Source organism: Sorangium sp. So ce117 (genome assembly GCF_051524395.1).
GTDB classification, from domain to species: Bacteria; Myxococcota_A; Polyangia; order Polyangiales; family Polyangiaceae; genus Sorangium; species Sorangium cellulosum_B.
Window position 1 is genome coordinate 12,276,240 of record NZ_CP150309.1, and the last position, 57,671, is coordinate 12,333,910.

The window sequence follows — 57,671 nt, forward strand, 5'->3', positions numbered from 1 at the left end:
GATCCTGGGCGCGGCCGAGCACAACCTGAGGAGCATCGACGTCCGCTTCCCGCTCGGGGTGCTGCTCGCGGTGACCGGGGTGAGCGGCGCCGGCAAGAGCTCGCTGGTGAACGGCATCCTCCTGCCGGCGCTGGGCCGGGCGCTCCACCGCAGCACCGAGCCGGTCGGCGCGCACCGCGCGATCCAGGGGCTCGAGGCGCTCGACAAGGTCATCGCGATCGACCAGAAGCCGATCGGCCGCACGCCGCGCTCGAACCCGGGGACGTACACGAAGGCGTTCGACCAGATCCGCGAGATCTTCGCCGAGCTGCCGGAGTCGCGCGCGCGCGGCTACGGCCCGGGGCGGTTCAGCTTCAACGTGAAGGGCGGGCGCTGCGAGGCGTGCAGCGGCGACGGCATGGTGAAGGTGGAGATGCACTTCCTCGCCGACGTCTATGTCCCGTGCGAGGTGTGCGCCGGCAAGCGGTACAGCGCGCAGACGCTCGCGGTGCGGTTCAAGGGCAAGAGCATCGCGGACATCCTCGACACCAGCATCGAGGATTGCCTGCGTCTCTTCGAGCACCACGTCGCGCTGCGCCGCGTCCTCGAGACGCTGGTCGAGGTCGGACTCGGGTACATGAAGATCGGCCAGAGCGCGCCGACGATGAGCGGCGGCGAGGCGCAGCGCGTGAAGCTGAGCCGGGAGCTCGGCAAGAGCCAGACGGGGAGAACGCTCTACGTCCTCGACGAGCCCACGACGGGGCTGCATTTCGAGGACATCCGCAAGCTGCTCGGAGTGCTCCACCGGCTTGTCGACGCGGGGAACACGGTGGTGGTGATCGAGCACAGCCTTGACGTCATCAAGTGCGCGGACTGGGTGATCGATCTCGGCCCCGAGGGCGGAGCCCGCGGCGGACGGGTCATCGCCGAGGGGACGCCGGAGCACGTCGCGAAGGTGAAGGGGTCGTATACAGGTCAGTTCCTTAGCCCCCTTCTCCCCCCGAGGCGTTAACCAAGCCTAGCGCCGCGTTCTCCCACATCCGAACGTGGTCGTGAACGTTCACGTTCACGTTCACGTTGACGACCACGTTCACGTTGGTGACCGATGGTGGGGCGGGCTTCGTCCGCTGGGTGCAACCGAACGAGCTCGATTGACGCCGATTCCCTCTTCTCCTGTGCGGGCGCTGGCCGCGCGGGGATGGATCATCTGGGGCAGAGTGGGGCAGAGAACGTCTGCGACGGCTCCTCCCGACGCGCCTGAGACAGACGCGTTTGTGATTTGCGTCGCTCGCTGACCATCCATTTCATAGAAGCGCGATATTCATTGGTGTCGCCCATAACGTATGTATTCGATCGGCTTGCACCGCGCTGCAAAAGCGCGTAGCCGGGATCGATGGACACCAACGTGTCCAGGAGTGCGCGAGCACCCGACCAGCACCTTCAGCAAAAAAGCACCACGATATCTCGCGCCAGCGGGGCTGTCGTACAGGCCCCTGCGCTCGAGATCCGTTGACGGGAGGGCCCATGCAGATCTCGAAGCATGCTCTATTTCTCGGCGTAGGACTTTGGGTGGGCTCCGCCTCGGCGGCGGCGTGCTCCGCCAGCGGCTCGTCGGCGGGCGACCCTCGGCCTGGGACCACCTCCAGCGGCGGCGGCTCGGGCGGTGACGCCGTCGGGTCGATGAGCTCCGGCGGTTTCGGCGACGACATCGGCGCCGGCACCGGGGGCGGCGACGTCGGCCCCGAGCTGGTCGGCGACCCGAAGACGTGCGCGGAGGCCGCCGCGAGCAAGTCCTATATCGGCTGTGACTTCTGGCCCACGGTCACCGCGAACATCGTCTGGTCGATCTTCGACTACGCGGTCGTCGTCGCGAACGCCGGCGACGAGATCGCCGAGGTCGAGGTGACGCGCGCCGGCGCCCCGGTGGCGCGCGCCGAGGTCAAGCCCAACAGCCTGAGCAAGATCTACCTCCCCTGGGTGCGCGAGCTGAAGGGGCCCGACGCCACCCATTGCACCGGGGGCGACTCGATCACGAGCTCCGTCCGCGTCGACGGCGGCGCTTACCACCTCGTCTCGACAAGGCCGGTCACGGTCTATCAATTCAACGCGCTCGAGTACAAGGGAGAGGGCGGCCCGTCCGGGAAGGACTGGTCGTCCTGCCCTGGCAACGAGGCGTGCGCGGCCAACGACGGGGAGCCCTTCGGCTGCTTCTCCTTCACCAACGACGCGTCGCTGCTGCTGCCGAGCACCGCGATGACAGGCAACTACCGCGTCACGGGCCAGCGCGGCTGGGCGCAGGCGGACTTCGGCGGCTACATCGTCATCAGCGCGATCCAGGACGGCACCAGCGTCACCGTGAACGTCGCCCAGGGAGGCTCGGTGGTCGCGGGCGACGGCATCCCCCGGACGAGCGGCGGCGGCAGCTTCACCGTCCAGCTCGACGAGGGGGATGTCGTCGAGGTCCTCGGACACCCGAGGAGCGACCTCAGCGGCAGCCTCGTCACCGCGACCCGCCCTGTCCAGGTGCTGACGGGCATCCCGTGCGTGCAGGCGCCGGTCGGCCGCCAGGCCTGCGACCACATCGAGGAGTCCGTGTTCCCCGCCGAGACGCTGGGCAAGCGGTACTTCGTGACGGTCCCGACGTCGCCGGGCGGCCGCGTCATCGGCCACATCGTGCGCCTCTACGGCAACGTCGATGGCACGGCGCTGACGTATCCGTCCGGCAGGCCGGACGGCGCGCCGACCACCATCGACGCTGGCCAGGTCGTCGACCTCGACGTGGTGAGGCGGGATTTCGAGGTCGTGGGAGACCACGAGTTCGCGGTCAGCACGTTCATGCTGGGCGCCGCGATTGTCGACGCGGACACCGAGCCTCGCCAGAAGGGCGATCCGTCGCAGAGCCACCCCACCGCGGTCGAGCAATACCGCTCCAAGTACGTCTTCCTCGCGCCGAGCGACTACGATGAGAGCTACGTCGACATCATCCAGCCGCTCGACGCCACGATCACGCTCGACGACGCCGCCGTCGGCGTCGCCCCGACCCCGATCGGCAACGGCTCCGGCTTCGGTGTCGCGCGTGTCCGGCTCGGCCCCGGCAACGGCGGCGCGCACGTGCTGACCGCCTCGGCGCCCGTCGGCATCCAGGTGCTCGGCTACGGCGCCTACACGAGCTACCAGTACCCTGGTGGGCTCAACCTCGTCGTCATCGCGCCCCCGCCGCCCCCGCCCCGCTGACCCCGCGCGCGCCGCGCTGGTTGTCTTTCCCGGTCTCCTGAACTAGCACCCTCGCATGACGGACGAGCCGCGCTCCTCGGCACGTCGCGCCCGCCGCGCCGCGCTCTTCGTCGTCCTGGCCAGCCTCGCCTTCGCCACGAGCGGCCCGCTCGCCCGCTACGCGCGCCCGGTCCACCCGCTCGCCATCGCCTTTGGCCGGGTCGCCCTCGCCGCCATCGCGCTCTCCCTGCTCGACCTGCGCGTGATCGCCCGCTCGGCTGCCCGCCTCTCGCCGCGCCAGGGCGCCGCCGTCCTCTGCGCCGGCCTCCTGCTCGCCGTCCACTTCGCGCTCTTCCTCTGGGGGCTCGACCGCACGTCCCTCGCCGCGGCCCTCTCGCTCGTCTCGCTCGAGCCGCTCGCCGTCGTGCTCTGCGCGTGGGCGTTCTTCGGCGTCCGCCCCACGCGCTCCGAGCAGGCGGGGGTGCTCCTCGCCACCGTCGGCGCGCTCGTCGTCGGGCGCTCGGCCGGCGCCGGCGATCACCGGCTCTCGGGCGACCTCCTGGTCGTCGGCGCCACCGTCCTCTACGGCCTCTACGTGTCCTTCGCCCGCGCGCTCCGGGACGCGCTGCCGGCGCGGAGCTACGCCGCCCTCGTCTACGGCAGCGCCGCCGTCTTCCTCGCCGTGGCGCTCCCGTTCGCGCCCGGCGCGCTCGAGGGCGTCGCCCCGCCGCCGGCCCACGCCGCCGCCGCCATCGTCGCGCTCGCGCTCGTCCCCACCGTCGTCGGCCACACAGCGGTCCAGATCGCGGCGCGCCGCATGTCCCCATCCATCGTCGCGCTCGTGTCCCCCGGCGAGACGCTCGGCGGGATCATCATCGGCGCCCTGTGGCTCCACGCCACCCCCACCGCCCTCGAGATCGCGGGCGCCGCGATCATCCTCCTCGGCGCCACCGTCGCGATCCTCGGGTCGAGCTCGTCCGCGGCCACGAGCGCAGGCTGACGCGCCCCTCCGGCGCGGCGTGCAGCCGTGACAGCGTATGTCCGTGCAGCGATCGCGCCGAGCGCTCACCAGCTCTGCTGCGACGGAGTTTGCCCGCGCGCGCCGCTCCGGTCGGACTCCGCGCCACGAACACAGGGATTTCGCGGGAGAGCCGCCCGCGCGCGCTTGACGGTCGATGATTCGAAAGAACGCTTCGCCCATGTACGGTGGGCTGTTTCGAAACATCCTGTTCCCGCTCTACGAGACCCGTTTGATGGGCAGGGAGACCCTGAAAGACCTGGAGCGGATAGAGCGCTCCCAGTGGCGATCGGAGAATGAGATTCGCGATCTCAGCTTCCGGCGGATGCTCGCCGCGCTCCAGTTCGCCGAGCAGCACGTCCCGTTCTACCGGGCGCGCTTCGCCGAGCACGGCGTGCGCGCCGCCTCGGTGAAGGCGCCGGAGGACCTCCTGCGGTTCCCCGTCCTCACGAGGGCCGACCTCCGCGCCCACGGCCAGGACCTCCTCGCCGAGGGCTTCGTCGGCCGGCTCTACGCGAGCGGCACGGGCGGGTCGACGGGGGAGCCGGTGCAGTTCCGCTTCGATCACCGCACCTACGAGCGCCGCATCGCGGCCGCCATGCGGTCCGACGGGTGGGCGGGCGCTCGGCTCGGCGACCGGGAGCTCCACCTGTGGAGCGCCGTGCTGGTCAGCGAGACGCTCGCGAAGAAGGCCAAGCGCTCCCTTCACGAGGCCATCCTCCGCAAGAAGATGATCTCCGCCTTCGACCTGTCCGACCGGCGCCTCGCCGCGCTGCTCGACGAGATCGCGCGGTACCGGCCGCAGCTCATCGTCGGGTACGCGAGCGCCCTGTACCACGCGGCGCGCTACGCGCTCTCGGACGGCCGCGCGCTCCCCGCGCCGCGCGGCATCGTCACCAGCGCCGAGCGGCTGTTCGCGCACCAGCGCGAGGCCATCGAGCGCGCGTTCGGCGCGCCGGTGTTCGATCGGTACGGCTGCCGGGAGCTCATGCTGATCGCCGCCGAGTGCGAGCGGCACGCCGGCAAGCACATCAACATGGAGAACGTGTTCGTCGAGCTGCTCCACGACGGGCGCCACGCCCTCCCCGGCGAGCCCGGCGAGGTCGTCGTGACCGACCTCGTCTGTCGCTCGATGCCGCTCATCCGCTACAAGAACCAGGACGTCGCGATCGCCGCCGGCGCGCCGTGCGCGTGCGGCCGCGGGCTGCCGATGCTCGCCTCCGTCGAGGGCCGCGTCCTCGACCTGCTCGTCGGCCCCGACGGCGAGCTGCTCGCCGGGGAGTTCTTCCCGCACCTCATCAAGGACCAGCCGACGATCGCCCGCTACCAGGTCCACCAGGACCGGCGGCGCGCGCTCACGGTCAAGCTCGTGCCGGGCAAGGGCTTCCAGCCCGAGACCGCGCGGCTCATCGAGCGCCTCGTCCGGCAGCACCTGGGCGAGCGCGCGGAGGTCTGCGTCCAGATCGTCGACGAGATCCCCCTCACGAGCGGCGGCAAGCACCGGGTCACCCTCTCCGAGGTCCCCGTCCAGCTGGGCCGGGGGCGCGCAGCGTGAGCGTCACCGGGGCTGCCGGGAAGCTCGCGCTGCGCCGGCGCCGGCGCCGGCCGCGCCGCGCGCTGCGCTGACAGCGCGTTTTCTACAGATCTGCTGGAGCGCCTGGTGGCGGGCGCGCGGCGGCCTGCTCACCCGGCACGCTGCTCGGCGCGTGGCCTCCCCGAAGCGCTGGCGGAGCCGCGCGGTCCGGGGTATTGGGCAGAGCAGTACGATGTCCGACGTGCAGAGACCGCTCCCGCCGAAAAAGGACGTCGCGCTGGCCCTCCTCGAGCGAGAGCCGAGCGTGTTCATCCACCTCGACCCGCGCCGGCCCGGTGTCTCCGTCCCCAAGTGGTTCACGGGGCAGCCGCAGCTGATCCTCCAGGTCGGCATGAACATGGCGATCTCCATCCCCGACCTCAAGGTGGACGACGACGGGATCAGCTGCACCCTGTCGTTCAACCGCGCGCCGTTCTGGTGCCGCTTGCCGTGGCACGCGATCTGGGCGCTCGTGAGCGAGGACCAGCGCGGCATGGTGTGGCCCGAGGACATCCCGGCCGATCTCGCCGCGCAGAAACAGCAGCGCCCCGCCGTCGCCCCGCCGCAGAAGCCCGCCAAGAGGCCGCGCCCCCGGCTCGCCGCCGTCGCGCCCCCCAGCGGCGACGACGAGCGGAGCGACGAGGCGGCGGACGAGCCGCGGGCGCGTGACAGGGCGCGCCCGCAGCTCGAGCCCGTGGAGGCCGGCGAGCGCCTCGGCGCGGGCGAGGCCCCGGCGCGGGACGCCGGCGCGCCCGTGAGGGCGCTCGCGCCGGTGCCGGCGCCGGCCCTCGCGTCGGTGCCGTCCACCGAGGAGCGCGAAGACGACGAATCGGGTGGCTCCGGTGAGCCCGAGCCCAAGCCTCGCCAAGGGGCGGGCAAGCCGAAGCGGGAACTGCCCCCCTATTTGCGGGTCATCAAGTAACGCTACTGACGCTACTGCTTGACGGTGCGGCTCGGCCATTCCAACTCTGGCCGGCCATGCCTCGACCGTTGCAGCGCATCGTCACTGCGCTCCTGCTCCTCGGCGTCGTCGTCGCCCTCGAGTTCGGCTTCGAGACCCTCTTGCCGGACGCTGCCTGGCGTCAGCTCGCCCTGTTCGCGATGGTCAACGTCATCGCGGCGCTCTCGCTCAACGTCATCAACGGCATGGCCGGCCAGTTCTCGATCGGCCACGCCGGCTTCGTCGGGATCGGCGCGTACACCGGCGCGGTCGTGGCCGGCAACCTGCACCAGCACCTCGGCGGCGGTGACCCGCTCTTCGGCAACTCGTTCGTCGTGATGCCCGCGGCGCTGCTCGCGTCCGGGCTCGTCGCGGCGCTCTTCGGCCTCGTGGTCGGCCTGCCGAGCCTCCGGCTGCGCGGCGACTACCTCGCCATCGTGACCCTCGGGTTCGCCGAGATCTTCCGCCTGACGATCGCGACGGCGACGACCGGCGGCCCCGACCAGGGGGCGATCGGCAAGCTCCTCGGGGCGCTCGGCGGCCCGATCGGCTACGCCGGCCCCGACGACACCGGCGTGCCGCAGTACGCCGGCCCGTTCTGGATCTTCGGCGCCGTCGTGCTCGCGACGATCCTCGCCTGGCGGCTGAAGTTCTCCGGCTGGGGCCGCGCGCTGCGCGCGCTGCGCGAGGACGAGATCGCCTCCGCCGCGGTGGGCGTCGATCCGACGCGCTACAAGGTCACGTCGTTCGTCATCTCCGCCGCCGGCGGCGGCATCGCCGGCGCCCTGCTCTCGTCGATGCGCGACGGCAACCCCACCGTCCAGCCGGACCAGTTCACGTTCAACTACTCGTTCGACGCCATCACGATGGTGATCCTCGGCGGCTCGGGCAGCGTCTCCGGGGCGATCCTCGGCGGCGTGTTCGTGACCTTCACGGTGAAGCTCATCGAGCAGCTGCAGGGCCTCGACAGCGTCCTCGCGCTGAAGGCGGCCTACCCCGCGCTCGATCTGAACGCCCTCAGGATGGTGATCTACGCGGCCATCCTCATCGGCCTGATGGTCCTCCGCCCCGAGGGGCTGTTCGGCGAGCGCGAGCTCTTCGGCCGGCGCTGGTCGCGCAGGAAGCGCTTCCCGGTGGGCCCGGCCGAGCCCGTCCCCGCCACGACCGGCGTGGAGGCGGGCGCCGGGCACGAGGGCGCGCCGCCGAGCCCTGGCGCGCCGCCCGATGAGCCGCCGCCCGGCATCACCGTCGGCCGCGAGGGCAAGCCGGCCGGGAGGGAGCTCGAGTGAACCTCGATCTGAAGCACGTGACCAAGCGGTTCGGCGGCCTGCGGGCGGTCGGCGGCGTCTCCTTCACCGTGCCCGAGCGCTCGATCTTCGGGCTCATTGGCCCGAACGGCGCGGGCAAGACGACGGTGTTCAACCTGATCACCGGCGTCTACAAGCACGACGAGGGCGCGATCCGCTTCGGCGGGACCGACCTCGCGCCGCTCCGGCCGAGCCAGATCGCGCGCCTCGGCATCGCCCGCACGTTCCAGAACATCCGCCTCTTCGGCCAGCTCACGGTGCTCGAGAACGTGCTCGTCGCCTGCGAGAACCTGCGGAGATCCACGCTCGCCGCCGCCCTGCTGCGCTCGCCGTTCTTCTACAAGGACGAGCAGGAGATGACCGAGCGCGCCCTCTCGCTGCTCTCGGTGTTCAAGCTGGAGGACATGGCCGACGAGATCTCGACGTCGCTCTCGTACGGCAACCAGCGCCGCCTCGAGATCGCCCGGGCGATGATGCTCAAGCCGAGGCTGCTCCTGCTCGACGAGCCGGCGGCGGGCATGAACTACGGCGAGGCCGAGGGGCTCAAGCAGCAGATCCGCTGGCTGCGCGACACCTTCGACATCACGGTCGTGCTGGTCGAGCACAACATGCAGGTCGTGATGGGGGTGTGCGAGGAGATCCACGTCCTCGATCACGGCGAGACCATCTCGCACGGCACCCCGGAGGTCGTGCGCAGGGACCCGAAGGTCCTCGCCGCGTACCTCGGCGAGGAGATCGACGACGAGGCGGCCGGCGCGGCGGCGGAGGAGCCCGCATGAAGACATCGCATCCGACGCGGCAGCCCCCCTCGGTGGCCCCCGGCGACCCCCTGCTCGTCGTCGACGATCTCGCGGTCAGCTACGGCGGCATCAAGGCGCTCAAGGGCGTCAGCCTCGAGGTGCGGCGCGGCGAGATCGTGGCGATGATCGGCGCGAACGGCGCCGGCAAGACGACCACGCTGAAGACGATCGTCCGCCTCCTCCCGATCGCCTCCGGCCGCATCCGCTACGACGGCAAGGACCTCGCGTCCGTCTCGACGGAGGAGCTCGTCGCGGCCGGCATCTCGCTCGTCCCGGAGGGGCGCGCGATCTTCTCGAACCTCAGCGTCCGCGAGAACCTCGAGCTCGGCGCGTGGTGCCACAAGCACGGCCCCACCATGGCGGAGACCGTCGACGACGTGGTGAAGCTCTTCCCCCGGCTGGGCGAGCGCATGCACCAGCACGGCGGCACGCTCTCCGGCGGCGAGCAGCAGATGCTCGCGATCGGCCGCGCCATGATGGCGCGCCCCGCCATGCTCCTCCTCGACGAGCCCTCGCTCGGCATCGCGCCGCGGCTCGTCGCGGACATCTTCGAGTCGATCGCCAAGATCGCGGCGTCGGGAACAACCGTACTCCTCGTCGAGCAGAATACCCGACTGGCGCTCAAGTACTCGACGCGCGCCTACGTGCTCCGTACTGGGCAGATCGCCATGAGCGGTGAGTCGAAGGACCTCGCCGCGAACGAAGAGATCCGCGCGGCCTACCTCGGCGGCTGATCCCGCTCCCGCGCCGACGCGCGTCGGCGCGTCGCGATTCCCCGAGCGGGTCGCAGACGGGCCATCGCGGAACACGGCGGAACACGGCGGAACACAGCGGATCAGAAAAGAAACAGGCAGAGAGCGCTGGTGTTTCAAGCGCGTATCAACGCATCGCGTGATGCGCTGAGGTGCGATTGATATCGCTCTTTGCCGAATATGGAGTATGGTCACTGTGAGCCAGGCCATGAAGACCTGGTTTTCACAGCGGCGGCCAGAGCCGGCTGCTGACGGGGGATACCCATGGAGATTGAGCGCACGACCCGCGTTCTGGTGATCGACGACGACGCCAGCAACTCCCAGCCGCTCGTCCACTTCCTCTCATCCCGGGACTACACGGTGGAGACGTGCTGCGGGCTCGGCCATGCGCGTGACGTGCTTGCACGCTGGCGTCCTCATGTGATGGTGCTCGTGCCCCGGGAGGAGGCGGAGCTCCACAGCGAGATGGAGGAGCTCCGCCGCATGTCGCCGCGCGTGCCCGTCGTGGTGCTCACGCCCGCGGTTGGCCCCGAGCTCATCCTGGACATGGAGGCGTTTGCGCCCACGGTGCCCGCGTGCCCGTCGCGCGGCCTCGCGTACATCGAGTCTGCGGTGGCCGACGCCTCGGCCATGGGCTGACCGCGGCCGGCCTCGGATCGGGGCCCGCGCTCACCGCGGGCCGGGTCTCACCCGGGGCAGGCGCCTACCGCATCGGCTCGCCTCAGGCGGACGGCTCGAGCCCGTCCGGCAACCCGTCGAAGAACTCCTCCACCACGGACGCGAGCCAGGCGCGCACCGGTCCGGTCGCGCACATGCTCCTCACGACGGGCCAGAGCGCGTCCGCGAGCGCGCCGACGTCGAGCTCGGGCGCGATCCCGAGCCGCCCCAGCGCCTCGCCGAGCGGCTCCCGCGCGTGCGCCGCGACGAACGCCGCGATCGCCTCGCTGGTCCGCGCCCGGACGGGCCGATCCCGGAGCAGCTGCGCGGCGATGTCGGCGCCGAGCTCCTCGGCGATCGCCGAGCTCTTCGCGTCGAGCTGACCGATGAGCGCGCAGATCTCCTGCTCCAGCACCCACGTGGCGACCTGCTTGCGCAGGCCGACGAACTCGGGCGTGTCGCCCTTGGCGACGAGGATGTCGTGCACCTGGCGCATCGCCGTGCGCGAGAAGCCCTGCAAGAACCGGCGGATCTCCGGCTCGAGCCGCCGCTCGAACTCGCCCCGCATCGCGCCCATCGTCTTGCCGACCCCGCCGAGGCCGAAGGGGGCGACCCGCTTGAGGAGCGCGGGCAGGCCCCACTCGGCGAAGAACGGGTTCACCTTCTCGGTGAACTCCATCAGCGTGTCGTAGAGGACGTCGCGCATCACCGCGTCGAGCGCCGCGCTCTCCAGCACCTCGCGCACGAGCCGCTCCGGCACGATCTTCGGCTGCTCGAGGATGCGGTCGAGCTTGTCGCGGGCGCCCTCCGGCAGGAGCTCCTTCGCGCTCCGCCGCTCGGCGCGCGCCGCCTCGACGAGCGCCGCGAGCGCCGCGGCGGCCGCGGGCCGGACCGCCCGCCGGAGCGGCTCTTCGGCCGCCAGCGCCTCGAGCGCGCGCCCGACCGCCCCCGCGTCCACGAGCTCGCCGAGCGGCGTCGCGAGCAGCGCCGCGAAGCCGGCAGGCAGCCGCTCCCGGAAGTCGCGCGCCGCCGCCTCCGAGACGAGCCGCGCCTCGAGGAACGCGATCTGACGAGCCTTCAGTTCATTAAGTAGCGCGCGATCCATCGGGGAACCGATAGCCCCGAGCCCCCGCGGGTGCCAGGCAGATGACCCCGGGCCTTTGCCGACGCGGCACGCGGCACGCGGCGCCCGGCGCGCGGCTCCTGGCCTCCGCTCGGCCCCCGAAATCGCGCAGTACTGTGAATCTGCCCAGCGGGTGAGCTCCCTACTCATTGAACGTGGTTTCGGAGGAGCCTTACCAAAAACACCTTACTTGGAGCTCCAGTATCCGGGGACTCCCTGAGTCGGCGCGCCGCTCGCGCACGTGCGTTCGTGCGGCGGACCTGCGGGCAGCGTCGCGCGCCCGGGCGAAGCGGGATTGTCGGTGATTGTCATTTTTCGACGGCGGCGACTGGGGCCGAAGTCAACTTTGCGGACCTCGCGACAGAGAGTTGCAACGAATTACAAGTGCCTGACAACTTCGGATCCGGCGGATGGTACGCGTTCGTTGTCTGCCGGCGCCTTGCAGGAGTGGAGAACGGCGCTCTCGCCCGTTCCCACGGCCTGCATGGCAACCCGCCGGCGGTAGGTGTTCCCGATGCTCTCCCTGCTGCTCTGTGTCCTCTACTTCGGCGTGCTGCTCGGCCTCAGCGGCTACGGCCTGCACCGGCTGCACCTCGTGGTCCTCTGTCGCATGAACCGCGCGAAGATCACCCGCGCGCAGGAGGTCGCCGCCCTGACCGATCGCGACCTCCCGCCGGTGACGATCCAGCTCCCGCTCTTCAACGAGTCGACGGTCGCGGCGCGGCTGCTCGATGCCGTCGCGAAGATGGACTACCCGCGCGACAAGCTGGAGATCCAGGTGCTCGACGACTCGACGGACGAGACGCAGGGCCTCGTCCGCGCGCACGTCGAGCGGCTGCGCGCGCTGGGCCTCGACGCGGTGTACCTGCACCGCGTGGACCGCGTCGGCTACAAGGCGGGGGCGCTCGACGCGGGGCTCAAGATCGCGAAGGGCGAGCTGGTCGCGATCTTCGACGCCGATTTCATCCCGCAGCCGGACTTCGTGCGGTCCATCGTCGGCCACTTCGAGGACCCGACGGTCGGCATGGTGCAGACGCGGTGGGGCCACCTGAACCGCGACGTCTCGATCCTCACGCAGGTGCAGGCGCTCATGCTCGACGGCCACCACCTCGTCGAGAACCGCGCGCGCTTCGGCGCGGGCCTCCTGTTCAACTTCTCCGGCACCGGGGGGATGTGGCGCAAGGACGCCATCCGCGAGGCGGGCGGCTGGCAGCACGACACGCTGACCGAGGACCTCGACCTGTCGTACAGGGCGCAGCTCGCGGGCTACCGCTTCATCTACCGCGAGGATGTCGTCTCGCCGGCGGAGCTCCCCGAGGACATCTCGGCGCTGCGCGCGCAGCAGTACCGCTGGGCCAAGGGCACGGTGCAGACGGCGCGCAAGCTGATGGCGACCGTGCTGAGCGCCAAGCTCTCGCTCGGGCAGCGGATCGAGGCGTTCTTCCACCTCACGCCGCACTTCGCCTACCCGCTGCTTGTGCTGCTGAGCGTCCTCCTGCTGCCGGCGCTCGTCCTGTTCCCCGCGGCCGACACGCTGACGATGATCGCGATCGATCTGCCGCTCTGCACGGCGACGACGGGGTCGCTCGCGGCGTTCTACATGCTGGCCGAGACGGCGCAGGGCCGCTCGCGCTGGGGCGCTGTCAGGCGCCTGCCGATGCTGATCGCGCTCGGGACGGGGCTCGCGCCGTACCTGTCGAAGGCCGTGATCGAGGGGCTCCGCAGCATGTCCGGCGAGTTCGTCCGGACGCCGAAGCAGGGCGACAACAAGGGCCGGTACAAGGTCCGCACGGACCTGCCGATCACCGAGGCGATGCTCGCGGTGCTGTCGTGCGGCGCGGTGGTCGCGTCCGTGGAGACGGGGCACTACTTCGCCACGCCGTTCGCGGTGCTCTTCGCCGTCGGCTACCTCTACGTGGCGTTCCTGGTCGTCCAGGAGCAGATCGTGCGCCGCCGCGATGTGACCTCGAGCGCGCCGGTCGTCGGCTGGAGCGACGCGCGGCCGAGCGAGGCGGCCGTCGTCGGCGCCTGGTCCCGGCAGTCGACGAAGGAACGCCACCTCGGCGATCTTGCCGTCTGAGCGGATCGTCGCCGCCGGGCCCATCCTGCGCCCGTGGTCGCGCCGGTGAGCCTGTCGGATTCCTGGCCGCCGGCTCGAGGGTGCGAGGTGTGGGGCGCTGCTCGTGGGGTCGCAGGTTCGCTCCGAGCGATGCGTTGCTCGGGGGGCTCCACGAAGCGTGCCTGGTCCACATCGGGCGAAGCCTGCGTAACCCCCTAGACCTTACCGACGCACGCTGGCATTCTGCCCTCCAGGCCGGTCGGGGGACCGCACGCGGCTTCCTGAACGGTCTTCAGGGGTTGCGGCGCGTCCCCCCTTCTGCAAGGGCGATGGGGGTGTCATGACGAAAGCCGAAATCGTTCAGGCGGTCTACTCCCGCCTTGGGGGGTTCTCGAAGAAGGAATCTGCCGATCTGGTGGACCTCGTGTTCGAAACCATGAAGGAAACCCTGGGTCGCGGGGAGAAGATCAAGATCTCTGGATTCGGCAACTTCGTGCTGCGCGACAAGCGCCAGCGGCAGGGCCGCAACCCCCAGACCGGCGACCCCATCCTGATCACGGAGCGCCGGGTCCTGAACTTCAAGGCGAGCCAGATCTTGAAGCAGGTCCTCAACCCGCGTGAGACGGCCTCGGCGGCCGAGGAGTAGACCGCTTGGCGGTGCGCGCGCAGCTTCCGGCGAAGCTGTACTACCGGATCGGCGAGGTGGCCGGCATCGTGGGGGTCGAGCCGCACGTGCTCCGGTACTGGGAGACCGAGTTCCGCTCCATCCGCCCGCAGAAGTCGGCGAAGGGGCAGCGGGTCTACAGCCGGCGCGACGTCGAGACGCTCCTCAAGGTCAAGGAGCTGCTCTACTCGCACCGCTTCACGATCGCGGGCGCGCGGCGCAAGCTGCGCGAGGGCGGCATCGAGCCGCCGGCGCCGGACGCGGGCGCGAGCCACGAGGAGGTGCAGCGGATGCGCACGGCCCTCGTCGAGATCCGGACCGAGGTGATCGCGCTGATGGATGAGCTCGAGCGCGTCTGAGCTCCACGGCGTGGCGCCGGGCCTCGGGTTGCGCCTTGCGTTGCCGGACGGGGCGAGCGGCGCGCCGGAGGAGGCGCTTCCCGCGATCGACGTCTCCGCGATCGCGGGCGCGAAGGTGACGCTCCTGCGGGGCGTCGAGGCGGACGGGCTCTCGCTGCGCGCGGTGTGCGTGACGGCCCCGTCGCGGCAATGGGTGACCGGCCTGGAGGAGCTCGTGCTCGATCGGGCGTCGGGGCTCGTGCGGGGGGGCCTCGGGGTGGCGATCGAGCGGTGGGAAGCAGGGCCGATCCACGCGCAGTCGCAGCGGTTCGAGCAGGCGTTCGAGGGAGCCGGGAGGGCAGGCGCGCGCGCGGTGGTGATCCGCGGGCAGCACGTGCTCGGCTTCGCCGGGAGCGAGCACGACGCGGCGCTCTGCAGCCTGGCCTGCCTGGAGCCTGCGCAGGGGACGGGCGCCCGGTGCGGCGCGCTGCTCGGCGCGACCGCGTTCGAGGGCGTGTTCGTGGCGCCACCTGAGCCGGGGCTGCTCGTGCGGACGATCTTCCTCGCCGCGGAGCAGCCCCTCGCCACCACCGCGGCGTTCGGAGTGCTCGCGGCGGTGGGGGTGACCGTCCTGCTGGCGCGGCGGCCGCGGCCGCGGCCCTAGGACCGCGTGGCGGCGGGCGCTGCGCCGGCGGCCGTGGCGTCGCGCAGATCGCCGGCCGGTGAGCGCCTTGACTCGGAGCGCGCGCCGTCGGTAGCGTGCTCGGGCCACATGGTTCCGGCGCCGCGCCTCGGGCTCATCGCTCTCGTCGGTGCGGGCCTCGCCTGCGGTCTCACCGCGACGCGCAGGAGCTCCGCGGACGCGACGCCGTCCCTGGCCCTGGAGCCCGCGCCGGCGGGGGATCGCTCCTTCACGGTGGAGCGCGCCGGCATCCGTGGCAACAAGCTGCTCTCGGCGCGGCTCGTCGCCGAGGTCGCGCGCGAGCCGCTCGTGCTCAGGAACGGCGCGCAGGAGCTCGATCCGGTCGTCTCGGACCAGGTCTGGCTCCACGCGCTGGCGTCCTTTTCGCTCGCGCATCGCTTCGCGCTCAACGTCGACGTGCCCTTCGTGCCCCTCCAGTCCGGCGGCGGCGAGCTCTCCTCCGGCGCGACCGCGCCGCGCGCGGGCTCGGGCGTCGATCTCGGCGACGTGCGGCTCGGCGCGCGCGTGAAGCTGCTCGGAACGGAGGACGACGCGGGCCGGGGAGCAGCGCTCGCCCTCGCGTCGTCGGTCTGGCTGCCCACTGCGTCGGACGGGTACGCGGGCGACGGCGCGGTGCGCGTGCGCGCAGCGCTCACCGCGGAGGGTGCAGGCCAGCGGCTCTACTGGGCTGTCCATGGCGGCGTCCGGACGCGCCCGTCCGAGAAGCTGCCCGGCGCCCTCCCGACCCGCGTCGGCACCGCGCTCGACGTGGGCCTCGCCGGAGGCTTCTTCGCGGACGCCCGGCGCGACCTCGCGCTCGGCGCCGAGCTCGCCGGCGATCTCACGATGGGCGGCGGAGCGCGCCTGTTCGACCCGCGGGCGACGATCGCGCACTTCCTGCTGACGGGGCACTACCGCATCGCCGGAGGCCCCTTCGAGGTGGGCGGCGCGTTCGGACCAGGGCTCGGGCAAGGCGCGGGCGCCGCCGCCTGGCGCGCGCTCGCCCTCGTGGGGTTCGCGCCCGAGCGCCCCGAACCGCTCCCCGATCGCGACGAGGATCGCGTGCCGGACAGGAGCGACGCGTGCATCGACCTGCCGGGGTTCCCCTCGCGCGACCGGCTGCTCAATGGGTGCCCGCCGCCGCCGCCCGACCGCGACGGGGACGCGATCCCCGACGAGAACGACGCGTGCCCCTCGGTCCCAGGCGAGGCCACGGGCTCGCGGCGGACGCACGGCTGCCCGACGCCGGCCGACACGGACGGCGACGGCGTGCCCGATCCCGCGGACGCCTGCCCGCGCGAGCGCGGGATCCCCCCGCCCGCGGGCGACGGGTGCCCGAAGCCCGTGGAGCCGCCGCGCGCGCGCCTCGAGGCGCAGGAGATCGCGATCTCCCAGCAGGTGCAGTTCGAGACGGGGACCGCGGTGCTCCGCCCCGAGAGCGACGCGGTGCTCGGCGACGTGGCGCGCGTGCTCGCCGAGCACCCGGAGGTCGAGCTCGTCGAGGTCCAGGGTCACACGGATCAGACCGGGACCGCGGAGCACAACCGCCGGCTCGGCCAGGCGCGCGCCGACAGCGTCGTCGCGTGGCTCGCCGCCCGCGGCGTCGCGCGCGAGCGCCTGGCGGCGAAGGGCTACGGCTCGGATCGGGCGATCGCAGACAACGCCACCGAAGAAGGGCGCGCGAAGAACCGGCGGGTCGAGTTCCGCGTCATCCGCACGAAGCCGAGCGCGCCGCCGGCGGAGCCGGCGCAAGGAGGTCCGAGGTGAGGCCGCTGCTGCGCAGCTTCGGGTTCGCGATCGCCGCGGCGATCCTGCTCTGCGGATCGTCCGGCGGGGCCGAGCCCCCCGGAGGGCGCCGCGATTCCGGCCCCCCCGCCTCCGAGGCCGATGCGCCCGGGTCGATCGGCCCCGAGGTCCTGCACATCCCGCTCCTCGAACGCCGCTCCGAGCGCGGCATCCTGCGCCCGGTGCCGCTCTCGGTGGAGCTGCCCCGTGACGTCGCGCTGAAGGCGCGTCGCGTGCTGGCACATTACCGTCTGTGGGGTGATCCGGACTGGATGACGATCGAGCTCCGGCGCAAGGGCCCGCGCTACGAGGGGGTGATCCCCTGCCGCGAGATCAGCACCGTCACCGGCGATCTCCGCTACCACATCCGCGTCCTCGACGGGGGCGGCCGCGTGATCGCCTCGGGGGCGTCGCAGGCCAACCCGTACCGCGTCGCGATCAAGCACGACACGACGCTCTCGGCCGGCGCGCGGCGCGTGGGCAAGTGCTCCGATCCCGCGGACTGTCCGCGCGGGCTCCCGGGGTGCCCGAGCGAGCCGCTCGTCGAGACCCCGTGCGGGACGGACCGCGACTGCGCGGGGGGCATGACGTGCAGCTGGCGCGGGTACTGCGAGCGCAAGGACCGCCGGCTGAGCTGGTTCACGCTCGCGGCGGAGCAGGACTTCGGGGTCTTGCCAGCGACCGGCGCGTGCAGCGTTCCGGCGCAGGAGACCGAAGGGACCGCGTGTTACCGCGACGACGGCGTGCAGTACGCAGGCAGCCCGGTGCTCACGAACGAGCCGCCCGGCCTCGGGCGCGGGCCGACGCGCGTGGTGCTCGGGTTCGACCGGCTCCTCTACTTCGACACGAGCGTCGGCGTGCGCGTCGGGTGGGCCGTGGCGGGAGAGGGGCCGACGCCGCGCGGCGGCACCCCGTTCATGCCGCTGTCGATCGCGGCGCGCGCCACGCACTGGTTCGGCGAGGATCCGTTCGCGCGCTCGGGGTTACGCCCGTTCGCCTTCATCACGGCGGGCGTCTCGATGTTCGACGTGAAGGCGACGACCCAACTCCGCGAGGATCCCACGCAGGCGTTTTCTCAGGGCGGCAACGATCTCGAGCAGACGGTCGATCTCTGGAAGCGCGCGGGCGATGGGTTCGTCGGCGTCGGTGGCGGTCTTGAGCTCGCGCTCAGCGCCGGCAGCGCCGCCGTCCTGGAGCTGATGGTGCTCGACGCCTTCCCGATCAGCGCGCTCCTGATCGCGCCGAGCGCCGGTGTCGCGCTTGGTTTCTGAGAGAGACCGATCTAGGCTCGCCTGCATGGTGCGCGCTGCTTGCCTGCTCGTGGTCCTCGCCGCGACGATGGCCGCGTGCGCTACTGACGATGCGCCGGAGCCGGAGCCGGAGCTCGAGTTTCCGGGATCGTTCGTGGCTGTGGCGGAGCAGGAGGGGCCCCTGACGCTGCGCCGCATGCTCGACCGGCTCCTCCTCGATAACGGCGAAATGCTGCTGTTCATGAGCTCCTACGACGTCGCGCCGCGCAGCTGGGAAGAGGCCCGCGAGGCCGCGAAGGATCATGACCTCCCGGTCCAGATCGAGCTGGAGATGCTGCTCAGCAGCGATCTCACCGCGCGCCCCCATCGCGTGGTGTGGTTCCGCAGCTTGACCGAAGAGGAGGAGGAGCGTGTCCCGTGACAGCACCTGGCCGCAGCCGTGTGTCCAGTCCGATCTCGAGCCCGCACCGGCGTGCGCGGCAGGCGGGCAGCACCCCGGCCGCGATCGTGGCGGTCGCGCTCGGCCTGTGCGCCCAGTTCCTCGGCGCGTGCGAGCGGCACGCCGACGTCCGCGACGAGCCTGACGCGTCGGTCCTGGACCGGGATCCGCAGCTCGACGCGGGAGACATCCCTGCGCTCGACAGCGGCCTCGGCACCGATGCCCATCCGACTTGCGGAGAGCGCCCCGAGGGCGAGTGCCGTGGAGATGTCGACTTCCCGTGTCAGTCCGACGACTGGGTGAACCGCACCGCGGAGCGCTGCCAGCTGGAGACAGGCTGCAAGACGAACGGCTGGCTCGAGGTGACGATGGGCGAGGACGGCTGCGTCGCGGAGATCGGCATGGATGAGCCGAACGACGACATCGTCGCTTGTCTGGTCGAAGAGTTCGGCGCGGTGCGCTGTCCCTGCACCAGCAGCCGGATCACCTACTTCTTCGGCCTGGGCAACACGGGAGTCTGCACGGACGACAAACCGCCGCCCGGCTGAGCGCGCGATCGAGGCACCTCAGCGACGCCGTGAGCCAGAGCGCCTCCGGGAAGAACCAGGTCCTGTCCCTAATAATACCGCCGCACTTGCGGCCCATCTTCCCGGAGAGCGCTCTTTCCGGGGCCGGGGAGCTCGGTGCGGCGCGCTGATGCCGACACGCACGCTGGCCGGCGCGCGGCCAGGCCGGCCTGGCCAGGCCGGCCAAACCAGGCCAGGAGCGTGCGCAGGGCGTTGGACAGCGCGAAATTCCGAGGTGCCCTGCGCGGCTCCGTTCTTGCCGGGACGTTCCTTCCCGGCGCAGTCGACTGCGCCGTTTCAGGGAAGGAGTTCACCATGGCCCGTTCATTCACCTCCCAGGATCTCGTCGCTCTCCCGCGCCTCAACGCTGCCGAGTCGGTCGTGCTCGCCACGGAGCTCATCACGGTGGCTGACGCCAGGGAGCAGCAGCTCAAGCCGAAGAAGCTCCCGGACGCGATCGGGCGGTCCAAAGGCCGCCTCGCCGCCGCGGTCGCCACGCTCGAGGCGCTCACCCGGCCGCACGGGGGCGATCCGGCGGAGACGAAGACCAAGCCGAAGGCCGATCGGATCCTCGACAACGCGTGGAGCGCGACGTTCGACTGGCTCGGAGGCTGGTGCAAGCTCTCGGCGGAGCGGAACCCGAGCCTCGATGAGGCGAAGGAGCTCTTCAAGCTCCTTTACCCGGACGGCCTCTCCTTCACCCGGCTGCCGTACAAGCTCGAATGGAAGGAGTCGAAGGCGCGCCTCGACGCGATCCGCGGCGCGCGGCACGACAGGACGTTCAAGAGGCTCGGCGGCGAGGGCTTCCTCTCTCACCTGGAGGAGGCGCACGAGGCGTACGGCCGGGCCTTGCACATCACGGCGCCGAAGCCCGAGAGCGCCCCGACGGGCGACGTGCGCGCCGCGTTCCTGGCGACGCTCGCCGCCCTCCGCGACTACGCGACCCGCGTCGCCGCGCATGCGGATCCGGACGTGCCCGGCAGCGAGGAGGTCAGCGCGGCGCTGCTCGAGCCGCTCGCGGCGTGGCAGTCGCGGCCCTCCGGCGCGAACGGCGGTGCCGCCGACGTCCCCGAGGCGCCCGCCGCGCCACCGGAAGCGGAAGAGGAGCCCCTGGCCGATCCGGCGTGAGCCGAGTCTAAGTGTGTAATAAGGCTCACGTTGCCGTCAAAAGACGAGTATTCTTCCCAAGATACATCTCGGCGGACCAGAACGCGTTGTGGTCGCGGGTGAGCACGCTCGCGACGGACCAGGTCGCGTCGTGGTCGCGGGCGAGCGCGCTCGCGAGGGGACCAGGTCGCGTCGTGGTCGCGGGCGAGCGCGCTCGCGAGGGGACCAGGTCGCGTCGTGGTCGCGGGCGAGCGCGCTCGCGAGGGGACCAGGTCGCGTCGTGGTCGCGGGCGAGCGCGCTCGCGAGGGGACCAGGTCGCGTCGTGGTCGCGGGCAAGCCGGGCTGCGGTCGACCAGGATGCGTCGGCCGGCGGAGGCGAATCGTCCTCGTCCTCGCGCTGCGCTCGGCGCTCGACCAGATGGACGGCGACAGCGCCGAGCTCGCCTCCGCCAAGGCAGTCTGGCGATGTGCATGGCTCTCGGCACGCGGGCCCCCGACGCCGAACCGTCCAGCGCTCCCGAGCGATCTGAGCCCGATCCTCCGGCCGATTCCGGCCCGCGAAGCATGACAAGCACGCAAGAGATCCGGCAGAATCGGAGGCTGATTCCCGGTGCTACAGTTGCCCTACTGCATGCTTCGAATGCGCCGCTTTGTGAACCGCCAAGCCGCCAAGAAATCCTAATATTTGGGCGCACTCGGCGGCTTGGCGGGTAGCTCTTCCGCAGCGCTATCTGCGGTATCTACCGCACCATCGAACAGGAGCTCCTCGGGCCTACCGCCCCGGCGAGAGGGGGGAAATCCGCGACAGGAGGCGGAAGAGTCGCCCTCTGAGCCGATGGCTCGAGCTGGCAGCTGGAGCGATCAGAACGGGATGTCGTCGTCGTTGCCGCCGCCGTAACCGCCGCCGCCGAAATCGTCCGGCGGAGGACCGGGATCCTGCGCAGCCGGCGCGGGGCGACCACCGCCGCCGCGGTTGTAGCCGCCACCCGCCGGGCGACCGCCGCCGCCGCTGTAACCTCCGCCGCCGCCCCCGCCGCCCCCGCCGCCACCGTAGCCACCGCCGCCACCACCGGGATCCGCGCCGAACGCGCCTGCGTCATCGCCGACGGCGCCGCGACCGCGGCCTCCGCCCGTCAGCAGGACGTTGTTCGCGATCACCTCGGTCTTGTAGCGCTTGTTGCCATCCCGGTCGTCGTAGCTCGACGTGCGGAGCGAGCCCTCGACGAAGATCGAGGAGCCCTTGCTGAGGATCTTGCCCAAGGCCTCGGCGCGCTTGCCCCAGATCACGACATTGTGCCAGTCCGTCCGTTCTTTCCGGACCTTGTCGCGGTCCAGGTACGATTCGGTCGTCGCGAGCCGCAGGTTCAAGACCGCCTGACCTCCCTGGGTGAACCGGAGCTCGGGGTCGGCGCCCAGGTTGCCGAGCAGCATCACGCGATTCAAGCCTTCGGCCATCGTGACTCCTTCCCTAGGAGGGGCTCAGCGCACGTTGCGCTGAACGAACGTCGCCTGCTTCACTCCCCCATGGACGCTGACGCGTCAAGGGTCGCGGCGCGCTGAAAAGCACGCGGCGCGCCCGCGGCGGGACGGGCGTGGGCCTCGGTCCGGGCGGCGCGGCGTCGCTCGATCCCGCCCGATCCCGCCCGATTCCGCTCACCCGCCCGCTCCGGCTTGCGCGAGGAGGTCGGACAGGAAGAACCGGGCGATCGTGAAGTAGAGGAGGATCCCGAGGACGTCCACGAGGCTCGCGATGAACGGCGTGGAGCTGGTCGCCGGATCGAGGCCGAGGCGCCGGAGCAGGAGCGGGAGCATGGCACCGACGGTGCAGCCCATGAGGACGATCGCCATCAGCGTCGCGCCGATCGTCAGGACGAAGCCGGTGCCGTCGCCCCAGAGCCAGACGCGGAGCATGCCGATGGCGGAGAGGATAAGGCCGAGCACGACCGCCTGCCCGAGCTCGCGGACGAGGACGCTCGCCCAGTCGCCGACGCGCACATCGCCGACGGCGAGGCCGCGGATGATGAGCGACGACGACTGCGAGCCGGAGTTGCCGCCCGTCGAGATGAGCAGGGGCACGTAGTAGGCGAGCGTCGCGACGGCCTCGAGCTCGTGCTCGAAACGCCGGAGCACCTCGCCGGTCATGAACTCGCCGACGAACAGCACGGCGAGCCACGGGGCTCGCTTCTGGATGAACGTCCAGAAGCTCGTCTTGAAGTAGCTGTCCTCCATGGGGCCGACCGCGCCGAGCCGCTGCATGTCCTCGGACTGCTCCTCCGTGAGGACGTCCATCACGTCGTCGACGGTGATGACGCCGAGCAGCTTGCGGTCCGCGGAGAGCACGGGCAGCGCGTTGAAATCGTACTTGGCCATGGTCCGCGCGACCTCTTCCTGGTCGGTCTCGGGGCTGACGGCGAAGACGTTCTCGGTCATCACGTCCGCGAGCTTCTCGGACGGCGAGGCGAGCAGCAGATCGCGCAGCGACACGACGCCGATGAGGTGCCCGCGATCGGAGACGATGTACACGTAGTAGATGGTCTCGGCGTCCTCGCCGACGGCGCGGATGCGCTCGATCACGTCGGCGACCGTGAGGTGGATGCCCACCGACACGTAGTCGGTGGTCATGAGGCCGCCGGCGCTGTCCTCGGGCCACTTGGCGAGCTCCTCGACCTCGGCCGCCGCCTCGGGGTCGACCTTCTCCAGCGTGGAGAGCAGCGTGCCGCTGACCTGGTCCGGGAGGGCCTCGATGAGGTCCGTGCGGTCGTCGGCCGCCATCTCGGAGACGATCGGCGCGATGCTCTCGACGCCCATCTGCTCGACGAGCGCCTCTTGGGTCTCGCCGTCGAGGCGCTCGAAGATGGGCGCGGCCTCCTCGGCCCTGAGCGCCATCAGGACCTTCGCCGCTTCGGCGTCGTCCAGCAGGCCGATGAGGTCGGCGAGGTCCTCGTCGTGGATCTCGTCCAGCAGGTCGGAGAGCTGCGCCGGATCCTCGGTGAGCAGCTGCCGTACCTCCGGGACCATGGCGAGGGCGACGCGCAACATGCCCGGGCACTGACCACAACTCGGCCCTGCTGGGAAGCGGCAAACCCCACCGGCGCCGGGCCCGCGACCCACCCAGCTCCCTGCATCGACCGAGGTTGGGTTGCGGCGCCGCGGCCGACCGCCGCCGCGGCCGACCAAGGTTGGGCCTCCCACGAGCGCCGGTCGCGCGCGATGGAGGCTGGGCTCCCGCGACCCGTGAAGAGGTGGTTTGCAATACAGTGATAAGTGAACTTTCTCGATTGGCCGACCCAGGTTGAGGACCAGGTCGGAGGAGCCAGGTCGACCCAGGTTGAGGGGCGGGTCGCCTACTGCGTTGGCTATCGCGCAATCAGGTTGACGTCGCGGCGGCGCGCGGGGCATGGAGGGCACGGGTCCGCGGCGGCGGCATCTCGTTTGCTACGGCACCCCTTCGCGGGGTCGAGCGGGGCCGGCCGGGTCGAATTGACAGCCTTCCGGTCGGGTCCCTAGCATCGGGCTCCCGTCGAGCCGTGGATCGCCTGCGGAAGTCGGTCATGGGCCCGTGGACGGCGGGCCTTTTTGGTGGCTTGACCGCCGCGCAACTGGATCGGTGGTCGAAAGGAAAGTCGAATATGACGCGGATAGAGCGTGAGAGCAGGCGCCCGTGGAGGGGCGCGGTGAGGCTCGCCATGGCGGGCCTGCTGATCGCGGGCACAGGCAGCGCCTTCGGATGTCTGAGCCGCCCCATCGCCGAGAACAAGCCCCGCTCGACGTCGACGATCGTCGAGCGGCTGACGCAGAGCTCGGTCGACAAGATCGATCTCCTCCTGGCGATCGACAACTCGGGCTCGATGGCCGACAAGCAGGACGTCCTCGCCGCCGCGATCCCCGACCTCGTCCAGGGACTCGTCAACCCGCGCTGCATCCACAAGGACGGCACGATGGCGACCACGGTCGCCTCGCCCAACACGCCCTGTCCGCAGGACTACAAGCGTGAGTTCGAGCCGGTCAAGGACATCCACATCGGCATCATCAGCTCGAGCCTCGGCGGCCATGGGTCGGGCTCCTGTAAGGCGGCGACGAGCGCCTCGAACGAGGACATGGGGCACCTCCTCGCGCGCACCGATGAAAACTCCAACGTCAACGACATCCCGACCTACCTCAACAGCGGCTTCCTGGCCTGGGATCCGGATCAGAAGCTCGACGGCGAGGCGGAGAGGCCGGATCCGAACGACGGCGAGGCGGACATCACCGCCGATTCGAACGCCGACCTCAACAACACGTCGCTGGTCGGGCAGCTCACCGCGATGGTCGAAGGCACGGGGCAGACCGGCTGCGGCTTCGAGGCGCAGCTCGAGAGCGTGTACCGCTTCCTCGTCGACCCGGAGCCCTACGAGACGATCGGCATTGACGCGGAACAGAACGTCGTCGTCACCGGCGAGGATGCCGTCGTCAAGAAGCAGCGCGCCGACTTCATGCGGCCGAGCTCGCTCCTCGCGATCATCATGCTCACCGACGAGAACGACTGCTCGATCCGCGAGGAGGGCAAGAACTACCTCGTGGCAGAGGCCGGGCCAGGCTTCCGCCTGTGGCGGCCGCGCGTCGAGTGCGCCACCGATCCGGGCGACAAGTGCTGCAGGTCGTGCAGCCAGAAACAGGACGGCTGCCCCGAGGACCCGGCGTGCAAGGGCCCGGACGGCAACGCCGCCAGGCTGACCCCCGCGGAGGACCCGGTCAACTCTCGCTGCTGGGAGCAGAAGCGCCGGTTCGGCTTCGACTTCCTCTATCCGATCGACCGCTACCGGCGCGCCTTCACCGAGGCGCAGATCCCGAACCGCAGGGGCGAGCTGGTCCCGAACCCGATCTTCAGCGATCCGAACCCGGACGACCTCGACTCCAACGTCCGCGATCCCGGGCTCGTCTTCTTCGCCGGTATCGTCGGCGTGCCGTGGCAGGACATCGCGCGTCAGGACGCGCAAGGCCAGCCCGACCTGCTGAACGGCCTCAACCAGGACGGCGAGCCGGTCGGTGGGTTCAAGAACTCCGACGAGCTCAGCGCTCCGGTGGCCGGCGCCGCCAGCACCTGGGAGCTCATCCTCGGCGATCCCGCGACGTACCAGCCGCCGAAGGATCCCTTCATGATCGAGTCGCTGGTGCCGCGCTCGGGCTCGAACCCGATCACGGGCGACACGATCGTCGGGCCGCAGGAGACGGGCTGGAACGCCATCAACGGCCGCGAGTACACGATCCCGACGACGAGCGTGGGGGACCTCCAGTACGCTTGCATCTTCGATCTCCCCGTGGACGCGGTGAAGACCTGCGACGGGATGGCTCAGAGCTGCGACTGCAGAGCGGTGGGGGGTCAGCCGAACGACAACCCGCTGTGCGAGCCGGACGCGGGGAACAACCAGGAGGATCCGGCGCCCAGGTCGACGACGCAGATCAAGGCGAAGGCCTACCCGGGCCTCCGCGAGCTGCAGCTCATCCGGGAGCTCGGCCCCCAGGGCATCGTCGGCTCGGTGTGCCCGCGCCAGCTCGACAACGACGGCGCGGCCGACTACGGCTACCGGCCGGCGATCGGCGCCATCATCGACCGCCTGAAGACGGTGCTCGGCGGCCAGTGCCTGCCGCGCACCTTGACGCCGGACGCGGACCAGCAGGTCTCCTGTCTGATCCTCGAGGCGCGCAACTCGCAGGGCCAGTGCAACTGCCTGGATGAGAGGACGCCGGGGCGCCTCGAGGTGACGGGCCCTCATACGGCGGCGAAGGACGAGGTGCTCTCGCTCGACATCGCGAAGGCGTCCGGCTGGGACTGCGTGTGCGAGATCCAGCAGCTCGAGGCCGACGGGGCCAACGCGTGCAGGACCAACGTCGGCGACATCGAAGACGTGCACGGGTGGTGCTACGTCGACCCGTCGATCCGGCTCGGCGATGCCGCTATCGTGGCCGACTGCCCGTCGACCGAGCAGCGCAAGATCCGTTTCACGGGCAAGGGCGAAGCCCAGCAAGGGGCCACGCTGTTCATCACCTGCTCCGGCGAGTAGGCGACGTCAGCTAGCGTCAGCTAGCGTCTGATTGAGCCCGGCGCGCGGGGTGCGATCGTGAGGTCGCGCCCCGCGGCGCTTTTGTGGCCCCGGAGCGGCGCCGGCGAGCCGGGCCGACGGAGCGCTCGGGGGGACCTGCCCGGTTTTGTGCTAAGACCGGACTCCGTCGTGGTGGCACGCAAGAAGATTCTCATCATCGAGGACGAGCCCCACATCGTGCTGGGGCTGACGGACGCCCTCGAGTTCGAGGGCTTCTCGGTGGCGTCGGCCTCGAAGGGGAAGGACGGCGTGCTGCTCGCGCGGCAGGAGAAGCCGGACGCCATCCTGCTCGACCTGATGCTCCCCGACACCAACGGCTTCAAGGTCTGCGAGGACCTGCGGCGCTGGGACGCGTTCGTGCCGATCATCATGCTGACGGCCCGCGGCCAGGAGATCGACAAGATCCGCGGCCTCGACGCGGGCGCCGACGACTACGTGACCAAGCCGTTCAGCGTGGGCGAGCTCATCGCCCGCCTGCGCGCCCTCTTCCGCCGCGCCGCCCGGCCGGCCGAGGCGCCCGTCGAGGTGTTCTCCATCGGCAACGTGCAGATCAACATGACCGCGCACACGGTCTCGCGGGGCTCGCGCTCGGATCAGCTGTCGTTCTACGAGGTCGAGCTCCTTCGCCTGCTGCACGAGCGCGTGGGCCAGCCGGTCTCGCGCGAGGAGATCCTCCAGAAGATCTGGGGGATCGAGGCCGGGCCGTCGAACCGCACGGTCGACAACTTCATCGTCAAGCTGCGCAAGAAGATCGAGCGCTCGCCCGACAAGCCGGAGCACATCCTCACGGTCTACGGCTTCGGTTACAAGCTCGCTCCCTGACGGAGCGGCAGGACGTTGCGGAGGTCGCAAGGCACCGTCACCGCGGCGTCGGTGATGCGCTTCGCATCGAGCTCGGGGAGGCGCGCGCCCTCGCGGATCTGCCGCGCCTCGAGGCGCAGCCGGACGAGGCCCGGGCTGCCCGTCTCGCCGGCGTACCCGACCACGTCACCCGCGTCGAGGCGCGCGCCCGCCACGACGCCGGGGCCAGGGCGATCGAGGTGGCCATGGAGCAGGAGGTACCTGCGCACGCGATCCACGTCGCGCGCCTCGCGCACGTCGTGCGCCGTGGCCACCGTGATCCCGGACAGCGCGCCGACGAAGACGACCTCGGCCTTCCCCTCCTGGCCCTCGAGCCTGAGCGCCGCCACCCGCTCGCCGCGCGCCGCGGCGATGTCGATCCCGCCGATCCACGACGGCGGCTCGGGCCGCGCGGCGCCGATCGCGGCGACGGAGCCCGCTGCAGGCAGCGCGCCCGCCCCGGCTGGAGCGTCCTCGACAAGGAGGAACCCCGGCGGCGCGTCCGGCGCGCCGAGCGGGAACGTGTACGCGGCGGCGCTCGCCGGACGTTCCGGGCGGCGGGGGATGTGCTCCTGGGCCTGGCTGCGCGTGCCCGCTCCGGCGGGACGCGCGCCGGCAGGATCAGAGAGCGCCGCAGCGCCGCCTTCGGGGAGCGGCGCGCCCGGAGCAGGCAGCGGGACGCAGGCGGCGCCCTCCGGCACGGTGCGCGGGCCGCAGAGCGCCGCCGCGCCCGCGGCGCCGCGCGCCGCGGCCGCCGGAGGGACGACCGCGGGCGGGGGCGGCTCGGGATCGTCGATGCCGCCCAGCGCGAGGACCAGCGCCGACGCCGCGGCGCCGCGCACCAGCGGGGAAGGGGAGACCGCCGCCCTCGCCGGGCGGGCTTGCAATGAGCCGGACACACGCATGCCACGAACGGTCTACCGCATCGCGCGCGGCGGGCGAGCTCGATGCAGCGGCGGCGCGCTCGTCCCGCCCGGCTTGCGCGCCGCGGCCCCGGCGTGGGCGGCGCCGGGCACGCGCGGCCGCGCCCGCCGTGGACGGGAATTCGCGAGGAACAGGCCCTTGTTGCCTGCCGGCTTGCGGAGGCGACGCGCTGTTGATAGCTCCTCTTCGTGCAAAATCGTCAAGCGATCGAGACGACCCTGAACAAGCTGTTCGACGCGGAGCGCACGGCTCGCCGGCTCCACGACGACCTGACGGCCATGCCCGGCGACGGGCTGCTGGATGTCCTCACGGACGCGATCGCGGCCGCGACGCGCGAGAACGACGAGGACGAGGCGGCGCTCCGGCTGGTGCGTATCGCGTCGCTGCTCGGCGAGCACGAGGGGCCGCGCGCGCTCGACGCGCTCATCGATGTGCTCGCGTCGGAGCACCCCGAGGCGCGGCAGGCCGCGGGCGAGGAGATCGAAACGCTGGCCTACGATCGGTTCAAGGAGGTCGCGCAGGCGATCGAGCGCGCGCTGAAGCGGCTGCCGGTGGGCTCGTCGGCGCTCCCGGAGCTGCCGTACCTCATCGCCGAGGTGCCGGAGCCGGGCGTGCCGAAGCTGCTCAGCCAGTTCCTGAGCCACAAGGATCCGGACGCGGTCGCGGCGGCGATCGAGACGCTTGTCGAGATCGGTGACCCGGCGCATGCGCCGCTCATCCAGCCGCTGCTCGACGACAAGCGCACGGTCGAGCTCGCGGACGACGGCGGCGACGACGCGACGTCGGAGGTCACGATCGGCGAGCTCGCCGAAGAGGCGCTCAGCCTCCTCGCGCCCTACGACGACGAGGAGGACGGGGTCGCCTGATGATCGGCCCGCCGCTGAGCGCGGCGGACGCCGTGTTGTTCGAGCACGCGGTCGTCCCGCGCTACCTCTCGTTCTTCGCCTCGCTGGCGGTCGAGATGCTGCTGCCCTCCGAGGCGGCGCGCATCGTCCACCTCGGCTGCAGGAGCGGCTTCCCCGACGCGATCGTGGCCGACAAGCTGCCCGGCGCGACCCTCGTGGGCGTGGACGGCTCCGCCGCCGCGCTCGAGCTCGCGCGCGACAAGGCCGCGCTGTTCTCCGGGATGAACGCGAGCTACGTGCTCGCCGACGCCTTGCCGACGCCGCTGCCGGACGCGAGCTTCTCCCACGCGTTCACGCTGCACCCGGTCTGCCGTCCGAGCGAGCGGGCGCAGCTCCTCGCCGAGCTGCGCCGGGTCCTGGTCCCCGGCGGCCAGGCGCTCATCGCGCTGCCGTTGCGCGGTTCGTTCCCGGAGATCGCGGACATCGCGCGGGAGTGCGCGCTCAAGCAAGACCTCTCGGAGCTCGGCGCCGCGGTGGACGCCGCCGCCGTCAGCCGCCCCACGATCGAGACCATCGCCGAGGAGATCGAGGGCGCGGGGCTCGACGAGGTCGAGGTCGACGTCCAGCTCATCGCCGTGTCGTTCGAGAGCGGGCGTGAGTTCCTCGAGGATCCCATCTCGAGGTTGATGGTGATCCCCGAGTCGACGGCGATGCTCGACGTCGAGCCGCAGATCATCGACTCGATGCTCAAGTACCTGCACCACGCGGTCTCGAAGTACTGGTCCGAAGGGGTCTTCGAGCTGACCGTGAACGTCGGGTGCGCGAGCGCTCGGCGCCCCCTCGTCTGATCACGGTCGACGATCGGGCCAGGGCGCTGGTCGCGCGGAGCGCGGCCAGCGCTAGCGCCCGCCGCCGCGGAGGCCGAGCTCGTCGAGCCCGGCGAGCGCCGCGAGCGAGACCGGGTGGTACGGCGGCCGCGGGGTGATCGGCTTCCGGGCGTCGCCCCCGCGCTCCTCGATGAGCCGCGCGCAGAGCGCGAGGCACCACTTGCCCTGGCACCAGCCGGTGCCGAAGCCCGTGTAGCGCTTGACGGACTCGATGTCCTTGTAGCCGCGATCCATCGCGGCCTCGAGCTCGTGCAGCGTGACGTCCTCGCAGCGGCAGACGAGCGTCTTCATCGACCTAATCGCCCTCGTACTCGCAGCGGGCGTCGCAGGTCTCGAAGATGGTGACCCGATTCAAGGACGGCAGCGACGGCGCGAGGCGGGTCCAGATCCACCGTGCGAGCACCTCGCTCGTCGGGTTCTCCAGCCCGGGGACCTCGTTCAGGTAGTGGTGATCGAGAAGGTCGTGGAGGGGAGCCCAGGCCTCGTAGAGGTGGCTGTAATCGATGAACCACCCCGTCTCCTCGTTCACCGGGCCGCGGATCGCGACCTCGACCTTGAAGCTGTGACCATGGAGGCGCGCGCACTTGTGCCCCTGCGGAACCTTGGGAAGGCGGTGGGCGGCCTCGAAGCGGAACTCGTGTACGAGACGGACGTTCATCGGAGCAGCGGTCATGGGGCGGTCGCCGTGGGGCGTCAACGCCCCGTGGCCCGAACAGGGGGCGGCGTGAGTACGGGGTTCCCTCGAGGGGCTCGAGCGACTATACCGCCGGCCATGCCGCAGAAGCCCGCAGTGAGAGCCAAGAAGAAGCGTCGCGATACGAAGCGCCTGGCGAACTGGCGCGCCAAGAAGGAGCTGCAGAGCGCCCAGGGGACGCCGGCCGAGCCGGCCGCCGCCGCGCGGTCCGGCAGCTGAGCCTCGAGCACCGGCCCCGGCCGGTGCTCAGCTCGCCGGCTCGTCCTCTTCTTCGTCGTCGTCTTCGTCGGGTTCCGGCGACGCCGGTCCCCTGCGTCGCGCCGCGCGAACGGTCGCGACCTCGGCCCGAGACGGGTTGATCACCAGGAAGCCGTGGTCCGCGTCGAGGAGCGCGACGTCTCCTGGCGACGCCCAGCGGAACGCCCCCGCCACATCCACGATCGACGGCACGCCGAGCAGCTGGAGGAGCACGAGCGAGCGCGGCCCGGACCGGTCGCTGAGCGCGACGCCCACCGGGTGGGCCCGGGCGGAGATCAAGAGGTCGAAGACCGTCAGCTGGTCTCCCACGAGGACCGCCTTCGACGGGAGCTCGGCCCGGGCATCCGGGGTCGCCAGCATCAGGATCGCATCGCAGAGATCCTCGATGTCACGGGCGCGATCCTGCAAGAACGGGTCACCGACGATCCCGTTGGCGGCCCGCGCCACCTCGCGAGCGACCGTCCCGAGCGCCTGCGCGACGTTGCGCCCGCTGGCCGCGAGCTCGAAGGCGCGCGCGCGCAGGCGGCCGTCGCCGATCATCAGGAGGTAGGTCGAGAGGAACGCCGCCTCCTGCGCGAGCCCTCGCTTCGCCGCGCGCGCGTTGAGGTCGAGGAGCGCCTTCTCCGCGATGTCGAACGCGAGCCGCAGGAGCTTCGGATCGCCGCTGCCCTGCCGCGCGCCGAGCGATGAGGTCGCCGGCCGCCGCAGGGCCGCGATGGCGCCGAGCGCGCGCCCGGCGACGACGGGCAACCCCGGCAGCGTGACCTTGCGCGTGCCGCCGCCCGTGCGCCGCCGCCGCTCGCGCAGCTCGTCGAGCACCTGCGCGTGGCGAGCGCCGGCCGCGATCGGCGCGGTCAGCGCCATGACGAGCTCGACGTCCCGCGCCGTGAAGGCGCGATCGCCCGCCCGCTGCACGACCAAGGCGCCGAGCGGGCGACCGCTGCCGAGGATGGGCGCCGCGAGGAAGACCGGGAAGCGCTCTTCGCGGAGCTCAGGGAACGCGCGATAGCGCTCGTGCTCGGTCGCCTGGACGACCGAGATCGGCCGCAGGCACTCGACCGCCATGCCCGTGATGCCCTGCCCGACCGAGAGCCGCACCGTGCCGCGCGCCTCGCGCGGAAAGCCGACGTTGCCGCGCAGCACCAGCTCGTCGCCGTCGCCCTCGAGGAGGTACAGCGAGGCCACGTCGGCGCCGAGGATCGCGGCGATCCGCTGCGGCGCCTCGTCGAGGAGGAGCGACAGCGGCATCGGCTTCGCCACGAAGGCCAGGTACTCGATCACGAGATCCAGGCGCTCGTCGCGGCGCACCTGGATCCTCGCGGAGGCGACCGACGGCGGCGCGCCCTCGTCGTCGGCGTCCGCGACGCGGGCCGAGCTGCCGGCCGGGTCGCTCGAGACGGACGCGCCCTCCTCGTCGGGGCGGAGCCCGTCCAGCGGGCGGTCCACGAGGCTGTCCCGTGAGCCCTCCACGCCGGACGGCGTCGCCGACGGGCTCGCGATCGCTTCGAGCTCCGTGGGCGGGTGGGTCGCCTTCGGATCGGTGCGCGACGACATGCCATGATCGCTATCACACACCGTCGCTCGAGCGCACCTTGCTCCCACCACGCCCCGATCGTGTCGCGGTCTGGACGGCGCGGCCGCGCGACGTGCGCGCTCGCCGCGAGCCGCCCGCGCGGGCAGCCGGACGTCAGGGCGTCCGCAGATCGACAGGGCCGTCGAGGGGCGGGCGCTGCATCCGCCCGAGCGCGGAGAGCCGGGCGCGCGGGGCTGCCGCGGCCGCCGCGCGCGCGAGCGTCCCGCCTCCGCTTGCGCCGATCGCGGTGATCGCGCCGCGGAACGGCGCGAGCAGCGCCGGAGCGGCCTCGGCGCTGCTCGCCGCCACGTGGACGACGCGCGCCGCCGGCGGCAGCAGCAGCGATCGCGGCGCCGGATCCAGGCCGACCCCGTGTCCTCGACCTTCCCAGAACGAGCCCACGGCCTCGAGCGTGGCCCGGTACATGGTCACCTCCGCGCGGGCGGCGCCGTCGAGCGGCCCGCGCGGGACGCGCGCGCCCGCCTCCTCGAGCGCCTCGTGCAGGGCGCGCGCGAGCGCCTCCGCGCGCTCGGCCGGGCCTTCCACCAGCGCGAAGCGCGGCGACAGGCAGCCGCGCTGATCGAACGGCACGACGTCCGCGGCGATGTCCCGCGCCGCCTCGACGAGGTTCGCGCCCAGGCCGACGACCGCGAGCCCCAGGCCGGCGCCGTGCCCGCGCACCAGCACGCCCGGGCCGGCCTGGGCCCGCAGCGTCGCCACGGTCTGGTCCGAGCCGTAGACGTGCAGCTCGGCGTGCGGCAGATCCCCGGGAACCCGCTCGCCGGCCGCCGTCCCGGCGTCCCCGAGCGAGACGTCCGCGACCAGCGCGATGGCCCCGCCGGCGCGGCGGAAGCCTTCGTCGGCCTGCAGCGCGCGCACGAGGAGCTCCGTGATCACCGGATCGCGGCGGGACGGGCGCACGAAGACCTCCGGCGCTGTGGCCGTCGCGACGGCGATGGCCCGCAGCGGCGCCGTGCAGACGTTGGCCGCCAGGACCACGTGGCAGCGGCGCGCGCGCCCCGAGGCCGCCACGAGCGCGTCGAGCTCGCCGTCGCTCGGCGCGACCTCGAGGTGGCGGCCGAGCGCGAGCTCCACGCCCTCGGGCGAGAGGCCGCTCGTGGAAGGCAACCGCTGGCGCGCCTCCTCGCCCAGCGGATCGCGCGCGTCCGCGATCCGCGCCGCCGCGGCGACCGCGCGCTCGACCCGGAGGCGCCGCGCCGCGCCGTCGTCCATCGTCACGGCCCGCCGCCGAGCATCTGGTCCATCGCAATCGAGCAGCCGCGCGGCGGCGCCCCGGACGCGCGGCCCAGGAGCTCGACGCCCTCCGCGGTGACGCGCACGCGGTCGGCGGTCTGGATGGCGACCGCCGAGTCGACGTTCGCGAGATCGACGATCCGCGCGAGCCCGATCGCCCCCGCGGGGAGCGGCGCGAGCGTCTCGGGGTCCACCGCGGTGACGCGCGTCCAGGGAGGCGCGAGGTACAGCCCCGGCGCCGCGCCCGGTGCGCCGGCGAGCGCCGCCGCGAGCGTGCCCTCGTAGAGCTGGCTGGAGAGCTCGGTCATGCCGTACTCGCTCACCACGTGCGAGAGGGGCACCCCCAGCGCCCGCGCGATCGACGCCCGCAGCTCCTCCGCGGGCACCTCCCGCGAGCGGCCCTTGTAGCCGCCGGTCTGCATGACCCGGCTCCCTTCGGGCAGCAGCGCCGCGCCCTCGGGCAGCCGCGCCTCGATCAGGTGCTCGATCAGATGCACGAAAGCGAACGACGTGCCGAGCACGAGCGCCGGCTCTCCCGAGGCGCGCGCCTCGGCGCACGCGCGGGCGAACCCTGCGGCGTCCAGCTCGCCGCCGCGAACGTGCCAGCTCGCCGGCCCCGAGAGGCGCGCCGCGAAGCGGTCGATCATGAAGCCGAGCGACGAGTCCGGCGCCTCGTGGAGCGGCGGCGCGAGGACGATCGCCCGGAGCCGCGCGCCGTCGGGCCACAGCAGGCGCTCCCCCCACGCGAGCGCGGCGAGCTCGTACGTGGCGGTCGTGCGGAACGGGTGCTCGCCGCGGGACGCCGCGCCGAGGGAGGTTCCGCTCGTGCGGAAGACGCGCTCGTCCGCCTCCGGTGGGTGGGCCGCGACGCGCGCGAACCGGAACACGTCGCACGGCACAGCGGGGATCTGCGCCGCGTGATCCATCGCGGCGACGTCCGCGCCGCGCGCCTCGAACAGGCGGGCGACCGGCGCGCAATGCGCGGCCTGGTGCCGGGCGAGGGCGATCGCGAGCGCATCGAAGGTCTCCGGGAGCGCCCCGCGCTCGCCCTGGTCCTGCGGTGCAGAGGCGGCCACCGCTCGGCCGGCCCCTGTCGAGCCCGCCCCGTCCACGCCGAGCGACGCCTCGATGAACGCCCGCGCGCGGCGGTGCAGCGCCTCGCTCTGGTCTATCGGTCCCACGGGCACCGGGATAGCACGCGCGACCTGCTCCGCTCGCGCGCTAGGTCGTCAACACGCGCGCAGCACGCGCGCGAGCGCGCCGGCCGCGGCCGAGAGCAGCGCCTCGGAGATGGTGAGCGCCGGCGTCAGCGTCAGCGTCTCGCCGCGCACCCCGCCCGTGAGGACCAGGTACCCTTCGGCCAGCATCCCGCGCATGGCCCGGAGCCCCAGCTCGGCGCTCTCGAGCTCGACGCCGATCATGAGCCCGGCGCCCCGCACGTCGATGACGCCTGCCCTGCGCGGGAGCGCCTCTCGCAGCATCGCCTGGAAGCGAGCGCCCACGTCGCGCGAGCGCGCGGCCAGCCGGCCTTCGTCGAGGGCGTCGAGCGTCGCGAGCGCGGCGCTCGACGCGAGGGGCGATCCGGAGTGCGTCGAGGTGTGGACCACCTCGCCCTCGCGCGCCCACGCCCGCATGATCGGCTCGGGCGCCACGCACGCGGAGATGGGCAGCCCGCCGCCGAGCCCCTTGCCGAAGCAGAGGATATCGACCGGCGCCCCGAGCTCTCCTGTGCGCGTCATCGCCCCCGAACGACCGAGGCCGGTCCAGATCTCGTCCGCGATCACGAGCGCCCCGTGCCGGTGCGCCGCTTCGCAGACCGCGCGCAGGAACGCGTCGGGCGGGACGACGCAGCCGCCCCGCCCGAGGATCGGCTCGAGGAGGACCGCGCCGACGTCGCCCCCGCGCAGCGCGAGCTCGACGGCGTCGACCGAGCGCGCGGCGCCCGCCTCGTCGCGCGGGTAGGGCGCGAACGTCACGCGCCGGTTGAGCTGCTCCGCGAAGGGCGACCGGTAGCTCTCGCGCAGCCCGCACGCCGCGAGCGGCGCGTACCCGAGCCCGTGGTACGCGCCCTCGAACGCGACGAGCCCCGGCCGTCCCGTCGAGAGCGCCGCCGTCTTGATGGCCGCGGTGATCGCGTCGCTGCCGCTCTGGCCGAGCAGCGCCATGGGCGAGGGCCCGGGGTGCAGCGCCGCGAGGCGCTCCAGCAGGGCGATCTTCACGTCGGCCGAGTACACGTCGCCGAGCGCGAGGGTCAGCCGCGACAGCTGCTCCTCCGCCGCGCGCCGCACCGGCGCCGCCGCGTGGCCGAGCAGCAGCGCGCCGAAGCCGGCGCACAGGTCGACGTAGCGGTTCCCGTCGACGTCGCAGACGTTCGCGCCGCGCCCGTGCGACAGCACGATCGGCAGCATGTCGGCGCCGCTCTTCTGCGCCCGCGCCTCGCGCCGCCGGCCGAACGCCGGGCACTCGACGCGCTCGAGGCGCTCGAGGGCGCTCCGCGACAGGGGACCAGGCGGCGTCGACAGGATCGCGGGCAGCTCGGCGCCGCTGCCCGCGTCCGGCGCCGCCGGCAGCGGCAGATCGCTGTTCGGCATCGTCCTTCCTCCGCCGGAACCTAGCGCGCCCGCGGGCGGCTGCTCAGGCGCACACCCGGTTTCTCCCGCTGTTCTTCGCGTGATAGAGGCGCTCGTCCGCGCGCTTGATGAGGTCGTTCGCGGTGCGATCGCCCTCCTGGAGGAGCGCCACGCCGACGCTGATCGTCACGCGGATGCTGTCGGCCTGGAACACGAACAGGTGCTCCGCGACCTTTTGACGCAGGGTCTCGCCGAGGGCCGCCGCGCCCTCGATGGACGTCTCCGGCAGGATGATGGCGAACTCCTCGCCGCCGTAGCGCGCGAAGACCTCGTCGCGGCGGATGCGGCTCTGCACGATGCGCGCGACCTCCTTCAGCACGAAGTCGCCGGCCAGGTGGCCGTGGACGTCGTTGATGCGCTTGAAGTGGTCGATGTCGAACAGGAGGATCGCGAGGTCCCGCTCGTGGCGGCGGCCGCGGATGATCTCGCGCTCGAGCGCCTCGTAGAGGTAGCGCTTGTTGTGGATCTGCGTGAGACCATCGATGATGGTCATCCGGTAGATCTCTTCGTGGTATTGCGCCTCCACGTCGGCGCCGGAGAGGAACTTGAAGATCGTGGGGCCGATCTTCACCCGGTCTCCGTTCTTCAGCACCACCTCGCGGGAGATCTGCTCATCGTTGCAGTACGTCCCGTTGGTGCTCCCATCGTCGACGACCATCCAGGCGCTCGGCCGCTGCTCGAAATGGGCGTGCCTTCGTGACACGGAGTCGCCGTCGAGCACGATGTGGTTGTCCGCGCCGCGACCGACCCGCGTCGGGTTGTTCTCCAGCACGAACCGCTTGCCGAGCAGCGTGGGCTCCTTCGTGTAGATCACGACCAGGCAGTCGGTCGTGTTCTTGCTGCCGCCGCCCGGTGGGGGCTGGACCACCTGCGTTACACGAGTCTTTTCGTCGAAGTCACTCACGCGCGCTCAGCCCAACCCGTCGTGCGACCTAGCCTCGACATCGTTCGAGCTCTTCCCGAGACGGAACCTACCCGGGCGTGGCTCTTCGGTCGCGATGCAACGGTTCGATATGCCCTAGCTCGCCCAACGTCAAAGCGTACTGACATGCGCCGACTCCCGTCAAGACGGCCATCCGGGCGGAGCCGTCTTCAGTGCTTCCTCCGCCTTCCCGACCCGACAACGGCCTACGTCGCCCTCTGCGCTCCGTCGCGCTCGTTGTGCCCTTCCACGTTCTCGGCTTGTTCCCCGCACGCCGTCCGCCCCTCGCCGCCGTTTGCTGCCGCTCACGCAGCGCCGCACCGCCGGTGCTCGCCGATGCGCCTTGTGGGGCACTGTGCGCTGCTATCGCAGTTGACGCCCCATCTCTTTCCTCTTGTGCAGCCCGAGCTGCCGAGGACGCGGGTCTCTCTATGCGTTTCCCGAGCGCGCCGCCACCCGTCCGGCGAGCGATTGAGCCGGCAAGGGAGAGAATGGTTTGCTGGAACACGATGTGTCTGTTCGCCTGGCATGTCCGCGTTCTGCGGGACGAGGCTCTGTGAGTTCTGCCTCAAAACCAGGGCGCATCACAACGCTGAACTGAGCGAAGCGGAACGCAGCGGACCGGAACCGTGCGAAGCGGAACGGAGCGAAGCGGCACGGAACGGAGCTGCACGGAACGAAGCGGCGCGGAACGGAGCGGAACCGAGCGAAGCCGAGCAGAACGGAGCGGAACCGAGTGCGCCGCGACCGCGCAGCGGTCCCGCTAGCGTGCCGGTTAGTTGACTTGGCACACAGGGTGCGTAGGATAGACCTGCGTCGCGGCGGAGACCTTCCCCCCCCAGGTCCGTCGCGGCGTTTTTCTTTTCAGGCTGCCGTGCCCATCTCCAGGCCGCAGCACGACGGCGCGCGAGGGGTGGACACCGCGCTGGCGCGTCGGTCAGGCGAGCGACGACAGCGTCGCGCGCAGCTCGCCGCCGTCGAATACCCAGAGCTCGCCCGGTCGTCCCGTGGTCCAGGTCTCGTTCGCGGTGAGCGGGCTCGTCGCGACCACCGCGATCCGATCCTTCGGGGTCGTGACGGCCGAGAAGTCGACGCGGACATCGTCGTCCAGGAGCGTCGCGATGCCGAAGGGGGCCTTGCGGATGATGTGACAGAGCCGGGTTGCGCAGCGGGCGAAGAGGTGGCGCCCGTCGCCGAGCAGGAAGTTGAACGTGCCGTCCTGGCCGAGCTCGCCGCCGAGCGCCGCGACCGCTTCCCAGAGCTCGCTGGGCCGGCGCGGATAGCCGGGGAACGAGCTGCGGAGGCCCTCCAGCAGGTAACAGAAGGCGTGCTCGCTGTCGGTCGTTCCGATGGGGTTGAAGCGGCCCAGCGCGCGGCGCCGGACGCGAGGGAGCGTGCCGTTGTGCGCGAAGACCCAGTGGCGTCCCCAGAGCTCGCGCACGAACGGGTGCGTGTTGGCGAGAAGCACGTCGCCGCGGGTACGGCGCCGGATGTGGCCGATCGCGAGCAGCGTCTTGATGGGCGTCTCGCTGAGGAATCGCGCCAGCGGGCTCTCCGCGGCGGGGCTCGGATCGAGGAACACGCGCGCGGCGCGCCCCTCGAAGAACGCGAGGCCCCAACCGTCAGCGTGGGGACCGGTGCGGCCGCCCCGGTGCCGGAGGCCGTTGAACGAAAAGACGATGTCTGTGGGGACGTTGCACTCCATCCCGAGGAGCTCGCACATGCTCGCGGCTGGACCATATCACCCCGGGAGGGTGTCTGAGATCTCGACGGTGGGGCGCCGATGCGGCTTCTTCATCAGGGGCAGGCGGCGGCGCGGCCTCGCTCCTCGCCGCACGATCCTGGTCAGCGGCGCGATGCGCCGGCGCGGCGCATCGCGCCGGCGCAGCCTGGCGCCCGCCGCACGATCCCGGTCGACGCCGCGGCGCGATGCGCGGCGTCAGCGATCCGGCTCGCCCTGGAGCGACGCGCGCGGGATGGAGTGGACGAGATCGATGACCGCCTTGACCGTATCGACCGGCGTCTCCGGGATGATGCCGTGGCCAAGGTTGAAGATGTGCCCGGCGCGCCCGCCGGCCTCCGCGAGCACCGCGCGCGCGCGGCGCTCGGCGACGGCGCGCGGCGCGCAGAGCAGCAGCGGATCGAGGTTGCCCTGCACCGCACGATCGTACCCGATGCGCTGCCACGCCTTGTCGAGCGGCGTGCGCCAGTCCACGCCGATCACCGTGCCGCCGGCGTCGCGCTGCGCCTCCAGGAGCGCCCCCGTGTTCGTGCCGAAGTGGATGACCGGGACCCCGGTCGCCTCGAGGTCGCGGAGGATGTGGCGCACGTGCGGCTGCACGTGCTCGCGGTAGTCGTCGATCGAGAGCGAGCCGACCCACGAGTCGAACAGCTGCACCGCCTGGGCGCCCGCGGCGACCTGGGCGCGCAGCAGGCGGCGGACGACCTCGGAGATCTTGCCCATCAGCGCCGACCACGCCTCGGGGTCGCTCCACATCAGCTGCTTCGTGAGCCGGTAGTCGCTCGACTTGCCCCCCTCGACCAGGTAGCTCGCCATGGTGAACGGCGCGCCGGCGAAGCCGATGAGCGGCGTCTTGCCGTCCAGCTCCTTGCGGATGAGGCGGACGGCGTCGAGCACGTAGCCGAGGCCCTCCTCGGGCTCGAACACCCGCAGCCGCTCGATGCCGGCCCGATCGCGCACGGGCTCGTGGATCACCGGGCCCTCGCCCTTCGCGAACTCGAAGGGGGCGCCCATCGGCTCGAGCGGCAGCAGGATGTCTGCGAAGAGGATCGCCGCGTCCATCCCGAGCCGCAGCGGCTGGAGCGTCACCTCGAGCGCGAGCTCGGGCGTCTTGCAGATCTCGAGGAGCGTGTACTTCTTCCTGAGCTCCCGGTACTCGGCCATGTACCGGCCGGCCTGGCGCATGAACCACACGGGCGTGACATCGGTCGGCTCTCGCCGGCAGGCGCGCAGGAAGCGATCGTGCATGGAAGGCTCCAGGAGGGGTCGACGGGACGCCGTCGGGACGCCCCTTCATGTCCGTTCAGCCATCGCCCGGCAATGGGTTTCAGCCCATCGCCCGAACGTGGGTCGCCGGGAGCGCGGCGCGGCCCGGCCATAGGCGGCCCGGTCGAGGGGGCGGACCCAAGCGCCGGCTCCCCCGCCGTGTAGACTACGAATCTATGGCGCGTCCCTCCAGACCTCCCGGCTTTGACATGACGTACAGGCCCGAGAAGCGCATCGCGTTCGGGCCGCCGCTGAAGGAGCGCCTCCCGGCGCTGCTTTACCTGACCTTCGCCCTCGGCGTCTCGGCGGTGATCTTCTACGGCCAGAACGCTCCCTCGAGCTCCCGGATCTTCCAGTACGTCGTCGAGGGCGATCGCCACCGGCTCGTCTCCTCCAGCGTGTGCGCCATCGTCCTGTGCGCGAGCGCGCTGGCGATGGTGCTGCGCGAGCAGATGCGGGGGGTCGTCGTGCACCCGGAAGGGATCGAGCTGCGCGAGCTGCTCACCTTCGGCGTACCGCGCGTGCGGCGCTTCGCCTGGTCGCAGATCGACCGGATGGCGGTGCCCTCCGCGCAGGCGGGCGCCGGCGCCGCGGCGGCGGTGAGCGGGACCGCGCCGTCGAGCAACATCCGGCTCGATCTCTGGGATGGGTCCCGCACCTGGCTGCCGGACGTCGGAGACAGGATCGCGCTGTCTGTGATGCTGGAGCGGGTCGCCCTGGCGCGGGCGATCCCGATCGAGGGGGGGACCGGGCTGATGGACGACCTCGGGAACCCCCTTCAGGACGACGGCTGAACGCGCCTAGCGCGCGCTCGCCCCGGCCTTCCGCTGCGCGAACTCCTCGCGCACGCCCTGCCGCAGCTCGGGATCGAGCAGGAGATCCGCGCACGTCATCGCCATGGCCTTGGCGGCGATCAGCATCGAGTCCTGGCCGGCGGGGCTCGCGGCGCGCGCGGCGAACGCGTGCTGGTGGCAGGTCGTCTCTCCCTTGCCGCAGATCGCGATCCACGGATGGATGGCGGGGAGCGCATGGGACACGTCGCCCATGTCGGTCGAGCCGGTGCCGACGGCGGGGTCCATCTCGAGCGGCGAGCGGCCGAGGGCGCGCAGGTGCTCGCCGAAGCGGCGCGCCATCTTCCGGTTGTTGACCATGTTCTTGTAGCCGCCCTGGTCGACGAGCGTGAGCTCGGCCCCGCTCGCCATGGCCGCGCCGCGGGCGCAGCGCTCCACGATCGCCCGCACGCGGGCGAGCTCCTCGGTGTCGAGGGCGCGGACCGAGAACTCGGCGACGGCGATCTCCGGGATGATGTTGACCGCCTGACCGCCGTTCTTGATGAACCCGTGCACCCGCACGCCGTCGCGGAAGTGGACGCGCTGGCCGTCGATCAGCCGGAAGGTGTCGAGGCAGGCCGTGAGCGCGCTATTGCCGTCCCACGGCGCGAGCGCGGCGTGCGACGGCTTGCCGCGGAACTGGAGCTCGATCCAGGCGCTGGCCAGCGTGTCGTGCGCGAGCAGGTCGCGGTCGAACGGGTGGAACATCATCGCGGCGTCGACGCCCTCGAAGGCGCCCGCCTCGAGCAGCCTGATCTTGCCGCCGCCCCCCTCCTCGGCGGGCGTCCCGACCAGATCGATGGTGCCGGCCACGGCGTCCTTCTGCCGCGCCAGCGCGAGGAACGCGCCCAGCGCTCCCGCCGCGATCAGGTTGTGCCCGCAAGCGTGGCCGATCTCCGGGAGCGCGTCGTACTCGGCGAGGATGGCGAGGTGGGGACCCTCGCCTCGCCCGATGCGCGCGCGGAGCGAGGTGGGCATGCCGGCGAGCCCCCGCTCGACCTGGATGCCGCGCTTCTCGACGGCCTCGGCGAGCCAGGCCGCGGCCCTGTGCTCCTCGAAGCGGAGCTCCGGGTTCGCGTGGATGCGCGCGGCGATCTCGCGGAGGTCCGGGGAGAGGTCGTCGATGTCACGCTGGATGCGGCTCGGGTCGAGGTTCATAGGGGCGAGCGATACTACTCTGGATCCGCGCGGCTCGCCCGGGCCATGGTGGCGCTGGCGGAGGAGCTCCGCCGACGCCGCCCGGTGGTGACGCTCGCACGCTCGCGCGCTCGCACGCTCGCACGCCGCCACGCTGTCGGGACTTCTCACGGAGCCAGGACCCTCGAATGCACGGACCGCGCTGTTCTCCGCTCCTCTTCTGCTTCTGCCCCTGCCTCGCGGCGGCGCTCGCGCTCGCTGCCTGCGACGCGCGCCCACGCGTGCGCCAGGAGGCCGGGCCGGCCGCCTCGAGCGCGAGCGCGGCACCTCTGCCGGCCCAGGCCGCCTCGACGCAGGCCGGGCCCGCCCGCGTCGCGGTCGAGGCGAGGGCGATGGGCACGAGCCTGCTCCTCGCCGCATACACGAGCGAGGCGATGGATGAGGCGGCGATCAGGGCCCGGCTGGACAAGGCGATCGCCGAGATCCGCAGGCTCGAGGGGCTCATGACGACCTGGCGGCCGGACAGCGAGCTGTCGCGGGTCAACGCGGCGGCCGGGAAGGGCGCGGTGGAGGTGAGCCCGGAGTCGCTCGCCGTGATCGAGAAGAGCCTCTGGATCAGCGAGCGCTCCGAGGGGGTCTTCGACGTCACCTTCGAGGGGATGCACGGGCTCTGGAAGTTCGACGAGGACATCGACGACAACGTGCCGCGCAAGGCAGACGTCGAGCGGGCGCGCGCGCTCATCGATCACAGGCAGATCAAGATCGATCGCGCGCGGCGCACGGTGATGCTCGGGAAGCCCGGGATGCGGATGAGCCTCGGCGGGATCGCGAAGGGCTACGCCGTCGACGCCGCGGCGCGGGTGCTGCGCGGGGAGGGGCTGACGTCGTTCTTCGTGCAGGCCGGCGGTGACCTGTACATCGCCGGAAAGAAGCCGGACGGGTCGCCGTGGAGGGCAGGGGTGCGGGACCCGCGCGGCAAGGACGCGAACGACTACTTCGCCATGATCGAGGTGGAGGACCACGCCTTCTCCACGGCGGGCGACTACGAGCGGAGCTTCATCAAGGACGGCAGGCGCTATCACCACATCATCGATCCGCGGACCGGCTTCCCGGCGTCCGAGAGCCGGAGCGTGACCATCTGGGCAAAGGACGCGCTGACCGCGGACGCCATCGATGACGCCGTGTTCATCCTGGGGGCCGAGAAGGGGCTCGCGCTCGTCGAGTCGATCGAGGACTGCGGGGCGGTGATCGTCGACCGGAACAACAAGGTGTGGGTGTCGAAGCGGCTGGCGGGCAAGGTCGAGGTGCTGCGGCAGCCGACCGACGGGCTGTAGTGGTCTCGGCGCTGAGGCTAGGTTTCAGGTGTTGCGCTTTGCGAGTGAGCCAATCGTGCTCTCGGGAGCTTGCGGCGTCCGCGCGCTTTCCGAGGAGCTTGGGCCATCAAACATCAAGGCGAATTCAATATTGCAATTGCCATTCTCAGCGAGGGAGATGTCGATGCACCTGCTGAGTCGCTCGCGATGTGCGGCGTTTCAGCCTTCGAAGAGCTCGTCCAGTGTGCTGGCCGTGAGGATCCGCTCGGCCCATACCGCGAGCCGCTCGCCGGACGCAGCGAGGACCTGCTCCCGCCTCGCCTCGGGAACCTCTCCGAACCGCGCCCGGAGCTGGCGCAGCAGCACGGCTCGCTGGCCCTCGTCGAGCCCGGCGCGCCGCCCCTCGTCGAGCCCGGCGCGTCGCCCCTCATCCAGCGCTGCCTTTCGCTCGCGGGTCTTGATGGCCTCGATCTCGGAATTGCCCTTGCGCTCCAGCGCGCGGACGACCTCACGCTCAGCCGCCGCGCCGTCAAGCAACGCGCGGACGGGGACCGGACGGACCAAGCACAGATCCTCGATCGTCGCGTCTGGCGCGAGCGGCACGAACCGCCCCTCGGCCGCCGACCACTCGGCGACCTCGTCGCGCTTGACGAAGATGGCGAAGACGCGGCGCACGCCCCGGGCGACGAGATCCTCGGCCTTCTCGCGCGCGTCCCGCATCGACTGCTCGTTGACGATCTCGAACGAGAGCTCCTCCAGATACCGGCGCCCCGTCGCCGGATCGGTCCCCGCCCTGCGGATGGAGAGGTCGGTGGCGAAATCCGAGCCCTCGGCGACGCGGGTGATGAGATCGGCCGCGCCGATGTAGCCGGGCCGAAGGTGCGGCGCGATCAGGAAATCCAGCCGCACCTGCTGCTCGGCGTGCGGCTCCAGCGCCGGCGCCGCGACGACCTTGCGCCCACGGATCAGCTCGTCGCGCGTCACCTCGGGCGCCACGAGGTGCTCATCGACGGCCGGGAAATGCGCCCGCTGAGGCTCCGCGGGGGGGAACCTCACCGCCGCGCCGCCCCGGGCGGCCGGGGCGAGCAGGAGCGCGGCGCCGGTCGGCTTGGGATCCATGCGGACAAGGCTAGCACGAAGGCGGTCGCACGAGCTTCACCACCGGGCCAGCGCGCGCCGCGCGGCCGCTCCCGACGCGAGCAGATCGCGCGCGGTCACCGCCGCACGCAGCCCTCACCGCCCCTTGTAGACCGGCTTCCGCTTCTCGGCGAACGCGCGCAGCGCCTCCAGCCGATCCTCGCTGCGCAGCGTCTCGTCGTAGTGGACCCGCTCGATCTCGAGCCCGAGCGAGAGCGGCACGTCATAGCCGTCGTCGATCGCCCCGAGCGCCGCGGCCTGCGCGATGGGCGCGCCGCTCGCGATCGGCTCGATCCACGCGATCGCGTCGTCGACCACCGGCGTCCCCTCGGGCGACACCCGGTTCACGAGGCCCCAGGCGAGCGCCTCGGGCGCGGTGAGCTTCCTGCCGAGCAGGATCATCTCCTTCGCCCGCGCCTCGCCGACGACCCGCGGCAGCCGCTGCGTGCCGCCCGCGCCCGGGATGATGCCGAGCGACGTCTCCGGCAGCGCGAGCTCGGCGTGCGGCGCCGCCACCCGGAGATCGCAGATCAGCGCCAGCTCCAGCCCCCCGCCGAACGCGACGCCGTTGATCGCCGCGATCACCGGCTTCGGGCTCCGCGCGAGCACCCCGAGGTCGGTCCGGTACAGGCCCACCTGGCGACGGACGTCGTCGGGGCTCATGCCCTGCCGCTCCTTCAGATCGGCGCCGGCGCAGAACGCCTTGTCACCGGCGCCCGTGATCACGATCGCGCGCACCTCCGGGTCGTCGACGAGCTCGCGCCCGAGGCGGCCGAGGGCAAGCAGCGCGTCCCGCGAGAGCGCGTTCCGGCGATCCGCCCGATCGATGGTGAGCACCGCGACCGCGCCGCGCCGGTCGAGCTTCACGGGAGTGGCTTCCGACATGGATCCTGCCTAGTCGACCGCGGCGGCGCGGCAAAGAGGCTCGCTTACTTGGCGTCGGCCGCCTTCTTCGCCTTGGTGCTCGCCGCCTCGAGCTTGCCCAGCCGCGCCCTGATCTCCGCGTTGTCGCGCCGCAGCGCCTCGAGCTCGTCCCGCAGCCGATCCAGCTCCCGCTTGCCCGCCCCGCCGAGATCGCGCAAAACCTCGCGGATCCGACGCCGCACCCGCCCGTCGAGATCGCGGTCGAGCTGCCGCTGGAGCGCGCCCCGCGCCCGGCCGTCGCCGAGATCGCCCAGCGCGCGCGCGACGTCGACCCGGAGGTACGGATCCGGCTGATCGAGGAGCTCCTCGAGGAGCTCGCGCGTCCGCCGATCGCTCGAGAGCTTCGGCAACGCCATGATCGCCGCCCGCCGCCCCCGCGTCGGGACGCCGTAGCGCGTGCGGGCCGTCAGGTGCGGCACGGCGCGCTCGTCCCGCAGGTTGGCCAGCCCGTCGATCACGCCGCAGCGGATGACCTCGCCCCACGAGGGGCGATCCAGGAGATCGACCAGCGTCTCGAACCCCGAGCTCTGCCGCGTGGCCCCGAGCGCGCGCGCCGCCTCGGCCTGCACCAGGTAGCTCGCGTCGCGCAGGGCCAGCTTGCCGAGGACCTCCGCCGCCTTGGCCGACCGGAAGTTGCCGAGCGCGCTCGCGACCGCCCGGCGCACCTTCGGGTGCTCCACGCCCGCGCTGCCCTCGAGCAGCGCGAACGCCGCGCTCGACTGGAGCGCGCCGAGCGCGGCCGCGGCGGCGGCGCGCACCCCCCAGAACTCGCTCGCGTCCGAGAGCGACTGCCCGAGCGCCCGCGCCGTCGGCGGGTCGTCGCGCCGAGAGAGCGGCTTCGCGGCGAGCATGCGGCCGCGCGCCGTGGGCGCGTGGGCGAGCTGCGCCCGCAGGAGATCGCCGGGCGCGTCCACCCGGACCTCGCCCAGGATCCTGAGGTCCGGATCCACCACCACGAAGCGAGGCCGCCGCGGGAGCGGGATGACGAAGGTGTGCGTCGCCTGATCCACGCGCCGCACCTCGCGCCGCGTCATCGAGCCCTTGCCCTCCGTGAAGCCGAAATCGAGCACCAGGTCGAAGGCGAAGACGGGCGGCGTCGAGGCGTCCGGCTGGAGCGCGTGCTCCCGGCTGGGCTGCCCGGCCGCCTGCGCCTGCTTCACCGTCACGGTGCACTGGTCGCCCTCGATCTCGATCTTCACGTCGAGCTCGGGGTGCCCGGCGCGGAAGACCCACTGCTCGAAGAAGCGCTCCAGCGATTTGCCGCTCACGTCCTCGAGCGCGCGGGCGAGATCCCGTGTCTCCACGACCCCGCGCGCGTGGCGCGTCAGGTAGGTGCTCGCCCCGCGCCAGAAGAGCTCGTCTCCGAGCTCCCGGCGGAGCAGGTGGAGCACGAGCCCGCCCTTCTCGTAGAGGTGTCGATCGAAGACGTCGAGCGGCGCGTCGTAGTCCTGACAGACGATGGGCCGCCGGTAACGCCCGCGCGCCTCGCCAAGGTACGAGTCGAGATCGCCCTTCAGGCCGTGATCGTACTCGTCGGCGCCGAGGTGGTGCTCCCGATAGACGTGCTCCATGAACGTCGCGAATCCCTCGTTGAGCCAGCCGTGCGACCAGTCGCGGCAGGTCACCAGATCGCCGAACCACTGGTGCGCGAGCTCGTGGGCGATGAGATCGTCCGACGAGATGTCGAGCGCCGCCCGCTCGTCGAGCAGGATGTGCTCGTACATCGTGGTGGCGGTCGTGTTCTCCATCCCTCCGAAGATGAAGTCGCTCACCACCACCTGCGCGTAGCGGCGGAAGGGATATTTGACGCCGAGCTTCTCGCTGAAGTGGCGGATCATGTCCGGCGTGCGCGCGAACGTGCGGCGGCCGTCCTCCTCGCGCCCCTTCGGCACGAAGTACGCGAGCGGGATGTCGAGCGCCGCGCCGTCGATGCGGGCGAACTCGCCCGCCACGAGCGTGAACAGGTAGCTCGGGTGAGGCTCGTCCAGCCGGTAGTGATAGACGCCCTCCTTCTGCGATCTCGCGTCGCTCTCGAGCTCGCCGTTCGACAGGCAGTACCAGCCCGGCGGCACCTGCGCGCGGATCTCGGTCGTCTGCTTGATATGGGGCTTGTCGATGCACGGGAAGATGTGGCGCGCGTCCTCGTCCTGACACTGCGTCCAGACCTGGCGCGGGCGGTCGGGGACGTGCTCGTCCGGCTGGAGGAAATAGATCCCCCGGCGCGGCGTCGCCCGGTACCGGACCAGGATCGACACCTCGGCCTCGTCGAGCGGCACGGCGACGCGGATCGTCTCGCCGTCGTACGTGTGCTCGGCCGGGTGGAACGCGCCGCTCGCCGCCTTGCCCGCGCCGCGCTTGGGCTTCGCGGCGCGGCCGGCCCCGGCGCTGATCTCGACCGCCTCGAGGTCGAAGCCGATCGCGTCGAGCGCGATCTCGCGCGCGCCGGGGTCGACGCGGACCGCGTCGAGCCGCGCCGTGCCGCGGATCGAGCGCGCCTCGACGTCGAGCGCGAGATCGAGGGCGATGTGCCGGATCGTGAAGGGGCGCGAGCGCTCGTAGACGCGCCTCGTCCCGGCCAGCGTGAAGGGCCGCGACGCGGCGGCGAACTCGGACGACGACAGCACGGAGCCGCAGGCGCAGCGCGAGTGGAGCCGGTACTCGATGGACATCTCCGCGGAGTTTCCCCGCGCGGCGCCCGGCGCTGCAAGCAAGAACTCGTGCGCCGGGGCGGGTCGCCGGGCAGATCAGCCCGTCTTGAGGCCGTCGAGCACCTCGAGCGCCAGCTCGTACTTGCCGAGGGGCGGCATCAGGTAGGCCCCCTGTACCCGGTCGCGCACCGAGAAGAGCATCTCGCGGGCGATCTTTACCCCCTCCTTGCGCGCCTCGGGGCCGGCCGGCACCTTGCGCATGCGCTCGCGGATCTCGTCCGGGATCTGCATGCCGGGCACCTCGTTGTGGAGGAACTCGGCGTTCTTGTGGCTGACCAGCGGCAGCACGCCGACGAGCACCGGCATCCCCAGGTGCTCGATGCGCCGCAGCACCTTCTCGAGCAGATCCTGGTGGAAGATCGGCTGGGTCATGATGATGTCGGCCCCCGCCGCGCGCTTCCGTTCCAGACGCGCGATCTCCTTGTCGAGGTCCTGGGCGCCCGGCTCGAGCCCCGTGGCGAGCAGGAACGACGTCTTGCCGCCCGGGATCGGCTTGCCGGCCGGGTCGAGGCCGCGGTTCATCGTGCTCGCCATGTTGAGCAGCCCGATGGAGTCGAGGTCGTAGACGGCGGTCGCCTCCGGGTAGTCGCCGATCTTCGGCGGATCGCCCGTGATGATGACGAGGTTCTTGATGCCGATCGCGTGGGCGCCGAGCAGGTGCGCCATCTGGCCGATGAGGTTCCGGTCGCGGCCGCAGACGTGCAGGATCGGCTCGATGCCGTAGCGCTGGACCAGCAGCGAGCAGAAGGCGAGGTTCGTCATCCGCGCCGTGGCGCGCGGGCCGTCGGCGACGTTCACGACGTCGACGCCGCTGTCGATGAGCATCTTCGCGGCGCTCAGCGCGCTCTCGGGGTTCAGGCCCGGCGCCGGGTTCACCTCGACGGAGACCACGAACTTGCCCGCGGCGATCTTCGCCGCGAGGGGGCTCCGCTCGCCGAGCGGCGTGGGCTCGAGCCCCGTGGGCGCGTCCATCGTGACGTGCGGGCGCGCGGCGGCCTCGGGCGCGGCGCCGCCCCGGAGCATGCGGGCCGACTTGGCCATCCACCGGACGTGCTCCGGCGTGGTCCCGCAGCAGCCGCCGATCATCGCCGCGCCGGCCTGGATCATGCGGCGGGCGAAGACGTCGAAGTACTCGGGCGTCGCCATGTAGAGCTGGCGGCCGTCGACCGTGCGGGGCAGGCCCGCGTTCGGCTGCACGCAGAGCGGGAGCCCCGCGGTCGCCATCCGCTCCGCCATCGCGAGAGACAGCTGCGGGCCGTCGCCGCAGTTGACGCCGAGCAGCTCGACCCCCCAGTCCCGCAGCGTCCGCGCGACGCGCTCCGGCTCGCTGCCGTCCGCCGCGACGCCGCTCGTGTCGAACGTCATCGACGCGAGGACCGGGAGCCCCGGCGCGGCCGCCCGCGCCGCGTCGATGGCGAGCTTGATCTCGTCAAGATGGCGAAATGTTTCAAGGATCAGGAGGTCCGCGCCGCCCTCGGCGAGCGCGCCGGCCTGCTCGGTGAACGTGGCGGACGCGGCGGCGAGGTCGTCGCGCGTGGCGACGCCGGGCACGAGCCCCGTCGGGCCGATCGAGCCGGCGACGTACGCGTCGCCGCCCGCGATCTCGCGCGCGAGGCGCGCGCCCGCGAGGTTGAAGTTGCGGACCTCGTTGACGAGCCCGTACCGCTCGAGCCGGAACCTGTTGGCGCCGAAGGTGTTCGTCTCGATGACGTTCGCGCCCGCCGCGACGTACTCGGCGTGGATCTTCTTCACGAGATCGGGGCGCGCGACGTTCAGCTGCTCGAAGTTCTGGGTGACGAACACCCCGCGCTCGTAGAGCAGCGAGCCCATCGCGCCGTCGAACACGAGGATCGAACGCCGGAGCGCGTCGAGGAATGGGGCCTCTGGTCTCGTGCGGGACATGGGGCGCATCGTAGGGGCGCTCCGGCTTCTCAGGAAGGGGGGCTCGACGCGGTTGACGGCGCGGCGCGGATCTCGGTAGGGCAGTTCTCGAGATGAGCACGCCCCGATGGCTTCAAGCATTCGCCCTGGCGGTCTCCGCCGCTGCTCCGCTCCTCGCCGCCCCTTCCGAGGCGCGCGCCTGGCATCCGCCGGTGCACCGCTCGGACGCGGGCGTGGATCTCTACCTGTGGAGCGCCCGTGATCTCGGCACCTCGCTCGCCGCCGTCCCCTTCGTGCAGTTCGAGCCGTCGCCGGATCTGTTCATCAACCTGAAGTTCCCGCTGGCGCTCTCGTTCGACGGCCCGGGGGACTTCGAGGATCCGGACCGCCAGTCGCGCGCCGCGCTCGGCAACCCGACGTTCACGCTCTACTACTCGGACATTGCCCGCAAGCTCACGTGGTACGCGGGCGGCCGCGCCGGGCTGCCGCTCGGCGCGGTCGACGGCTACGACTGGCACGTGGCCAGGGGCTTCAGCGCGTCGGCGATGGCCTATTACGATCTGCACCTCTGGGCGGCGAACGCGCTCCCGGTCGGCGGCCTGGGCGGCATCGAGTACCGCTTCGGGAGGTCCTTCGTGCTCCGGGCGGGCGGGGACCTCACGTTCTTCATCCCGGTAGGGAACGGCGTCGCGCGCGGGTTCATCGACGACTCCGACGATCTCGAGGCGGTGTTTCAGGCGAAGGTCGAGCCCGAGCTCCAGAGCCGCTCCGGCTTCGGCGGCGGCGTGGCGCTCCAGACGGTGTGGGTGCCGTCGTCGGTCTACGACGATCAGGGGCAGGTCTCGCTGCTGCCGTATTTCGTGTACGACAGCCAGAAGACCTTCTTCATGCGAGCCGGCCTGCTCCTCGCGCTGGACAGGCCGCTCGGGCCCGCGTTCGACCGGGGGCGGGTGACGTCGCTCTATCTGCAGTTCGGCGGGCACCTCGACTAGCGTGCCGGGCGGTTCGAGAGAGCGAGAGATGAGCCGGACATGACCCGTCGCCGTGCCATCGCCTGGGGCGCCGCCGCCGTCGCCGTGCTGGCCCTCGTGCTCGTCTGGCTCAAGCTCAACCAGTTCCCGCCGGACACGACGCCCGAGGGCGCCTATCTCCGCATCGCGTACAGCATCGGCGTCAGCGATCCGCGCGCGTGCTTCCCGTACCTCGAAGACCGGGCGCAGCACGCGGCGTACACCATCCGCGACTACCGGCGTAAAGCGAGCGAGCGGATCGAGGCGAGCTACCCGGAGCCGGAGCGCGCGCGCCTGCTGGAGCAGTACCGCGCGCACGCGATGGCCGAGGACGGGGCGGACGTGTGGGTCGACATGGCCACGAAGCAGGGCTTCATTGCGCGCCTCCGGCGCGACCTGTCCGGCATCGGGAAGGTGGAGGTGACGGGCGAGCGGGCCACGGTCGAGACGGCGCGCGGCACGCGGTACCCGTTCCGGCGGCGAGACAACGGCATCTGGGGGCTCACGCTGTTCACCGCGGACCTCGTGGCCGAGGCGGAGCGGGCCGCGCGGGACTGGGACGTCGTGGAGAAGGCCGCGCTCGATTACGAGCGGGGGCGGTGAGCGAGGTCAGCGGACGAGGCGGCCGATCACGTGGGGCCGCGCGCCGGATTGTGGGAAGTACGCGGAGCCCGAGGTGAGACTCCAGCTGTACCCGGTGAGGTCCCCGGCGTTCGCCCGGCCCTGGGAGACGGCGTAAATACGCATGGTGCCCCTGCCCGCGCCGCCGTCCGTGCTCCCGCCGCGGCAGGGCTTGGTTGGATCGGCCGGCACCCATCGCGTGTCTCCCGTGCTCGGGTCCGTGGTGCACCCGTGGGCGGTGCTTGTCGAGTCGATGACCCGGAGCGAATACTGGGTCGTGCCGGAGACGACGGGCTCGGCCGGCGCGATGGCGGTCGGGGACGCGTCGACGATCGCCGTGTGTCCCGAGCCGCCGTCCGTGTAGTTGATGACCAGCAGATCGCCAGGCAGAATGTCGCCGATCTTCGAGATCCGCTTGAAGTGGTTCCCGGCCACGACCTGACCGTACAGGCTCGTGGAGGTAGGGCTCGTGGAGCCCCACCAGCCGCGGAGGATCGAGGTCGTCAGCGTGGGATCCTCATGCAAGAGGGACAGGGTGAACAGCGTTGCGCCCTGCGTGGTCCCGGTGAAGCTCACCCAATCGATGCTGCTCGGCGTCCCGAATCTGTTGGTGTCGGGGCCGTCGAGCACGAACGGCTTGTCGGCGGCACGTTCGACGAAAGCGCGGGCTCCCACGAGGTGAGCCGGCAGAACCTCTTTCACCTGGAAGACGTGAGCGGCGCCTGCGCCCTCGCCGCGAACGCCATCGGCCCATGTACCGGCGATCAGCGTGTCTCCCGAGAGCGCTACACGAACATCCCACGTGCTCCACGTGGAGCTCTCGACCTTGCTCTGCGGCGTCCATACGCCGCCGGTCCTGGCGAAGATCCTCGGCCCCTGCCCGCCGTCGTGACTTCCGCCGAGGATCAACCTGTCCCCGGACACGGCGACGCTGGCGCTGCGACCCCAGCCGCCATAGTCCGGCGTGTCGACGTCGTTGCGGTACAGCATGGCCTGCTGGGTCCACGCGCCCTCGCTGCGCGCGAAGACCACGGCGGCTGTCCTGTCGGGGCCGCGCTCATCGTAGACGGTGGTGCCGACCGCCAGCGTCTCCGCGCTCAACGAGAGCGAGGCGCCGAACCTGTAGTGCGGTGTCGCTCCGATCGGCGGGTAAAGAATGGCTTGTTCGGACCAGGCGCTGCCGGCACGGGCAAATACGTGAACCTGGCACGGACGATCCCAGCCCGAATTGAAGTCAACCCCATCGTCGCATTCTCCACCCATGGCCGCGGTGTCGCCGTCCAGGGCGACGGTGGAGCCTTGGTCGAAGGTCTCGGTGCTGGGTACGAGCTTGGCCTGCTGCGCCCACGCGGCGCCGCTCCGGGAGAAGATGTACGCAGCGCCGGGGCCATCAACCGTCGGGCCGCTATCGTAGGGCGCCCCGACCATGATCGTGCTGCCTGATACGGCGACGGCATATCCGAACCAGTTGTCGCGGCGCGGGTTGTCCTGCGCGACGAGCTTTTGCTGCTCCTGCCACGCGTTGCCGCTGCGCGCGAACACGTAAGCAGCGCCGTGATTCGCCGGGTAAGAGAAGGTCCCGACGACGATCGTATCCCCGTCGATGGCGACGGACGCGCCGAAGCGATCGCCCGGCAGACCATCGCTGGGCGTGAGCACGGCCGCCTGGGTCCACGACGCGCCGCTGCGCACGAACACATAAGCTGCTTCGGCGTCCAGGCTGCCGACCACCGCGGTGTTCCCCGAGATGGCCACGGACCACCCGAAAGCGTCGTCGCTCGCAGCGTTGCTGGCGTAGAGCACGTGTTGCTCGGTGGCGATGAGCGGGTCGACCTCGATCGGATAGGCCGCGCCGGTGTCGTCCACAACGATCGAGAGGCTCGCGTCGCTCAGCTTGATCTCCGCCGGAAGCACGCTCCCTCGCGCGTCCTGAACGACGAGATCGGCATACCGCAGCACGGCCGCGCCGGTCTCGTCCAAAAGCTCCACCGACTGGCCGTCCTCCGATAGCTCCGGCGAGAGATCGCCCCCGAGCGCGATCTCGAGCTCCACCTTGCCTTCGCCGTCGCGACGGCATGGAGGCGGCGAATCCAGGGAGAAGCCCTGTTCCAGCCCGAGGGGGCCGTTCAGGTACCACTCCGTGACGCTCAGGCCCGCGGACCGGGCTAGGTGCCTGAGCTCGACGCGGTTGTCTGATCCGCGCGGCTCGGCCGCGACGTCCAGGGGGACGAGCTCCCCCTCGCAGCCATAACGCGCGAGCTTCATCGTGATTCGCCCCGCGCTCACCGAGCCCTCGCGGGTCACGGCGACGCCGGCCGACGTGAACTCGGAGACGAGGCCGTGCGCCGGATTCAGAGCGCTCACCCCGGCGCGCGCGCCCGCCGTGTTGAGGCTTACATTGTACGCAGAAGACGCCTGTCTCTGAACTGTCGCGATGAACGCCGCGCGGCGCTCCAGGGACGCGGCGTCGAGCCCCTGCTGTCCGTGAGGCCGAGTTTCCTCGGCGCTGTCCGTGCTCGCTGGATCAACCTCCGCGCTGCACGAGGTGACGGCGGTGATGCAAAACCAGAGTGCATGAATGGATGTTCTATGACGCGGCATGTGGCTCTCCCTGTCGGTGGTAAACCCTGACGGACCGGCGACGTGTGCGGCGCCGGAGCCAATGACCCGAGCTTGTATTGGAAGGCGGTCCACAGCGGCTCGCTGCTGCCGAGCGCCTTGCGGAGCCCCCCAGCGCACGAGCGCACGCGGATGGTTAGGTCACGTGAAGGACAGTCCCGTCCTTATTTGCCGTTCTCATCGTCCGCTTCGGTTTCGCGCGTGTCAAGGAGGGCGAACATCGATGACGTTGAGGGGCGGAGGGCGCCGCCTCGATAGGTCGTGGTGAGAAGATCGGTCCTTCAATGCGTGGATGTCAGACCGCCGCCGCACGCAATGCGACATGTCGACGGAACGGATAACGGCATCCCTGAGCGGGACGGTGTGGGTGAGGGGCTCAGCGGGGAGCGCCGCCGAGGCGCTCAGGCGACGATCCGCTCCGTCTTCGCGCCGAGGAGCTTCTTGGCACGATCAATCTTGGACTGGTCCAACTTGAGGTGCTTGCGCCGTGTCACGGTCATCATGGAATCGGACGATGCGCCGCGCGCGGGGCCGACTCACCTCGTCGCGATCCGCCCGAGCGCCTCGTCGGCCGACAGCAGCACCTGCTCCCACTCGTCGAGCGCGTTGGGCCAGTGCGGCGAGAAGCGCAGCACGCCGTCGGGGATCGCGCAGGCGATCCCGAGGCGGGTGAGCTCGCGGTACAGCTCGACCACCGAGGCGCCGCCCGGCGGCCTCACCCCGAGCGAGCAACCCCGCAACGCCGGACCTCCCGGCCGCAGGCTCTCCCATCCGCGCTCCCGGAGCGCCTCCTCGAGCGGGTCGAGGAACCGGTTCGCATGCTCGTGGATGCGCTCGACCCCGATCTGCAGGATGAGGTCCACCGCCGCCTCGAGCCCGGCGAAGCCCGCGGCGTTCAGGTTGCCGCCCTCGACGAAGTCGGCGCGCTGCCGGATCGGCCGGTCGTACCGGAGCTTGCCCGGGCCCTGGAGCAGGAAGCTCACGGCGTCCTCGTGGCTCAGCCAGCCCGCCACCGCGGGCCGCAGCGACGGCAGGCGCTCGCGGCGGATGTAGAGGAAGCCCGTGCCCTCCAGCCCCATCAGCCACTTGTGGCCGCCGCACGCGAGGTAATCGACCCCGGCCGCCTCGACGTCCACCGGCGTCGCGCCGACCGCCTGCACGCCGTCCACGCAGAGCTCGGCGCCGTGCGCGCGGCAGAGCGCGCCGATCGCCGCGAGCGGCATCCTGAGCCCGGTCTGGAACTGCACAGCGCTCACCGCGACGAGCCGCGCCCCGCGCTTGAGCTCGCCCTCCAGCTGAGCGAGGCCCGAGCCGCTGCCGTCCGCGAAGCCACCGAGCGGCAGGAAGACGACCTCCAGGCCGAAGATCGCGGCCGCGCGCTGCCACGGGGTCACGTTGGCCGGAAACTCCCCCTCGAAGAGGATCACCCGGTCCCGCGGCCGCCACGGGAGGCACAGCGCGATGTCCGTGAGCCCGCGCGTCGTGCTCTGGACCAGCGCGATGTCCTCGGCTTCCGCGCCGATGAGCCGGCCGAGCTTCTCCCGCAGGCGGAGCCGCTGCGCGTACCACGCCGGGAACGCGGCCGCCCCCTGCGCGGCGTAGTCGTCGAGCAGCGCCATCATCGCGAGGCGCACCGGCCGCGACGGCGGCGAGATGCCCGCGTGGTTCACGTAGACGAGCGGCGCGAGGTGCGGGAACAGGCCGCGATCGCCGAGCTTCGCGGTGAACGCCCGATCCCTATCGATTTCGGCGGTGTGTCGCATCGGCTGGCTTCCCCCGGCGCTCCCCGCGGACCTTGGCGAGGTAGCGCGGCGGCGCCCCCTTGCCGGCCGCCGGCGGCACGAGGCAGTGCGGCTTCGTGCCGATGAGATCCCCGCGGCCCGCCTTGATCAAGGCCTCCCGCGCCTCGTCGTGGTGCGCCGGGTCCCAGTAGAGGAGCAGCGCCTTCTGGAGCTTCTTCTCGCGCAGGTCCTTCGCCGTGTACACCGGCTCCCGCGTGAGCGGGTCGATCCCCGTGTGGTACATGCAGGCCGCCATCGACATCGGCGTCGGGATGAAATCCTGCACCTGGCGCGGCCTCATCCCGCTCTTCTTCAGGTAGATGGCGAGGTCGACCATGTCCCGCAGCGTCGAGCCGGGGTGCCCCGAGATGAAGTAGGGCACGAGGAACTGGTTCTTGCCGGCCTCCTCGCTCGCGCACCGGAACTGCTCGGCGAAGCGCTCGTAGCTCTCGATGCCCGGCTTCTTCATCTTGTCGAGCACGTCCTTCTTGTTGTGCTCCGGGGCGACCGAGAGCTGGCCCCCCGTGTGGTGCGCGGCCAGCTCCTCGATGAACTCGGGCGACCGCTCCGCGAGGTCGTAGCGCACGCCGGAGGCGATGAAGACCTTCTTGATCCCCTGCTCCTCGCGCACCGCCTTCATCAGCTTGAGCAGCGGGCCGTGGTCGGTGTTCAGGTTCTCGCAGACCTCCGGGAAGACGCACGAGAGCCGCCGGCAGGCGTTCTCGATCGCCTCGTCCTTGCACCGCATCTGGTACATGTTCGCGGTCGGCCCGCCGAGGTCGCTGAGCACGCCGCGGAAGCCGTCCATGCGCCGCAGCGCCCGCACCTCGCGCAGGATGCTGTCCGCCGAGCGCGACTGGATGACCCGGCCCTCGTGCTCGGTGATCGAGCAGAACGTGCAGCCCCCGAAGCAGCCGCGCATCGTGACGACCGAGTGCTTCACCGTCTCGTACGCGGGGATCGGCGCGTCGTACGACCAGTGCGGCACCCGCGTGAACGGCAGGTCGTAGAGCGCGTCCATCTGGCCCGTCTCCAGCGGGAACGCGGGCGGGTTGAAGTGCACCGCCTCGGCGCCGTGCGCCTGGAGCAGCGGGCGGGCGTTGCCGGGGTTCGTCTCGAACTGGAACGCGCGCGACATCTCCGCGAAGGCGCCCCTGTCCGCGGCCACCTCCTCGTAGCTCGGGAGGATCACCGCCTTGCCGTCGGCGACGTAGCGCGAGCCCTCGATGTGCTCCCACTCGCCCTTGCGCAGGGGGACGGCGGTGCCCCGGACGTCGCGGATCGACCGGACGGGCTCGCCGCGCCGGAGGCGATCGGCGACCTCCCAGACGGCCTTCTCGCCCATGCCGAAGATGAGCATGTCGGCCTTGGCGTCGAGCAGGACCGAGCGGCGGACCTGGTCGGACCAGTAGTCGTAGTGCGCGATGCGCCGGAGCGACGCCTCGATGCCGCCGAGGACGATGGGGACGCCCGGGAACGCCTGGCGGCAGAGGTTCGCGTAGACGATCGAGGCCCGGTTGGGGCGGAGGCCCACCTGCCCGCC

48 protein-coding genes (2 of these 48 cut by a window edge) are annotated in these 57,671 nt (G+C 71.6%); 27 read left to right on the forward strand and 21 right to left on the reverse strand.

The window, feature by feature from the left end; all coding sequences use genetic code 11:
• From uvrA to WMF46_RS46090, 9 genes are all read left to right on the forward strand, one after another.
• Positions 1-991, forward strand: partial view of an excinuclease ABC subunit UvrA gene (gene uvrA, locus WMF46_RS46050; RefSeq protein ID WP_437983050.1) — the 3' end only. Its footprint begins 2,054 nt before the window's first position; 991 of the gene's 3,045 nt are visible here — the last part of the coding sequence; the start codon falls outside the window, past its left edge; the stop codon is at positions 989-991.
• Positions 992-1,548: 557 nt separating this feature from the next.
• Positions 1,549-3,213 (forward strand): IgGFc-binding protein, encoded by a 1,665-nt coding sequence (locus WMF46_RS46055; protein ID WP_437983051.1) that lies wholly within the window; start codon positions 1,549-1,551, stop codon positions 3,211-3,213.
• A gap of 55 nt (positions 3,214-3,268) precedes the next feature.
• A complete protein-coding gene (locus WMF46_RS46060; RefSeq protein ID WP_437983052.1) occupies positions 3,269-4,192 on the forward strand; it encodes a DMT family transporter in 924 nt (307 codons plus the stop codon).
• Between the two features lie 199 nt (positions 4,193-4,391).
• Positions 4,392-5,765: a phenylacetate--CoA ligase family protein gene (locus WMF46_RS46065; RefSeq protein WP_437983053.1), complete on the forward strand. Its 1,374-nt coding sequence runs from the start codon at positions 4,392-4,394 to the stop codon at positions 5,763-5,765.
• Between the two features lie 211 nt (positions 5,766-5,976).
• Positions 5,977-6,705, forward strand: a complete 729-nt coding sequence (locus tag WMF46_RS46070; protein WP_437983054.1) for a ClpXP protease specificity-enhancing factor SspB — start codon at positions 5,977-5,979, stop codon at positions 6,703-6,705.
• 56 nt (positions 6,706-6,761) lie between these two features.
• Positions 6,762-8,012: a branched-chain amino acid ABC transporter permease gene (locus WMF46_RS46075; RefSeq protein ID WP_437983055.1), complete on the forward strand. Its 1,251-nt coding sequence runs from the start codon at positions 6,762-6,764 to the stop codon at positions 8,010-8,012.
• Entirely contained in the window at positions 8,009-8,809 is an 801-nt protein-coding gene (locus WMF46_RS46080; protein WP_437983056.1) for an ABC transporter ATP-binding protein, read from the forward strand. Before WMF46_RS46075 ends, WMF46_RS46080 begins: the two co-directional genes overlap by 4 nt.
• Positions 8,806-9,564 carry an ABC transporter ATP-binding protein gene (locus tag WMF46_RS46085; RefSeq protein WP_437547483.1) on the forward strand — a complete coding sequence of 253 codons (759 nt, stop codon included), beginning with the start codon at positions 8,806-8,808 and terminating at the stop codon, positions 9,562-9,564. The genes WMF46_RS46080 and WMF46_RS46085 overlap by 4 nt, the downstream gene beginning before the upstream one ends.
• Positions 9,565-9,846: 282 nt before the next feature.
• Positions 9,847-10,221, forward strand: a complete 375-nt coding sequence (locus WMF46_RS46090; protein ID WP_437742888.1) for a response regulator — start codon at positions 9,847-9,849, stop codon at positions 10,219-10,221.
• 82 nt (positions 10,222-10,303) lie between these two features.
• On the opposite strand, the gene WMF46_RS46095 is transcribed toward WMF46_RS46090, so the two are convergent.
• Positions 10,304-11,344: a hypothetical protein gene (locus WMF46_RS46095; protein WP_437983057.1), complete on the reverse strand. Its 1,041-nt coding sequence runs from the start codon at positions 11,342-11,344 to the stop codon at positions 10,304-10,306.
• Between the two features lie 532 nt (positions 11,345-11,876).
• On the opposite strand from WMF46_RS46095, the gene WMF46_RS46100 reads away from it, so the two are divergent.
• From WMF46_RS46100 to WMF46_RS46140, 9 genes are all read left to right on the forward strand, one after another.
• A complete protein-coding gene (locus WMF46_RS46100) occupies positions 11,877-13,442 on the forward strand; it encodes a glycosyltransferase family 2 protein (RefSeq protein WP_437983058.1) in 1,566 nt (521 codons plus the stop codon).
• A 319-nt stretch (positions 13,443-13,761) separates the two neighbouring features.
• Positions 13,762-14,067, forward strand: a complete 306-nt coding sequence (locus tag WMF46_RS46105; RefSeq protein ID WP_272096313.1) for an integration host factor subunit alpha — start codon at positions 13,762-13,764, stop codon at positions 14,065-14,067.
• A gap of 11 nt (positions 14,068-14,078) precedes the next feature.
• Complete coding sequence (locus tag WMF46_RS46110; RefSeq protein WP_437983059.1) at positions 14,079-14,444, forward strand: MerR family transcriptional regulator; 366 nt, start codon at positions 14,079-14,081, stop codon at positions 14,442-14,444.
• On the forward strand, positions 14,425-15,087 hold the full coding sequence (locus tag WMF46_RS46115; RefSeq protein WP_437983060.1) for a hypothetical protein: 663 nt from the start codon (positions 14,425-14,427) through the stop codon (positions 15,085-15,087). The genes WMF46_RS46110 and WMF46_RS46115 overlap by 20 nt, the downstream gene beginning before the upstream one ends.
• Positions 15,088-15,195: 108 nt before the next feature.
• Complete coding sequence (locus WMF46_RS46120) at positions 15,196-16,872, forward strand: OmpA family protein (protein WP_437983061.1); 1,677 nt, start codon at positions 15,196-15,198, stop codon at positions 16,870-16,872.
• Entirely contained in the window at positions 16,869-18,161 is a 1,293-nt protein-coding gene (locus WMF46_RS46125) for a hypothetical protein (protein ID WP_437983062.1), read from the forward strand. Before WMF46_RS46120 ends, WMF46_RS46125 begins: the two co-directional genes overlap by 4 nt.
• A gap of 25 nt (positions 18,162-18,186) precedes the next feature.
• Positions 18,187-18,561 (forward strand): hypothetical protein, encoded by a 375-nt coding sequence (locus WMF46_RS46130; RefSeq protein ID WP_437983063.1) that lies wholly within the window; start codon positions 18,187-18,189, stop codon positions 18,559-18,561.
• On the forward strand, positions 18,558-19,127 hold the full coding sequence (locus WMF46_RS46135) for a hypothetical protein (protein ID WP_437983064.1): 570 nt from the start codon (positions 18,558-18,560) through the stop codon (positions 19,125-19,127). The genes WMF46_RS46130 and WMF46_RS46135 overlap by 4 nt, the downstream gene beginning before the upstream one ends.
• Positions 19,128-19,460: 333 nt before the next feature.
• Complete coding sequence (locus WMF46_RS46140) at positions 19,461-20,273, forward strand: hypothetical protein (RefSeq protein WP_437983065.1); 813 nt, start codon at positions 19,461-19,463, stop codon at positions 20,271-20,273.
• Positions 20,274-21,114: 841 nt separating this feature from the next.
• On the opposite strand, the gene WMF46_RS46145 is transcribed toward WMF46_RS46140, so the two are convergent.
• Positions 21,115-21,708, reverse strand: a complete 594-nt coding sequence (locus WMF46_RS46145; protein ID WP_437983066.1) for a single-stranded DNA-binding protein — start codon at positions 21,706-21,708, stop codon at positions 21,115-21,117.
• 198 nt (positions 21,709-21,906) lie between these two features.
• Entirely contained in the window at positions 21,907-23,292 is a 1,386-nt protein-coding gene (mgtE, locus tag WMF46_RS46150; RefSeq protein WP_437983067.1) for a magnesium transporter, read from the reverse strand.
• Between the two features lie 647 nt (positions 23,293-23,939).
• On the opposite strand from mgtE, the gene WMF46_RS46155 reads away from it, so the two are divergent.
• Complete coding sequence (locus WMF46_RS46155) at positions 23,940-26,294, forward strand: hypothetical protein (RefSeq protein WP_437983068.1); 2,355 nt, start codon at positions 23,940-23,942, stop codon at positions 26,292-26,294.
• Between the two features lie 171 nt (positions 26,295-26,465).
• Positions 26,466-27,155 (forward strand): response regulator transcription factor, encoded by a 690-nt coding sequence (locus tag WMF46_RS46160; RefSeq protein WP_437713728.1) that lies wholly within the window; start codon positions 26,466-26,468, stop codon positions 27,153-27,155.
• On the opposite strand, the gene WMF46_RS46165 is transcribed toward WMF46_RS46160, so the two are convergent.
• Complete coding sequence (locus WMF46_RS46165) at positions 27,137-28,072, reverse strand: M23 family metallopeptidase (protein WP_437983069.1); 936 nt, start codon at positions 28,070-28,072, stop codon at positions 27,137-27,139. The two genes, WMF46_RS46160 and WMF46_RS46165, sit on opposite strands and share 19 nt — an antisense overlap.
• A 213-nt stretch (positions 28,073-28,285) precedes the next feature.
• On the opposite strand from WMF46_RS46165, the gene WMF46_RS46170 reads away from it, so the two are divergent.
• Both WMF46_RS46170 and WMF46_RS46175 read left to right on the forward strand, forming a co-directional pair.
• On the forward strand, positions 28,286-28,963 hold the full coding sequence (locus WMF46_RS46170) for a HEAT repeat domain-containing protein (protein WP_437296418.1): 678 nt from the start codon (positions 28,286-28,288) through the stop codon (positions 28,961-28,963).
• Entirely contained in the window at positions 28,963-29,790 is an 828-nt protein-coding gene (locus tag WMF46_RS46175; RefSeq protein ID WP_012241227.1) for a class I SAM-dependent methyltransferase, read from the forward strand. The genes WMF46_RS46170 and WMF46_RS46175 overlap by 1 nt, the downstream gene beginning before the upstream one ends.
• Positions 29,791-29,841: 51 nt before the next feature.
• Here the strand turns inward: WMF46_RS46175 and WMF46_RS46180 are convergent, their stop codons facing one another.
• Together WMF46_RS46180 and queD are read right to left on the reverse strand one after the other, a co-directional pair.
• On the reverse strand, positions 29,842-30,120 hold the full coding sequence (locus tag WMF46_RS46180) for a (2Fe-2S)-binding protein (protein ID WP_437983070.1): 279 nt from the start codon (positions 30,118-30,120) through the stop codon (positions 29,842-29,844).
• A gap of 4 nt (positions 30,121-30,124) precedes the next feature.
• Positions 30,125-30,487 (reverse strand): 6-carboxytetrahydropterin synthase QueD, encoded by a 363-nt coding sequence (gene queD / locus WMF46_RS46185; RefSeq protein WP_012241229.1) that lies wholly within the window; start codon positions 30,485-30,487, stop codon positions 30,125-30,127.
• A gap of 132 nt (positions 30,488-30,619) precedes the next feature.
• Between queD and WMF46_RS46190 the strand changes: the two genes are divergently transcribed.
• Positions 30,620-30,742, forward strand: a complete 123-nt coding sequence (locus WMF46_RS46190) for a hypothetical protein (protein WP_272096326.1) — start codon at positions 30,620-30,622, stop codon at positions 30,740-30,742.
• Positions 30,743-30,769: 27 nt separating this feature from the next.
• On the opposite strand, the gene WMF46_RS46195 is transcribed toward WMF46_RS46190, so the two are convergent.
• The 7 genes from WMF46_RS46195 to hemE all read right to left on the reverse strand — a co-directional run bounded on the left by WMF46_RS46195 (position 30,770) and on the right by hemE (position 40,149).
• Positions 30,770-32,335: a GAF domain-containing protein gene (locus WMF46_RS46195; RefSeq protein WP_437983071.1), complete on the reverse strand. Its 1,566-nt coding sequence runs from the start codon at positions 32,333-32,335 to the stop codon at positions 30,770-30,772.
• Between the two features lie 133 nt (positions 32,336-32,468).
• A complete protein-coding gene (locus tag WMF46_RS46200) occupies positions 32,469-33,587 on the reverse strand; it encodes an acyl-CoA reductase (RefSeq protein WP_437988008.1) in 1,119 nt (372 codons plus the stop codon).
• A 2-nt stretch (positions 33,588-33,589) separates the two neighbouring features.
• A complete protein-coding gene (locus tag WMF46_RS46205) occupies positions 33,590-34,789 on the reverse strand; it encodes an acyl-protein synthetase (protein WP_437983072.1) in 1,200 nt (399 codons plus the stop codon).
• A gap of 48 nt (positions 34,790-34,837) precedes the next feature.
• Positions 34,838-36,199, reverse strand: coding sequence for an aspartate aminotransferase family protein (locus tag WMF46_RS46210; protein ID WP_437983073.1), 1,362 nt, complete (start codon positions 36,197-36,199; stop codon positions 34,838-34,840).
• A 43-nt stretch (positions 36,200-36,242) separates the two neighbouring features.
• A complete protein-coding gene (locus WMF46_RS46215; RefSeq protein WP_012241235.1) occupies positions 36,243-37,142 on the reverse strand; it encodes a GGDEF domain-containing protein in 900 nt (299 codons plus the stop codon).
• 955 nt (positions 37,143-38,097) lie between these two features.
• Positions 38,098-38,883 carry a class II glutamine amidotransferase gene (locus tag WMF46_RS46220; protein WP_437905722.1) on the reverse strand — a complete coding sequence of 262 codons (786 nt, stop codon included), beginning with the start codon at positions 38,881-38,883 and terminating at the stop codon, positions 38,098-38,100.
• Positions 38,884-39,099: 216 nt separating this feature from the next.
• The gene (gene hemE, locus WMF46_RS46225; RefSeq protein WP_437547498.1) at positions 39,100-40,149 is read right to left on the reverse strand and encodes a uroporphyrinogen decarboxylase; all 1,050 of its coding nucleotides are present in this window, start codon (positions 40,147-40,149) and stop codon (positions 39,100-39,102) included.
• Positions 40,150-40,376: 227 nt separating this feature from the next.
• Between hemE and WMF46_RS46230 the strand changes: the two genes are divergently transcribed.
• A complete protein-coding gene (locus WMF46_RS46230; protein WP_437983074.1) occupies positions 40,377-40,961 on the forward strand; it encodes a hypothetical protein in 585 nt (194 codons plus the stop codon).
• A gap of 6 nt (positions 40,962-40,967) precedes the next feature.
• Here WMF46_RS46230 and WMF46_RS46235 read toward each other — a convergent pair whose 3' ends face one another.
• A complete protein-coding gene (locus WMF46_RS46235) occupies positions 40,968-42,155 on the reverse strand; it encodes an amidohydrolase (RefSeq protein WP_437983075.1) in 1,188 nt (395 codons plus the stop codon).
• Between the two features lie 167 nt (positions 42,156-42,322).
• On the opposite strand from WMF46_RS46235, the gene WMF46_RS46240 reads away from it, so the two are divergent.
• Positions 42,323-43,468 (forward strand): FAD:protein FMN transferase, encoded by a 1,146-nt coding sequence (locus WMF46_RS46240; RefSeq protein ID WP_437983076.1) that lies wholly within the window; start codon positions 42,323-42,325, stop codon positions 43,466-43,468.
• Positions 43,469-43,666: 198 nt separating this feature from the next.
• Here WMF46_RS46240 and WMF46_RS46245 read toward each other — a convergent pair whose 3' ends face one another.
• The 4 genes from WMF46_RS46245 to WMF46_RS46260 all read right to left on the reverse strand — a co-directional run bounded on the left by WMF46_RS46245 (position 43,667) and on the right by WMF46_RS46260 (position 50,118).
• Positions 43,667-44,566 carry a DUF4351 domain-containing protein gene (locus tag WMF46_RS46245; RefSeq protein WP_437983077.1) on the reverse strand — a complete coding sequence of 300 codons (900 nt, stop codon included), beginning with the start codon at positions 44,564-44,566 and terminating at the stop codon, positions 43,667-43,669.
• A gap of 114 nt (positions 44,567-44,680) precedes the next feature.
• Positions 44,681-45,469, reverse strand: a complete 789-nt coding sequence (locus WMF46_RS46250) for an enoyl-CoA hydratase-related protein (RefSeq protein WP_437983078.1) — start codon at positions 45,467-45,469, stop codon at positions 44,681-44,683.
• 44 nt (positions 45,470-45,513) lie between these two features.
• Positions 45,514-48,177: a M1 family aminopeptidase gene (locus tag WMF46_RS46255; protein WP_437983079.1), complete on the reverse strand. Its 2,664-nt coding sequence runs from the start codon at positions 48,175-48,177 to the stop codon at positions 45,514-45,516.
• A gap of 75 nt (positions 48,178-48,252) precedes the next feature.
• Positions 48,253-50,118: a bifunctional homocysteine S-methyltransferase/methylenetetrahydrofolate reductase gene (locus tag WMF46_RS46260; RefSeq protein ID WP_437983080.1), complete on the reverse strand. Its 1,866-nt coding sequence runs from the start codon at positions 50,116-50,118 to the stop codon at positions 48,253-48,255.
• A gap of 92 nt (positions 50,119-50,210) precedes the next feature.
• Between WMF46_RS46260 and WMF46_RS46265 the strand changes: the two genes are divergently transcribed.
• Complete coding sequence (locus tag WMF46_RS46265; RefSeq protein WP_437983081.1) at positions 50,211-51,089, forward strand: hypothetical protein; 879 nt, start codon at positions 50,211-50,213, stop codon at positions 51,087-51,089.
• Between the two features lie 39 nt (positions 51,090-51,128).
• A complete protein-coding gene (locus WMF46_RS46270) occupies positions 51,129-51,710 on the forward strand; it encodes a hypothetical protein (RefSeq protein ID WP_437983082.1) in 582 nt (193 codons plus the stop codon).
• A 6-nt stretch (positions 51,711-51,716) separates the two neighbouring features.
• On the opposite strand, the gene WMF46_RS46275 is transcribed toward WMF46_RS46270, so the two are convergent.
• The 3 genes from WMF46_RS46275 to WMF46_RS46285 form a co-directional block, all read right to left on the reverse strand.
• Complete coding sequence (locus tag WMF46_RS46275; RefSeq protein WP_437983083.1) at positions 51,717-54,092, reverse strand: FG-GAP repeat protein; 2,376 nt, start codon at positions 54,090-54,092, stop codon at positions 51,717-51,719.
• Between the two features lie 791 nt (positions 54,093-54,883).
• The gene (locus WMF46_RS46280; RefSeq protein ID WP_437983084.1) at positions 54,884-56,110 is read right to left on the reverse strand and encodes an aminotransferase class V-fold PLP-dependent enzyme; all 1,227 of its coding nucleotides are present in this window, start codon (positions 56,108-56,110) and stop codon (positions 54,884-54,886) included.
• Positions 56,085-57,671 carry the 3' portion of a YgiQ family radical SAM protein gene (locus tag WMF46_RS46285; protein WP_437983085.1) on the reverse strand. 360 nt of this gene lie beyond the right edge of the window, so 1,587 of the gene's 1,947 nt are visible here — the last part of the coding sequence; the start codon falls outside the window, past its right edge; the stop codon is at positions 56,085-56,087. The genes WMF46_RS46280 and WMF46_RS46285 overlap by 26 nt, the downstream gene beginning before the upstream one ends.

Bases quoted from the DNA above. Each gene is read 5' to 3' on its own strand.
- WMF46_RS46120 (WP_437983061.1), top strand. From the start codon at position 15,196: ATGGTTCCGGCGCCGCGCCTCGGGCTCATCGCTCTCGTCGGTGCGGGC.
- WMF46_RS46250 (WP_437983078.1), bottom strand. From the start codon at position 45,469: ATGTCGGAAGCCACTCCCGTGAAGCTCGACCGGCGCGGCGCGGTCGCG.
- WMF46_RS46180 (WP_437983070.1), bottom strand. From the start codon at position 30,120: ATGAAGACGCTCGTCTGCCGCTGCGAGGACGTCACGCTGCACGAGCTC.
- WMF46_RS46230 (WP_437983074.1), top strand. From the start codon at position 40,377: ATGACGTACAGGCCCGAGAAGCGCATCGCGTTCGGGCCGCCGCTGAAG.
- WMF46_RS46260 (WP_437983080.1), bottom strand. From the start codon at position 50,118: ATGTCCCGCACGAGACCAGAGGCCCCATTCCTCGACGCGCTCCGGCGT.
- WMF46_RS46075 (WP_437983055.1), top strand. From the start codon at position 6,762: ATGCCTCGACCGTTGCAGCGCATCGTCACTGCGCTCCTGCTCCTCGGC.
- WMF46_RS46195 (WP_437983071.1), bottom strand. From the start codon at position 32,335: ATGTCGTCGCGCACCGATCCGAAGGCGACCCACCCGCCCACGGAGCTC.
- WMF46_RS46270 (WP_437983082.1), top strand. From the start codon at position 51,129: ATGACCCGTCGCCGTGCCATCGCCTGGGGCGCCGCCGCCGTCGCCGTG.
- WMF46_RS46090 (WP_437742888.1), top strand. From the start codon at position 9,847: ATGGAGATTGAGCGCACGACCCGCGTTCTGGTGATCGACGACGACGCC.
- WMF46_RS46095 (WP_437983057.1), bottom strand. From the start codon at position 11,344: ATGGATCGCGCGCTACTTAATGAACTGAAGGCTCGTCAGATCGCGTTC.
- WMF46_RS46100 (WP_437983058.1), top strand. From the start codon at position 11,877: ATGCTCTCCCTGCTGCTCTGTGTCCTCTACTTCGGCGTGCTGCTCGGC.
- WMF46_RS46255 (WP_437983079.1), bottom strand. From the start codon at position 48,177: ATGTCCATCGAGTACCGGCTCCACTCGCGCTGCGCCTGCGGCTCCGTG.
- mgtE (WP_437983067.1), bottom strand. From the start codon at position 23,292: ATGTTGCGCGTCGCCCTCGCCATGGTCCCGGAGGTACGGCAGCTGCTC.
- WMF46_RS46105 (WP_272096313.1), top strand. From the start codon at position 13,762: ATGACGAAAGCCGAAATCGTTCAGGCGGTCTACTCCCGCCTTGGGGGG.
- WMF46_RS46245 (WP_437983077.1), bottom strand. From the start codon at position 44,566: ATGGATCCCAAGCCGACCGGCGCCGCGCTCCTGCTCGCCCCGGCCGCC.
- WMF46_RS46220 (WP_437905722.1), bottom strand. From the start codon at position 38,883: ATGTGCGAGCTCCTCGGGATGGAGTGCAACGTCCCCACAGACATCGTC.
- WMF46_RS46200 (WP_437988008.1), bottom strand. From the start codon at position 33,587: ATGGACGACGGCGCGGCGCGGCGCCTCCGGGTCGAGCGCGCGGTCGCC.
- hemE (WP_437547498.1), bottom strand. From the start codon at position 40,149: ATGCACGATCGCTTCCTGCGCGCCTGCCGGCGAGAGCCGACCGATGTC.
- WMF46_RS46175 (WP_012241227.1), top strand. From the start codon at position 28,963: ATGATCGGCCCGCCGCTGAGCGCGGCGGACGCCGTGTTGTTCGAGCAC.
- WMF46_RS46265 (WP_437983081.1), top strand. From the start codon at position 50,211: ATGAGCACGCCCCGATGGCTTCAAGCATTCGCCCTGGCGGTCTCCGCC.
- WMF46_RS46070 (WP_437983054.1), top strand. From the start codon at position 5,977: ATGTCCGACGTGCAGAGACCGCTCCCGCCGAAAAAGGACGTCGCGCTG.
- WMF46_RS46155 (WP_437983068.1), top strand. From the start codon at position 23,940: ATGGCGGGCCTGCTGATCGCGGGCACAGGCAGCGCCTTCGGATGTCTG.
- WMF46_RS46145 (WP_437983066.1), bottom strand. From the start codon at position 21,708: ATGGCCGAAGGCTTGAATCGCGTGATGCTGCTCGGCAACCTGGGCGCC.
- WMF46_RS46235 (WP_437983075.1), bottom strand. From the start codon at position 42,155: ATGAACCTCGACCCGAGCCGCATCCAGCGTGACATCGACGACCTCTCC.
- WMF46_RS46060 (WP_437983052.1), top strand. From the start codon at position 3,269: ATGACGGACGAGCCGCGCTCCTCGGCACGTCGCGCCCGCCGCGCCGCG.
- queD (WP_012241229.1), bottom strand. From the start codon at position 30,487: ATGAACGTCCGTCTCGTACACGAGTTCCGCTTCGAGGCCGCCCACCGC.
- WMF46_RS46240 (WP_437983076.1), top strand. From the start codon at position 42,323: ATGCACGGACCGCGCTGTTCTCCGCTCCTCTTCTGCTTCTGCCCCTGC.
- WMF46_RS46115 (WP_437983060.1), top strand. From the start codon at position 14,425: ATGAGCTCGAGCGCGTCTGAGCTCCACGGCGTGGCGCCGGGCCTCGGG.
- WMF46_RS46280 (WP_437983084.1), bottom strand. From the start codon at position 56,110: ATGCGACACACCGCCGAAATCGATAGGGATCGGGCGTTCACCGCGAAG.
- WMF46_RS46085 (WP_437547483.1), top strand. From the start codon at position 8,806: ATGAAGACATCGCATCCGACGCGGCAGCCCCCCTCGGTGGCCCCCGGC.
- WMF46_RS46065 (WP_437983053.1), top strand. From the start codon at position 4,392: ATGTACGGTGGGCTGTTTCGAAACATCCTGTTCCCGCTCTACGAGACC.
- WMF46_RS46130 (WP_437983063.1), top strand. From the start codon at position 18,187: ATGGTGCGCGCTGCTTGCCTGCTCGTGGTCCTCGCCGCGACGATGGCC.
- WMF46_RS46140 (WP_437983065.1), top strand. From the start codon at position 19,461: ATGGCCCGTTCATTCACCTCCCAGGATCTCGTCGCTCTCCCGCGCCTC.
- WMF46_RS46210 (WP_437983073.1), bottom strand. From the start codon at position 36,199: ATGCCGAACAGCGATCTGCCGCTGCCGGCGGCGCCGGACGCGGGCAGC.